This window comes from Brevibacterium sp. Mu109, assembly GCF_900169375.1.
Lineage (GTDB): Bacteria > Actinomycetota > Actinomycetes > Actinomycetales > Brevibacteriaceae > Brevibacterium > Brevibacterium yomogidense_A.
Genome location: NZ_FXZF01000011.1, coordinates 1 through 55,383, shown reverse-complemented (window position 1 = coordinate 55,383; position 55,383 = coordinate 1). Strand labels below are relative to the sequence as shown.

Sequence of the window (55,383 nt, the reverse complement as noted above, 5' to 3'; positions counted from 1 at the left end):
GTCGCGGTCATCGATGCCCACGTGCGTGTGCACGCCGTAGATCAGCATGTGCCGTCCCCACCACTGGGTGCGATTGATGAGCTCGGCGTACCGCGCGTGACCGGTGACCTCCTGGTTCTGCCACAGCGCGAACGGACGCGTGCCGGCGCACAGGAGTTCGAGCCCCAGGTCATCCAGCACCGGCCGCAGCTGCCCGATCGCATCCTCGAGATCGCCTGTCACTCCGCTCACCGAATGATGCACGCCGGAGACGACCTCGATAGTGTTCGTGAGCATCTCGCCCACGATTCGATCGGCCAGGGGAGTGCCGGCGATCGCCTCGAGGACCTCACCGGCGCGCGGGACGAGGTCCAGCGTCGCGGGATCGACGAGGCCGAGCTCCCACTCGACGCCCAGCGTCGACCGCTCCGACCGTGCGAAATCAACCATGCGTCGAATCCTAGGTCACGCGGAACGATATCGGATGAATGCAGGTGACCTCGTCTGTCCCCGCAATCCCCGTTGTCATCCCGACAGTCATCCCAACAGTCATCCCAACAGTCATCCCAACTGTCATCCCAGCTGCACCCGTGCGGCGCGGCGGAGGACCTGCTTCGCGGCGATGTCCGCACCGGCCAGCAGCGGCGACGGCAGACCGGGCGTTGCGCCGATCGCGCTGCCCGGCTGCGTCGTCGACGCAGGGATGCCCAGCACGATGACGGACTCATCGACCTCACCGGATGCGGCGACGAGGTTGTGCCCCGTCCTCACCGCCTCGGCGGCCTCCGCACGGGTCGCCTCGATGAAATCGGTCGTGACGCCGTCCACCTGGTGGATCCGCGCGCGACCGGAGTCGAGCAGCGACCGCAGCAGCGGGTCGTTCGTATCCGGCACGCGCCCCTTCGACATGCGGGTCTCGACCAGCACTCCTGACTCGACCGCACGCCGGGTGATGAGCGACTCGGCGCGGAAGCGGCCGGAGTCGGCGTCCGCGCGCACCACCGTCTCCGGTCCCAGCAGGTCGATGACCCCGGCATCGATGAGGGCGAGCACCTTCCGCACGCGCACCGACGGCGGTCCCGACGCGAGGAACAGGCCGTCCGCGTCGAACCAGCCCTGCAGGTCGCGCACGAGCGAGGTGCCGGCGATCGCTCCCACGGCCCCCAGACGGTGTGCCGAGCCGCGCAGCATGCTCATGACCCGGTTGACCGCCGCACGGGGGTGGCGGGCCGGCTCACTCATCGACGCGAGCTCATCCTCGACGATCGCGGCGACGAACTCCCGCCACTCGTCGGACGTGACGCTGCAGCCGCGGGTGGGCCGGCGCAGATCCGCGATGTTCCAGGACCAGCGCGGGTCGACGACGTGGTCAGTGAGGACGCGCTCCACGTCCTCGGCAGTCCGTGCGGATTCGAGGTCCGCGATCCAGGGCTTGACTGCGGACCATGACTTGACTGCGCCCGAGGTGCCGGTCATCGCCTGCTCCGAGCCCGCGGATCGCTCGGGTCCGGGGGCTGCCGCCGCTGCTATGGCCTCGGGCCTCCAGGCGGCGAGAGCGCTGAGGTACTGGTCGGCGATCTCCTTGGCGATCGTGGGCCAGACCTCGGTGGCGAAGTCCAGGCCGCGACGGTGGGAGAGCTCCTCGAACCAGTCGGGCGTCGCCCAGCGCGGTGTGACGTCACGCTGCTCGGCGTAGGGGATCGGCTTCGTCCGATACGGCATGCCGCGACGTGAGCCGGCGACCAGGTGCGGTTCGCGTCCGGTCGGCAGGTAGCGCAGGCGGCCGTGCGGGTCGCCTGCGACGGGTTCGAAGGTCCCGCCCCACTCCGCGATCAGCCCGCCGATGACGTCGAAGAAGTTCGCTCCCAGACCACGGACGATGACCGTCTGGCCGGCGGGGAGCCCCGTGAAATCCCGCTCGGCGGGCATGCCCGGAGCCACATAGAGGAGGCCGTGCTCGTCCGCGAAGCGCGTCAGCCCGGCGACCTCCGTGTCCGGCAGCGACTGCACCATTCCCTGTGCGAGCACGACGGTCGGCGCCGCCAGCCTGGTGCCGTCGGCCAGTACGACAGCGGTGAGCGGGTCGCCGGAGAACGGCTCGACCTCGACGGGCTCGAGGTCGTGGGCAGTGGTGACGAACTGCTCCACCTCGAAACCGCCTGCCTCGATCGCCGCGGCCAGCTGGTCGCGGTAGTAGACGCCCTGGAGCCGCCGGGACGTGAAGTCGAGGGCGCGGAGGTCGCGCGCCTCCTCGACGACCCAGTCACCGGCCGGGTGCGAACCTGCGTCCGCGACCTGCCGCATCCAGTCGACGAGGTCGGGGCCGGGCGACGGCGGACCGCTCATGTTCGTCGACTCGTCTGGGAACAGCGTCGTGGCGGAGGCCGTCGTGTTGTTGAGGTACTGCGCGGGCTGCGTCGTGAGCCAGGTGGCGCCGGATCCGACTTCGAGGGCGTCGACGATCGCGATGCGCAGTGGCCGGCGAGCGGGGGTCGGGTCGCCCTCATCTGCGGACACGGCACCGTCGAGTTCGTGACGGAGCCGCGCCGCCATGCGGATGAGGGTCGCGACTGCGCGGGGGCCGCCGCCCACGAACACGGCATCGAACTGCTGGGCGGCCCGAGCGGTCCGCGTGACATGAGTGGTGCTGGCCGCGTCTGATCGATCCGACGAACCAGTCATGCCGTTGCCTCTGTCTCCGGCCAGTAGGGCTCGCCGAGGGTGAGCATGAGGCGATTTGCCCAGCCGAAGAACGCGGTCGAGGCGATGTGGTCGACCATCTCCAGGTCGGTGAGGCCGATTCGGCGGAGACGGTCAGCGTCCTCGGCGACGAACTCGGGCACCAGCGCAGCGAGCCGTGCCGCGGTCTCGATGAGCACGGTCCAGCGGTCGTCCTGACCGGCGGCGAGTGCGGTGACGTCCGCCGCGACCCAGTCCGCGTCGCGGTCCAGCTCGACGGCGAGCATGCGGTCCACGTCCTCGTCGCGATGCGTGCGCTGCACGGCCTTCCGCGCGTGCACCGACGCGCAGTACACGCAGTCGTTGACTTTGCTGGAGACCGCCGCGGCGAGTTCCCGCTCGCCCTTCTCCAGGCCCTCCTTCGACGTGAAGACCGCGTTGTCGAGCGTCGAGCGCGCGAGTGTGACGCCCGGGGTGCGGGCGATGAGGCGGAAGTACACGCTGCGGGTCGTCGCCTTCGAGGCGAAGGACTCGATCTGCTCCTCGGTGAGCTCGTCCTCGGCCGGCGCGGGGAGCCACGGCTCCCAGTCGAGGAACTCGCGGGTGAAGGAGGTCGGACGGGACCGTCCCGTCGCCGTGAGCGCAGAGCGGTCGCCCGTGCGGCCTCGGGAGTGGGGAGCGCGGTCGAGGTCGGGCAGTGGGGTGGGGACCTCGGCGGCGGTTCCGGGAGCAGCAGCAATGCCGGGAGCATCGGCAGTGACGGGGGCAGCAGCTGCCGCCGTCGAGGCGTCCAGTGCGGCGAGGCCCGCGACGAGCCGGATGAGGTACGACTCGAAGGGGACGAGCTGGCCGATGAGGACGACGAGGTCCGGGTCCGCGCCGGCTGATGCGAGGGCGTGCTGATCCTCGGCGGTGGCGAGCGCCGGGGACACGGACACGGTGTCCACGTACGACATCAGGGCGGCGAGCAGCGGTTCTGCGGGCGTGGCACCGGACACGAGGTCGTCGAACAGTCCGCGGTCGTCGACATGGGCCAGGTGCCAGCCGAGGAGGGCGGAGGATCCCTGCTGCGTCGCGACCACCGCGGCCAGCGTGTGCAGAAGCGCTGGTGGCAGCGGGTGCGATGCGGAGTAGAGGGCGTCGTGGGCAGCCTGCGTCTGCTGGGTGACGGTGGGCTTCCGATCCGTGAGGACCGCGAGAGCGGCGCTGTCGCCGAGCAGCGACTCGAGGATGGACCGAGCCGGCGCGGAAGAAGAGGCGTTCATGACAATCGACTCTTGCACGTCGTGCCCGCCCGCGCGAGGGCCGGGGTGAGGGTTGTTAAGAAAGTCACCAGGCGAGCGGAGCCATGAGCATGCGCGCCTCGGCTCGCTGCTGCTCCTGTTCGAGGGTGCGCTGGGTGCGGTGACGGCGGATAAGGGTCTCGTGGTCGGCGTGCGTCAGGGTCTGTTTGCTGGTGCTGGTGCTGGTGCTGGTGCTGGTGCTGGTGTGCGTGCGGCGGTCGGTCGCAGGACGGCTGGCGGCATGCGCGGGGGAGTGGGCCTCTGCTCGGGTGGACCACTCGACCAGGAGCAGTCCCACGGCCAGCATGACGCGACGAAGGGGGGTGAGATGACGGTCGGCAGTGTGCTGATCCGCAGTGGTGTGGGTGCGTGTGGGCGAGTCGAGCGGGGTCATGGCGAATCCTCCGTAGACTGCTGTGTGAGGAACATCTGCAGAGAAACCTCTGCAGGCGTCTATGTGCAAAGGTATCTCTGTATATGACTGAGCGCAAGGGTTCGTCGCAGATTCCAGAGGGCGAGCCGCAGTCCCGCAGTGGGGAGCAATCCACCCGCGGTGGGGAGCAGCCCTCCCGTGATGCCGCGGCACCGTTCGACAACGCGACACCGTTCGACAAGCTGCCCGGCGAGGCACCGCATGAGATGGACACACGAGCCATGAAGGCCTTCGCCCACCCGCTGCGGATGGCGATGTACACATACCTCAGCGACCACGGTGCGGCGACGTCGACGATGCTCGCGCAGCACCTGGGTGAGAGCACCGGGCAGACGAGCTATCACCTCCGGCAGCTGGAGAAGCACGGTCTCGTCGAGGAGGACCCCGGTCGGGGCACCGGTCGCGAGAGGTGGTGGAAGCCCATCAGCTTCTCGATCCGCCGCGCCTTCGTCGAGCCGGACGGTGCGACCTCGGCGCAGCTCGACGTGCTCATGGGCCACCAGCTGCAGGACCGGTTCGAGAAGCTGCGCGCGTGGCACGGCTACCACGCGCACGAGACTCCCGCATGGCAGGACGCGTCCGTGGACACGACGTCGACTTCCCAGCTGACCTCCGAGCAGGCGAGAACGATGACGCGCGAGATCATGGAGGTGATCGAGCGCCACACCGATGCCGCGCAGCAGGACAACCCCGATGCCAGCCCCGATGCCGACTCCGATGCCGACTCCCGCAGGTTCAGGGTCTACGTCAGCGCCTTCCCCCTGCGCGACTGAGCGGTTCGAGCGGCTGTCGTCCGCCGATACGATGGACGCCATGCGCACCTCCTTCGGCGTCTTGGGCGCCGCCGCTGCACTCGTCCTCGCAGGCTGCTCGTCGGCGCCACCGGACGGGGAGGGCGACGAATCGCCGGAGCCGACGGGGGCCTCGGCGGCGGGGGCTGCTGCAGGCGACCCGGGCGAGCACGCGACCGCGGATTCGGAGGCACCTCCGGCGGACGGCGTGACGGACGAGGATGTCGAGGCGGCAGCCGACATCGTCGCGGACATGGATGACGACGAGCTCGTCGGGTCCGTCGTGATGCTCACCTACAACGGCACGGACGTCGACGCGGCTGCGGACGTCGTGAGCGAACGGCACCTCGCCGGAGCGATCGTCATGGGCTACAACCTCTCCGACGGCGCAGGTGCGGACGAGGTGCGCGGAGTGACCGACGCCCTCGCGGCCGCCGCGGGCGATCGCGGATGGCCCGTCGCGATCGGCGTCGATCAGGAGGGCGGTCCCGTCGCTCGGCTCGACGACGCGGCGATCGAGTTCCCGCCGCTCATGGCGGCCGGAGCAGCCGACGACGCGGACATCACGCGCGCTGCGATCGAGGCACAGGGCGCCGACCTGCGGAACCTGGGTTTCACTGCTGACTTCGCCCCCGTCGCGGACCTCACCATCGGAGCCGACGACCCGGTCATCAACCTGCGCTCTCCCGGCGACGATCCGGAGCGGGTCTCCGAGGTCGTCGACGCCGCAGTGAGCGGATACACCGCGACCGGACTGGCCTCGTCCGCCAAGCACTTCCCGGGCCACGGAGCGCTCACAGTGGACTCGCACGAAGACCTCCCCGTCTCCGAGGACTCCCTCGACGAGCTCGCCGGAGACAGCTTCGAGCCGTTCCGCACCGCGACGGAGGCCGGAGCGCCGATGGTCCTCGTCGGCCACATCGGCCTGCCCGGGGCGGAGGACGTGCCGGGCACTCTCAACCCCGACGTCTACGACGCGCTGCGCGAGGACGTGGGCTTCGACGGCGTCGCCGTCACGGACGCGCTCAACATGGGTGCGGTGACGGAGGAGTCGGGGCAGGAGACCGTCAAGGCGATCGCGGCCGGCGCGGATCTGGCACTCATGCCGCCGGACTCCGGTGAGGCCGTGGCGGCACTGTCGGAGGCTCTGGAGAGCGGCGATCTGCCGCGCGAGCGAATCGTCGAGGCCGCGACACATGTCGTCGCGATGCAGCTCTGGCAGGCGCGGATCGGCGCTGTCGGCGGCACTGGCGGTGAGGGTGCCGGCGGTGAGGGCGCAGCGGGTGAGAGCGCAGAGTCGGACGAGGACGCGTCCGCCGCTGCGGATGGTGCGCTCACCGATCTGGCCGACGCCTCCCTCACAGTGCTGGCGGGCGAGTGCAGCGTCGAGGAGCCCACGGATGCGGTGACCGTGACCGGTGGGTCCGACGCCGCGCGCGCTGCCTTCACGGAGGCGGCGGAGGACGCGGGGATGACCGTCGGCGAGGGCGGCACGACCGTGAGCCTGGGAGCCGGGGAGGGCGCTGCGGGCGCGGACGTCGTCGTCGGCACGACCGGCCCGTGGAATGCCGAGGACGCGGGTGCCGACACGATCGTCGAGGTCTACGACGACAATCCGCACGCGCTGGCAGCCGTCGCGAAGTACCTCACGGGGGACCTGGAGGCGGCCGGCTCCTCGCCCGTCGAGCTCTCCGTCGATGCGCCCGACTGCGCCGCGGGCTGAGTGTCAGGCGCTGAGCGTCACTTCTGCGGCGGGTGCACCGTCTCGTCGTCGGCTGTGCCGGTGGCGACCGGGCGCGCGGTGTCGTTCGACCACGCTGACCAGCTGCCGGGGAAGAGCGCCGCCTCGACGCCGATGCTCGCCAGCGCCAGCACCGTGTGCGACGCACTCACACCGGAACCGCAGTACGCGCCGATGGTGGGAGGTGCGGGTCCGTCTGGATTCGTCACGTCTGGCGTGTCCGCGATACTCGGTCCGCCGACAGCTCGGTAGTACTCCGTGAGCTCATCGGGGGAGCGGAAGCGCCCGTCCGCCGTGTTGCCCCCGGCCGGTGCGTTGAGCGCGCCCGGGATGTGCCCTGCCTGCGGATCCAGGGGCTCCGTGCGTCCCTCGAACCGCTCGGGCGCGCGGGCGTCCAGCAGGACCCCGCTGCCGGAGCCGGCCAGCGCCTCGGCCTCGTCCGCAGTGAGCGACGGCATCGATCCGGGTCGGATGACGAAGAGGCCGCCCGCGCCCGAGGTGCCGGCTGAGTCGGAAGCCGCCGCCGGGTCAGCTTCCTGCGGCAGGCCGGTCTCCTCCGGCAGGTCTGCAGCCCGCCACGCGGACCAGCCGCCGTCCAGGACGCGGACGTCGCTGTGTCCGGCCCAGCGCAGCATCCACCAGGCGCGTGCGGCGCCCTGACCTGCGACATCGTCATAGACGACGACGGGAGTGTCGGCGCGGACTCCCCAGGATCGGACGGTCGCCTCGAACTGGTCCGCGCTCGGCAGCGGGTGCCGACCCCTCGTCGGATCAGCGGACGAGTGGTCGGACAGCTCGGTGTCCAGCGCGACGTACCGGGCGCTCGGGATGTGTCCGGAGGCGAAGTCCTCACGGCCATCGGGCTGTGTGAGGGTCCACCGGACGTCGAGGAGGACGGGAGCGGGAGTGGCATCGGCCCGGAGCATGCCCGCCAGCTCATCGACGGTGATGAGGACACTGCTGCGCGTATCGGTCATGGATGGATCCCTTCGCTCAGAGGCACAGTGTGGGCAGAGGCTCAGCCGGCAGCCACGGGCTGGGTGAGGAGGACGACGTGGTCCTCGCCCACGCGGGTGAAGACGAGGGTGGCGGAGTCGCCGGCGGGCAGCTTGAGCTGACGACGGACCTGGTCCGGCACGATGTCCGCCCCGCGCTTCTTGATGACGACGCGACCGATCCCGCGATCCACGAGCGCACGCCGCAGCGCCTTGATGCCCGCCGGGAGCACATCGACGATGCGGTAGCTCGCCACGGCGGAGGCGGCGGTGCCCTCCGGGAGCCGATCGCCGGTCAGGTAGGCGATCGGTCCGCTCACCCGACGCATGCCCAGGGGACCGCACAGCGCTGTGACGAGACCCGCACGGATGATTGCGCCATCGGGCTCGAACAGGTACTCGCCCAGGTCTCCGATCCCGTCCTCGTCGTCGGCGGGCAGCTCGGACTCGTGGATCTGGAGGGCGCCCTGCGGCCCGTGCACCAGCGCATTGCGGCCCGGACGGTTGCGGACCTCACCGTGGTAGAGCGCGACTTCGACGACGTCTCCGTCTTCGGACACCCACTGGGCCTCCCAGCCGTCGGGGATGAGCGCGTGGTCGAGAGCGGGACCCAGCTTGATGCCGACGCTGGGCACGGTCTCCGCCACGGAGAACGCCCAGGTGAGGCTGGGGGAGAAGGATTCGGGGTCGACGAGCCGGCGCGAGGCGGTGGTCCTCCCATCACCCGTGCGCCGAGCGGGATCCATCCAGACGGCGTCGAAGCGCTGCAGGTCCGCCTCTTCGGCGAGGCCCTGCGTCACGGACACGGTGTCGAGCGCCTTGAGGTTGTAGGCGGCCAGTGCCGCGGTGACGGAGTCCGCGTCGAGAGCCTCGACGCGGGTCGCACCGCCCATCCCCGCGAATGCCATCGAATCGGCGCCCAGCCCGCACCCCAGATCGGCGACGATCTCCGGTGCCGTGGCGAGCATCCGACGGGAGTGGTGCGCGGCGACGGACAGCCGCGTCGCCTGGGCGAGGCCGTCGCGGGTGAAGAGCATGGAGGCGGCGAACGGGCCGAACTTCGCCTTGGCCTCGGTCCGCAGCTGCGCCTGGTTGAGGAGTTCGGACGCCAGGTCCGGGCTCATCCCGTCCTTCCGCAGGCGCGAGGCGATCGCGAGCTCGTCCGACGGCCGGTACTCGATCGACTCGAGCAGCGCGAGCGCCGCGGGATCCAGGAGCTGTGCGAGAACGGACTCATCCATGCGGTTCACCCTAGTGGGTGCGGGCGACACCACCACGCGTCCGCACTGGTGTTCCCGTGCACGTCCACTAGTGTGAAACACATGACGACTCTCCTCAGCGCCCGCGACGTCCGCGTCCTCGCCGACGGGCTGGGTCTGAGGCCCACGAAGCAGCGGGGACAGAACTTCGTCATCGACCCGAACACCGTGCGGATGATCGTCGGCGCCGCGCAGCTCGACGGACCGCAGACGGTGGTGGAGATCGGCCCCGGACTGGGCTCGCTCACCCTGGGGCTGCTGGATGCGGGTCATCGGGTCGTCGCCGTGGAGATCGACGAACTGCTCGCCTCCCGCCTGCCGGAGACCGTCCACCGGTTCGCCTCGGACGTCTTCGAGGCGGCCGGCCGCTCGGATGGTTCGGATGACCCTGTGGGCTCAGAGACCACAGAGACCGCAGAGACCACAGACGCCTCAGAGACTACAGAGAACCCTGGGTCCGGATCCGCTGGGCCCTTCGCGCTCGTGCAGGCCGACGCGATGCGCGTCACCGAACTGCCAGACCACCTGGGGGAGCCCACCGCGCTCGTCGCGAACCTCCCGTACAACGTCGCGGTCCCCGTCCTCCTCCACTTCCTCGCGACCTTCCCGACCATCAGGCAGGTGCTCGTCATGGTCCAGGCCGAGGTCGCCGATCGGCTGGCCGCCCCTCCCGGATCCCGCACGTACGGCGTCCCCAGCGTCAAGGCGCAGTGGTACGGCACGGTCGAGCGCGCGGCGGACGTCGGGAAGAACGTGTTCTGGCCGGCCCCGAACGTGGGCTCCGGGCTCGTGCGCATCACGCGCCGTGACACGCCGCGGACCGGCGACCGGGACGCGGTCTTCGCCGTCGTCGACGCGGCCTTCGCCCAGCGTCGCAAGACCCTGCGCTCCGCTCTGTCCGGGTGGGCGGGCTCCGCCGCCGCCGCCGAGGCCGCACTCACCCGCGCGGGCATCGATCACCGCGCGCGCGGCGAGACGCTCACCGTCGACGACTTCGCAGCGATCGCCGAGGCCGCGGTATGAGTGCCCCACGCAGACTCCACCCCTCCGTCACGGCGCGCGCGTACGGGAAGATCAACCTCCACCTGGGGGTGGGGGATCCGGGCCCGGACGGCTACCACGCACTTGTCACGGTCTTCGAGGCTCTGAGCACTCCGGAGACCGTCACGATCGAGCTGGCCCAGGAGGACTCCGTCGCGGTCACGGGTCGTCGGGCCAGCGAGGGCATCCCCCTCGATGAGAGGAACCTGGCCCTCGCCGCGGTCATCGCCTTCCGTGAGCGGACGGGATGGGGCGGAAACGTCGCGATCACGATCGACAAGCAGGTGCCGGTCGCCGGCGGGATGGGCGGCGGATCCGCGGATGCCGCCGCAGCGCTCGTCGCCGTCGCGAAGCTGGCGGGCTTCGACGACCGCGCGGTGCTCGAGGAGATCGCCGCCACGCTCGGAGCCGACGTCCCCTTCGCGCTGCACGGCGGAGTCGCCCTGGGCCGAGGCCGCGGAGACGACCTGACCCGGGTCCTGTCCCAGGGCACGCACCACTGGGTGCTCGCGACATCGACGGGGAAGCTGTCGACCCCGGACGTCTACCGGCGGGTGGACGAGCTGCGCGAACAGGAGGCGACAGGCGGCTCCGGCTCCACTGACACAGATGGTTCCACTGACACGGACGGCTCCGCTGCACGACTGGCAGAGCCCACTGAGGTCCTCGCGGCGCTCGCCTCCGGTGATGTGGAGGCTCTTGCCGCGCATGTCCACAACGACATGACGGATGCAGCCGTCTCCCTGCTGCCGGACATCGCGCACGTCATGGACGAGGGTCGGCGAGCGGGTGCGCACGCCGTGCTGCTGTCCGGTTCGGGCCCGACGGTCGGCTTCCTCGCGCAGAACGCGACGCACGCGCTCGAACTGGCCGTGCTGCTGGAGGCATCGCGCGGTGTGCGGGAGGTCGTGCGGACGACCGGACCCGCTCGCGGCGCCCACATCGTGGAGTGAGGTGCGTGGCGCCTCGGCGTCATTCGACCGGATCAACGACAGCGAACCCCAGCTGTTCGGCCACGCGCGACATGTTCGCATCATGCGTGGCGACAGTGACGTGCCCTGCACCGATGCGTCGGGCTGAGGCGAGGTGCAGTGCGTCGAGCGTCTTGATGTGAGGACGGATCGCCGCGGCCTCGACGAGCAGCGCATCGTCGAGACGCAGAAGCAGAAGCCGGTCGATGAACTCCTCTGCCCATGTGATCGGCAGGGATTCGCGGCGGAGGACTCGCGTCATCTCCAGTTCCAGGAGCCGCGACGAGACCATGCGTGCACCCTGATCGCGCATGTCATTGAACCAGTCGATGGCGGACGTGCTGTGCCCGAGCACGATCCTCAGCGCGACTGACGAGTCCAGATAGTACGGAGTCGGCTCGTCAGAGGCTGGCATCTCGTCAGAGGCCGGCATCGCTGTTGGTCTCCTCGATCAGCTCGTCGACGCTGCGGGACACGGACACGGGTGCGCGATGCTCGATCCGCGGATGCTCGCGACGGGGTGGGGCGGCGAGCCCTGCCGCGAAGAGTGCTTCGATCGGGCTGTCGGCGGAGTCCGGTTCCGGGACGAGTCGCAGGACGACCCGGCCGCGGTTCGTGATGCGCACGACTTCACCCTGCTCGATCGCTTCTCGTGCGACCGCGGAGACCCTCTGGTTGAACTCGGTCATCGTGATCGTCTTCATGGAGTGATTCTAGTACATCCATGCTAGATCGAACAGGACTGGAAAATCGTGCGCAGCGGTGCATCACCCCTGGGCCGCGAACGCGTCCTCGACGGCGTGCGCGAAGGCGAGGAGTGAGGGGTACTCGGCGTCCGGAGTGATGCTCATGCGGGGATCGGGCGTCGCACCCCAGCCGGGACGATCGTGGCGGCGGTTGATCCAGACGCCCGGCAGTCCGATCGCCTTCGCGGGCACATGGTCGTGGAACAGCGACTGGGCGACGTGCAGCAGACGGCCTGTCAGCCCGAGGTCCGCGGCGCGATCCGCCAGCGCGGCGAAGTTCGCCGGGTCCGGTTTGTATGAGCCGATGTCCTCCGCAGTCAGGATCTCGTCGAAGTCGACGACGAGCCGTCGGTTCGAGGCAGCGAACCCGGCCCGGTCCACGTTCGACAGGATGATCAGCCGGTAGTGCCGCTGCAGGATCGTCAGCGCCTCGACCGAATCGTCGAAGGCCGGCCAGCCGGGCACGGAGGTGCCCAGCGCCTCGGCATCCGCATCCGCGACGGGGAAACCGAGCGAGCCGCCTGTCCGACGGAAGGCCTCGCGCAGGGCATCGGGGTAGAGGATCGTCGGTGTCTCGCGCAGAACCGCCGCCTCATTCTCCGCATACGCGACGAGCACTTCCTCATCCGTGAGCGCAGGGTCGTGGCGCCGTGCCCACGGACCGATGACGGCGGCGATGCCGGCCTCCCAATCGATGAGGGTGCCGTAGCAGTCGAAGCTCAGGGCCCCGAACGCTGTGAGGTCGAGAGCGCTGAGGTCGAGAGCAGTGAGATCGCGGGGCATGGGCGACTCCTTCGTCGTTGTGGGCTGTTCCGTCGTGCTGACCGTGGGCTGCTGTACTGACGCCGCTCACAGCCTATGACGCGTCCCGTCGCCTGCGGACGAGTAGGCTGGAGGCCGCTCCACACCACCTGCGAAAGGACCCCTGTGCACCTGCTCGGCGCAGAGACGATCAGCCTCAGCTATCCCAACCGGACGATCCTCGACGAGCTGACGATCGGTGTGGACGCGGGCGATCGGATCGGCATCGTCGGTCGCAACGGTGACGGCAAGTCCACGCTCGTGACGATCCTCGCGGGCCTGCGCGAACCCGATTCCGGCCGCGTGACCCGCCGCCGCGACGTGACGACCGGGTACCTGCATCAGGCGGACGACTTCGCGCCCGGCGCATCGATCCGCGAGGCGGTGGTCGGCGACGCCGCCGACCACGAATGGGCGGCCGTCCCCCGTATCCGCGACGTCATGTCGGGACTCCTGGGCGACCTCGACCTCGAGGCCCCCGTCGACGGACTCTCCGGCGGGCAGCGACGCCGCGTCGCGCTCGCCGCCCTGCTCGCGGGTGACCACGACGTGCTGTTCCTCGATGAGCCGACGAACCACCTGGACGTCGAGGGCATCGCGTGGCTCGCACGGCACCTCAGGAACCGCTGGTCAGCGGGCCAGGGGGCCGTCCTGGTCGTCACGCACGATCGGTGGTTCCTCGACGAAGTCACGACCCAGACCTGGGAGGTCCACGACGGCACCGTCGACCAGTACGAGGGCGGGTACGCCGCGTACGTCCTCCAGCGGCTCGAGCGCCGCCGCCTCGCAGACCAGGCGGAGGCGAAGAGGCAGAACCTCATGCGCAAGGAGCTCGCGTGGCTGCGCCGCGGAGCGCCCGCCCGCACCTCGAAGCCCAAGTTCCGCATCGATGCGGCCAATGCGCTCATCGCGGACGTCCCGCCGGTGCGCAACTCGGTCGAGCTCGTCGGCATGGCGACCTCGCGACTGGGCAAGGACGTCTTCGAACTCACCGATGTGGGTGTGGACTATCCCGGGAAGACGGTCCTCGACGGCATCGACTGGATCGTCGGACCCGGAGACCGCATCGGGATCCTCGGTCGCAACGGCGCCGGCAAGTCGACGCTGGCGGGCCTGCTCACGGGCGATGTCGATCCCACACGGGGCCGGGTGAAGAAGGGGAAGACGGTCTCCGTCGCGGTCCTCGACCAGCAGCTGCGGGACCTCGAGCCGCTCATGGGCGAGTTCGTTCGCGAACTCCTGGGTCGGAAGAAGACCGAGTACAAGACGGCGGGCGGCGATCTGACACCCGGCCAGCTCGCGGAGAAGCTGGGACTGGGCGATGTGCTCGCCAACCGGGTGAAGGACCTGTCCGGCGGCCAGCGGCGTCGCCTGCAGTTCCTGCTGACCTTGCTGGACGAGCCGAACGTCCTCATCCTCGATGAGCCCACGAACGACATGGACACGGACATGCTCGCTGCGATGGAGGACCTCCTCGACACCTGGGCCGGCACACTGCTGGTCATCTCGCACGACCGCTACTTCATGGAGCGCGTGACCGACGATCAGTTCGCCGTCCGCGGGGCCGGGGTCCGGCACCTGCCAGGCGGGATCGACGAGTACCTCAGGCTGTCCGCGGCGCAGGACGCGGCTGAGGCCGCGACGCGGGCCGCCGGTGGCGCCGCGGCAGGCGGATCCGCGACCGAGGCCCTGTCCGGCTCCCGCTCGGGGGCTCCGGCTGCCGGTTCGGCAGGGTCGGCGGGGTCAGCAGGGTCGGCGGGCCAGAGCGCGGCGGGGACCGGGACCTCGGGCGCGGGCTCCGGGATGTCCAACGCGCAGCGTCGTGCCGCGCAGAAGGAATTGTCCGCCCTGGAGCGGAAGATGGGGAAGCTGCAGCGCGGCGTCGATGACGTGCACGCACGGATGGCGGCCCACGATCAGAGCGATTTCTCGGGCCTTGCGTCGCTCACGCAGGAGCAGCAGGGGTACGAGGCGGAGCTCGCCGACCTCGAGGAGCGCTGGCTGGAGCTCACGGACGAGCTGGACTGAGGCCTGGACTGAGGCTCAGCTCGCCTGCCCCTGTCAAGAAGCAGTCTGCTTCGCGGCCTCGACGAAGCGGCGGATCAGCGCGTGGTCCTTCGTGCCCCGGTGCGCTTCGACGCCGCTGGAGACGTCGACGCCCCAGGGACGCGCGGTCGCGATGGCGCCTGCAACGGTGTCCGGGCTGAGTCCGCCGGCCAGCAGCCAGCGACCGTGGGGCCGTTCGGCGAGCATCCCGAGGTCCCATGTCGTGCCGGAGCCCGGGGTGCTCGAATCCAGGAGCAGCGCGTCCTCGCCGTACGCGCCCACGGCGGTGGGTCCGCGATCCGCGGACGTCGCGCGCCAGATCTCCAGTCCGTCGACCTCGACGGCGCGGCGGGTGTCGCTGTGTGAGTAGCCGTGGAGCTGCAGGACGTCGACGCCGATCGCCTCTGCCGCCGCGATCGCCTCGTCGATGCCCAGATCGTGCACGACCGCGACGGTCGTGAGCGGCTTCGCCGACGGTCCCACGGCCTCCGCGTGCGCGACGAGGCTCCGCGCGTGCTCGACCGACACCGCTCGCACGCTGGTGCTGCTCAGCACGACGCCCATGGCATCGGCCCCCGCGTCACGCACGGCGTCGACGTCGCCCACAGTTCTCAGACCACAGATCTTCACGTACACGGGGCGATCCTATCGGTGGGGAGAAGCAGAAGGCGCCGGGACCTTCGTGGTGAAGGTGCCCGGCGCCTCGGCGTCGATGTGGGGGTGCCCTGCGGCAGTGGCAGTGGCAGTGGCAGCGGTCAGTAGGTCAGTGGGTCAGCTGGCGGCCTGGTCGTGGGCCAGCTGCTCTGCGGAGGCCTGCGGATCGGCCAGTGCCGCGCGGCCCTGAGTGGCGCTGCGCAGGTTCTCTCCCGACTTCTCGAACTCGTCGACGACGCGCTGGTTCGCGGCCCCGAGCTCGCAGACGAAAGCGGTGTGGGTCTGGACCTCGGAGTCATCGGCGGGCTCGAACGCGGCCTCGTACTGAGCGGCGAGCTGACGGTAGAAGTCCGCCATGAGCTGCGCGGACTTGTCCGTGTGGTAGATCGAGATGCGGCGGCGGTCAGCGGAGTCGCGTTCGCGGATGAGGTAGCCGGCGCGGACGAGGCGCTCGAGGATCGAGGTGAGGGTCGACGCGGACAGCGACAGCCCGCGGGCGATGTAGCCCGGCGTCGCCGTCTCCTGGTCGTCGCCCAGCGCGATCACGGACTGGACGACGTGGAAGTCGATCAGATTGAGGCCGTGCGTGTGCGCGAACTGCGCCGCGGCGGTCCTGGAGACCATCGTCTGCACCTGATTCGCGTGGATGAGCTCCACGATGGACAGGCGGGGTGAGGGGGCGTTCGCGGCCGTCTGCTCGGGGAACAGTTGAGTCCGGAGGTGTTCAGGAAGCATGGGCCCGAGTCTAGTTCACAACGATTGTGTTTCGATTGGGGGAGCGAGTGCGAGAATCCGGTGAATTCAGTCCGAATCCGTGGAAGATGATGCCTTGGAATGACGGCCCACCACCGATGTCGTCGGCGGATGCCGCACGCGCGCGCGGGTGTGTATATATGAGGCCGTCCTCGGACTCATGGAGAGTGAGAAACCAGTGAAGCGAAAGCATCTTGCATCGGCCACGGCGCTGATGGCGGCGGGCGTACTCGCGCTGAGCGCGTGCGGTGAAGCACCGGAGGAGTCGGGCAGCGGCGGCGGCGAAGGCGGCGACGGCACCGACTACCTGGGCTGCATCGTCTCCGACGCGGGCGGGTGGGACGACAAGTCCTTCAACCAGTCCGCTGCGGAGGGCCTCGAGATGGCAGTCGAGGAACTGGGGATCGAAGAGGCTCGTGCGGAATCGCAGAGCGACTCGGACTTCTCGCCCAACGTCGACAGCATGGTCGGCCAGGGATGCAACATGACGATGGGCGTCGGCTTCCTCCTCGAGGACTCGATCCAGCAGGCCGCAGAGGCCAACCCGGACATGCACTTCGGCCTCATCGACTCGACGTTCTCCGATGCGGACGGCAACACGACCGAGCTGGAGAACGGCAAGCCGATCATCTTCAACACGGCGGAGGCCTCGTTCCTCGCCGGCTACCTCGCGGCGGGCATGTCGGAGACCGGTACGGTCGCCACGTTCGGCGGCATCCAGATCCCGTCGGTGACGATCTTCATGGACGGCTTCGCCGACGGCGTCGACGAGTACAACGCGGACAACGACGAAGACGTCTCGCTGCTCGGCTGGGACAAGGAATCGCAGGAGGGCTCTTTCTCCGGCGACTTCGACAACCAGAGCCAGGGCCAGGCGCTCACGGAGCAGTTCATGTCCCAGGACGCGGACATCATCATGCCGGTCGCGGGCCCCGTCGGCCTCGGTGCGGCATCGGCCGCGCAGGACGAAGAGGGCACCAAGATCATCTGGGTGGACTCGGACGGCTATGAGTCGACCGACTACGGCGACATCATCCTCACCTCGGTCATGAAGGAGATCTCCAACGCGGTCAAGGACACGATCGCGGAGGACGTGAACGGGAACTTCTCCGCAGAGCCGTACGTCGGCACGCTGGAGAACGAGGGCGTCGGCCTGGCTCCCTACCACGACTTCGAGGGCGAGGTCCCGGAGGAGCTCGATTCGAAGGTCCAGGAGCTGCGCGAGCAGATCATCTCCGGTGAGCTGACGGTCGAGAGCCCCAGCTCGCCCTGACCCCACCAGGGGCCTTCAACGGGTCCCGGCGGTGCGCCGTCACCCGCCCCGGCCTTCGGTTAGGCTGTGGCCGCGGGTGACGACGACTGCCGGGGCCCGTCACCATCCTCCGCCCCGTGTTCCCACTCCAGGAGAATCCGCACGTGAAGCTCGAACTCAGAGGAATCACCAAGCGATTCGGCTCGTTCACCGCCAACGACTCGATCGACCTCGTCGTCGAACCAGGTGAGATCCATGCGCTGCTGGGGGAGAACGGAGCGGGCAAGTCCACTCTCATGAACACCCTCTACGGCCTCTACGCGCCGGAGGAGGGAGAGATCCTCATCGACGACCGCCCGATGACATTCAGCGGTCCCGGCGACGCGGTGGCCGCCGGCATCGGCATGGTCCACCAGCACTTCATGCTGGTCCCCGTCTTCACCGTCGCGGAATCGGTGGCCCTGGGCTATGAGCCCACCAAGAGCGGCGCACTCCTGGACCTCGGCGAAGCCCGGCGGAAGGTCACGGAGATCTCCGCGCGCTTCGGCTTCCACATCGACCCCGACGCGGTCATCGAGGACCTGCCGGTGGGTGCGCAGCAGCGCGTCGAGATCATCAAGGCACTGTCCCGAGACGCGAAGATCCTCATCCTCGACGAGCCCACCGCCGTGCTCACACCGCAGGAGACGGACGAGCTGATCGAGATCATGCGCCAGCTCAAGGCGGGCGGCACGTCGATCGTCTTCATCACGCACAAGCTGCGCGAGGTCCGCGCCATCGCAGACGGGATCACCGTCATCCGCCGCGGCAAGGTGGTGGGCGAGGCCTCGCCCGAATCCAGCGAATCGGAGCTGGCGGGGCTCATGGTGGGCCGCGACGTCCACCTCACGACGGACAAGACGGACGCGGACCCGGGCGAGGCCACGTTCTCCGTGCGCGGGCTCACCGTCGTGGACAAGTCGGAGTCCGTCGTCGTCTCCGATGTGAGCCTCGACGTGCGACGGGGCGAGATCCTCGCGATCGCGGGTGTGGACGGCAACGGCCAGTCCGAGCTGGCGGAGGCGATCGTGGGCCTCGTCGAACCGCGCAGCGGCACGATCTCCCTGGACGGGGACGACCTCGCGGGCCTGTCTGTGAAGGAGCGCCTGCGCAAGGGGATCGGCTTCGTGCCGGAGGACCGGTCGACCGACGGGGTCATCGGCACGTTCACGATCAGCGAGAACATGATCCTCGACCTCTACGACCAGGCCCCGTACGCCACGGGCATGTCGATGCAGCCGGCCGTCGTGCGGTCGGAGGGGGAGAAGAAGGTCGGCGAGTTCGACATCCGCCTCACCTCGATCGACGATCCCATCTCCACACTGTCCGGGGGCAACCAGCAGAAGGTCGTGCTGTCCCGCGAACTGGGCCGTCCGCTGCGTCTGCTCATCGCCAGCCAGCCCACCCGCGGCCTGGACGTCGGCTCGATCGAGTTCGTCCACAAGCGCATCATCGCCGAGCGCGACTCCGGCACACCCTGCGTCATCGTCTCCACGGAGCTCGACGAGGTGTTCAACATCGCCGACCGCATCGCCGTGATGTACCGCGGGCGGGTCGTCGGCATCGTTCCGGCCGGCACGCCGCGCGATGTCCTGGGCCTCATGATGGCGGGGGTGCCGGAGGACGAAGCGCTGGCCCGCGTCGAGGACGGCTCCGCCGCGACGGAGATCTCAGCTTCCGAGGAGGACCCGGCATGAGCGAGAAGACTGCGACCGGGCAGCCGGTGCCCGCTGCTCCGGAAGAAGCAGCCGCGCCCGAGGCCCCCAGGCCGACCCTGCTGAGGGACATCCTCTCGGGATCCTGGATGGTCTCCGTGCTGTCGATCTTCGTGGGTCTGCTCGCCGGGGCCGTGCTCATCGCCGCGGCGGACCCGGACGTGCAGTCGACGCTGGGGTACTTCTTCTCCCGGCCCACCGACCTCCTCGTGAGCGTGTGGCGGACGGTGAGCGAGGCCTACCTCGCACTGTTCCGCGGTGCGGTCTTCGACTGGGAGGCCCAGTCGTTCGTGCGCGCGGTGCGTCCCTTCACGGAGTCACTCGTCGCCTCGACCCCGCTCATCCTCGCCGGACTGGGCATCGCACTGGGCTTCCGCTCCGGGCTCTTCAACATCGGTGGTCAGGGACAGGTCATCCTGGGCGCGATCTTCGCCGGCTTCATCGGCTACTGGCTCACCCTGCCGCTGGGCCTCCACATGCTCATCGCGATCGTCGCGGGCATCGTCGGCGGTGCGATCTGGGGCGGCATCGCCGGTGCGCTCAAGGCGCGTACGGGCGCCAACGAGGTGATCGTCACGATCATGCTCAACTCGATCGCCGGCTACCTCATCGCGTACCTGCTCAAGCAGGAGTGGTTCCGCCAGACCGGTTCCGCGAACCCGCAGTCGCGCGTCGTCGACGAATCAGCGGCGCTCTTCCCGCTGCTGCCGGACCCGTTCCGGCTGAACGCAGGCTTCCTCGTCGCCGTCGTCGCCACCGTGTTCGTGTGGTGGCTGCTCGAGCGATCGACTCTGGGCTTCGAGTTCCGCGCCGTGGGCGAGAACCCGAACGCAGCGCGCACAGCAGGCATCTCCGTGGGACGTGTCACCCTCGTCGCCATGATGATCGCGGGCGCTCTGGCGGGCCTCGCGGGTGCGGCGCAGGTGCTGGGCACGGAGCAGAAGCTCACGATGGGCATCGGCGGCTCACTGGGCTTCGACGCGATCACCGTCGCCCTGCTGGGCAGGTCCCGGCCGGTCGGCACGTTCCTCGCCGGCCTGCTGTTCGGCGCGTTCAAGGCCGGCGGGTACACCATGCAGGCGCAGACGGGCACGCCGATCGACATCATCCTCGTCGTCCAGTCCGTCATCGTCCTCCTCATCGCGGCGCCGCCCCTGGTCCGCGCGATCTTCAGACTGCCAGCACCGGTTGGGAAGGGAGCCCGATGAGCACCTCGACCGAAACCCACATCCTGTCGAAGCCGGGCGGTCAGCCCGCACTGCGTGCGCGCATCGACTGGAAGTTCCCCATCGTCTACGGAGCGCTCGCGCTCCTCACCCTGCTGCTCTTCGGCTTCTTCGGCGGCGCGGCGGGCAAGAGCACGACCTTCTCCGTCTCCGCGAGCACCGACCTGTTCGGGATCCGCCCGCTCACCGTGTCGTCGATGGCGACCTCCGTCGCCGTCGGCATCGTGCTCGTCGCCATGGCTGCGGTCGCCACGTGGCTCGCGACGAAGCGGGAGAAGATCGGGATGTGGTTCCCGGTCCTCTTCGGCGTCCTCTTCCTCTTCGCCTTCCTGACGTGGGCGGGTGCGGACACCGGACGCATCCCGGTCACACCGCTGCTGGCCGGCGCCCTCGCGCTGTCCGTGCCGCTCATCTTCGGTGCGATGTGCGGTCTCGTCGGCGAGCGCTCCGGTGTCATCAACATCGCCATCGAGGGACAGCTGCTGGCAGGCGCGTTCCTCGCCGCCGTCGTCGCGTCGGCCGTGAAGAACCCCTACGCGGGACTCATCGCAGCCCCCTTCGCCGGTGCTCTCGTCGCCGTCGTCCTGTCATTCTTCGCGATCCGCTACTGGGTCGACCAGATCATCATCGGCGTCGTGCTGAACGTGCTCGTCGTCGGGCTCACGAACTTCCTCTTCTCCACGGTGCTCACGCAGAACCCGGAGATGTGGAACGCCCGCCAGCAGCTGCCGGTCATCCCGATCCCGCTGCTGGCCGACCTTCCCGTCCTGGGGCCGGTCCTGTTCCGCCAGTCGATCCTGGTCTACCTGATGTACGTCGTCGTCGCGGTGCTCTATGTGGCGCTCTTCCACTCGAAGTGGGGCCTGCGCACACGCGCGATCGGTGAGCACCCCAAGGCCGCCGACACGGTCGGCATCCCCGTCAACCGCAACCGCGTCATCAACGTGCTCATCGCCGGCGGCATCGCCGGACTGGGCGGCGCCTTCTTCACCGTGGGCTCCGGTCTCGCCTTCGGCAAGGAGATGTCCGCAGGGCAGGGCTTCATCGCACTGGCCGCGATGATCCTCGGCAAGTGGAATCCGCTGGGGGCGGTCTTCGCCGCGCTCCTCTTCGGCTTCGCGCGGAATCTCGGCAACACACTCTCGACGATGGGCACGCCGGTCCCCAGTGATCTGCTGCTCATGCTCCCGTACATCGTGACGATCTTCGCGGTCGCAGGCTTCGTCGGCCGCGTGCGCGCACCGGCCGCGAACGGCAGGGCCTATGCCAAGCAGTGAGGTGCCGAGCAGTGAGGCCGCAGCGCCCGGCCACGACGTGACGTGGGACGACCTGCGGCTGCTGGCGAGGGCTGCCATGGCCCACGCGTACGTGCCGTACTCGCGCTACCCGGTGGGGGCGGCGGCACTCGTGGACGACGGACGTGTGGTCACCGGATGCAACGTGGAGAACGCGTCGTACGGTCTGGGGCTGTGCGCGGAGTGCGGTCTCGTGTCCGAGCTCGCGCGCACCGGCGGCGGCAGGCTGCTCGCCTTCGCCTGCGTGGACGGCCGGGGAGAGCGGCTCGTGCCGTGCGGACGGTGCAGGCAGCTGCTCTACGAATTCGGAGGACCGGGCCTCCTGCTCGCCATGCCGGGAGGGGTCCAGCCCATGTCCGTGGTCCTGCCAGATGCGTTCGGCCCTGACCACCTGCGATAACCACCCGATCACAACTGCTCCCGCATCCTGGTGGGACGACTGCCGAAGGCCTAGGCTGACGGGCACAGCTTCGACGGAAGGACAGTCATGGTCGAGCGTTTCGATGCAGTGGACATCATCAGGATCAAGCGCGACGGGGGCACTCTGAGCCCCGAGCAGATCGATTGGGTGCTGGACGCCTACACGCGAGGAGGCGTGGGCGACGAGCAGATGGCGGCTCTAGCGATGGCGATCCGGATCCGCGGGATGGGCCCCCGGGAGACACGGCAGTGGACCCGCGCGATGATCGCCTCCGGCGAGCGCATGGACTTCGGGACGCTGTCGAAGCCCACCGCGGACAAGCACTCCACCGGCGGGGTGGGTGACAAGATCACGCTGCCGCTCGCACCGCTCGTCGCGGTCTTCGGGGTCGCCGTCCCGCAGCTGTCGGGACGCGGACTCGGACACACGGGCGGCACCCTCGACAAGCTGGAATCGATCCCCGGCTGGCGGGCGGACCTCACGAACGAGGAGATCCACGCGCAGCTCGAAGAACCGGGCGCGGTCATCTGCGCGGCGGGCACCGAACTGGCTCGGGCGGACAAGAAGCTCTACGCGCTGCGCGACATCACGGCCACCGTCGATTCGATCCCGCTCATCGCCTCGTCGATCATGGCGAAGAAGATCGCGGAGGGCACCGGGACGCTGGTGCTCGACGTCAAGGTGGGATCCGGTGCGTTCATGAAGCGGTTCCCCGACGCGCAGGAACTCGCGCGCACGATGGTGGAGCTCGGCACCGCTGCGGGTGTGCGCACGTCCGCGCTCATCACCGACATGTCCGCGCCCCTGGGCCGCACCGTCGGCAATGCCCTGGAGGTGCGCGAATCGCTCGAGGTGCTCGCCGGCGGCGGGCCCACCGATGTCGTGGAGCTGACCGTTGAGCTCGCACGGGAGATGGTGTCCCGCGCAGGGCAGGGCGAGCCCGACGTCGCCGCCGCGCTCCACGACGGGCGCGCGCTGGACATGTGGAAGCGGATGATCTCCGCGCAGGGCGGCGACCCCGACGCGCCTCTGCCGACCGCACGGGAGCGCCAGTACGTGCGGGCGACGAAGTCCGGCGTCATCACGGAGATGGACGCACTGCGCGTGGGCTACGCCTCCTGGCGACTGGGCGCGGGCCGTGCCTACAAGGGCGACACGATCCAGGCGGGCGCGGGCATCGAGATCCACAAGACCGTGGGCGAGGCGATCGTCGAGGGGGAACCCCTCTTCACCCTCCACACGGACGACCCGGAGCGATTCGAGCGCGCTGTCGACGTGCTCGACGGCGCGACGGTCGTCGACGGGAACGCGGCGCAGAGTCGCAGCTCCGTGATCCTCGATCGTGTGAGCTGATCCGCGTGCGATGATGACTCGCACGAATCCCCGTTCCATCCCCCACGTCGCACACTGAAGCGCTCCCGAGGAGACACGATGACCCACGCCGCCACCGCAGCGGAGCTCGCCGCCCGCATCGACCACACCCTGCTCAAGCCGGAGTCCTCCTCCGCGGACTTCGCGGGCCTCGTCGCCGATGCCCGGGAGCTGGGAGTGCTCGCCGTGTGCGTGTCACCGTCCGCGCTGCCGCTCGCGGACACGGGCGAACTCGTCGTCGCCACGGTGTGCGGGTTCCCCTCCGGTGCCGTGCAGAGCGACGTCAAGGCCGCCGAAGCCGGGCGCGCCGTGGCCGACGGTGCCCGGGAGATCGACATGGTCGTGAACCTGGGCCTCGTCAAGGACGGTGCGTGGGACCTGTTCGAGGCGGACGTCCGAGGGGTCGTGGGTGCAGTAGCCGCAGCCGCACGCGAACTGGGGCTGCCCGAGGCGGACGGTCCCGAGGCCGCGGCGAAGGGTGCCGCGATCGTCAAGGTCATCCTCGAGTCCGCTGCGCTCACGGACGACGAGGTCGTCGAGGCCTGCCGCAGGTCCGAGGCCGCGGGTGCGCACTACGTGAAGACATCGACGGGCTTCCACCCGTCGGGCGGAGCGAGCGCCCACGCCGTCGCCCTCATGCGCGAAACGGTCGGGGACCGGCTGGGTGTCAAGGCCTCCGGCGGGATCCGCACGCTCGAAGCGGCGCAGCGGATGCTCGAAGCAGGTGCGTCCCGCCTGGGTCTCTCCGGTTCGAAGGTCATCCTCGACCAGCTGGCGGGCTGAACCCCCGCGCAGGGTCACCGGAGCAGGTTCACCCCGAGCGCGGCGAGTACGCCGAAGCCGACGCCCCAGAGGGTGATCCCGACGATCTGCCAGGCGATGACCGCGTTCCTGCTGGCACCGAAGCCCACCATCATCGCGGACGTGATCTGGCTCGGCAGGACCCACTGCCCCAGCAGGCTCACACCGGGGACGCCGAACCGATCGAAGGCCCGCTTGACCTTCTCCTTCTTGCGGGACCGCGTCTCCGCGCGCTCGGGGTCGGCTTCGGCCGGCTCGCCCCTCGCCGCGCGGACGGCGACGGCCTTCCGCCGTCCCGCGTCCGCCAGCACGACGAGGACGAACATGCACACGGCGTTGCCGACGATCGCCGCGAGGATCGCGATGGGTGCGGGGACCCCGACCAGCACGCCGATCGCGGATCCCAGGTACGACTCGACGAACGGGATCGCACCGATGAGCATGACTCCGAGCCATTGCAGCGCTGCGGGCAGTGATGAGGTGAAGTCGACGAGCTGGTCCACGGGGTCTCCCAGGGGTGGAAAGCGGATTTTTCGTGTCAAGCGTGCTTTACCATGCGATCGTGTGTCAAGTATGCTTTCCACATGGACAGTCGGATCCGCGAGCTGAGGGCGGAGCGGGGCCTCTCGCAGCAGGCGCTCGCCACTGAGGTCGGAGTGTCGCGGCAGACGATCAACTCTCTGGAGAAGGGGCGCTACGACCCCTCGCTCAAGCTGGCGGTGCATCTGGCGCGCTACTTCGGGGAGACGGTGGAGGAGGTCTTCGATGTCGACGAATGATCGATCAGCGCATGAGCGACCGGGCGGACGCCGTCGAACGCTGGAGCGATTCCGCGTGTCACCGATCAACGCCGTCTTCACACTGCTGTTCCTCACAGCCAGCGTGCTCTTCTTCCTCTACGACACATGGCTGACAGGGGCGGTCTTCCTCGTCGCCGCTGTGTGCCAGTACGCGTTCGCCGTGTTCACCCGCCGTGGACGCTCGGGGTCCGACCTGTGGCGGATGAGCGTGTTCGAGCCCAGCGACGAGCGCGACCGGGCCATCCTCAGGACCGCGTCCGCCTTCGTCGCGTATGTCGCGGCGACCGGCAGCATGGTCGCATTCGTGGCAGCGCTGCTGTTCTTTCGCTCCGAGGGAGTACTCGTGGTCTACCTCGCGCTCCAGGCGATGGCGATCAATCTCCTGTGGGCCCTCAGCATCTGGGTCGTGGCCCGGCGCAGCTGAGGGCTCGGCGTGCGTGAGTGCCTGCGCAACCTGAGTTTCAGAGCCGGAAGAAGGCGCGCAGGTCTGCGGCCATCACCGTGAGGCGACCGCCTGCGGCGTCCCAGGCCGGACCCACGAGTGCATGGGGATCCGCCCGTGCCGGGTCCTTCGCGGCGAGCTCCGGATCCACGTGCTCGACGTCCTCGACCGCTTCGAGATAGCACTTGAGCTTGGGCTCCGTCCCCGACGGCCTCACGATCGTCCGGTCGCCCGTCTGTGTGAGCACGACGATCCCGTTCGTGGGCGCGAGATCGCCGTATCCCAGAGTCATATCGACGACCTCGGTGACAGGTGACCCGCCCAGCTCCGTCGGAGGGTTCGCACGCAGCGCCGCCATGGCCTCGGCGATGAGGGCGGTGTCCTCAAGACGGAACGTGAGCGGCTGGGTGCGGAAGACGCCGTCGGTCGCGCGGATGCGGGCGAGTTCGTCCGGGATCGTCCGGCCGGCGGCGCGCAGACGTGACGCGTAGGCGGCGAACAGCAGTGCGGCGCTGATCCCGTCCTTGTCGCGGACCGTGTCCGGATCCACGCAGTAGCCCAGGGCCTCCTCGTATCCGTAGACGATGCCCGGGACGCGGGAGATCCATTTGAAGCCGGTGAGCGTCGGTGTGTGCGCGATCCCGTGCCGTTCCGCCAGTGCAGCGAGTGCGCGCGAGGACACGACGGAGCTCGCGAAGACCGGACGCTGGTCCTGGTCTGAGTCCACGGGTGACTCCTCGGCCGAGTCCACGGCAGTTTCGTCCGACGGCGCCTCGGCCTCGGCGAGTCGGAGGGCGACGGCCTCGCCCAGGAGGAGGCCGACCTCGTCGCCGGACAGCTGGTACCAGCCCGAACCGTCGGGGGAGGGGACGGCGGCGGACAGGCGGTCCGCATCCGGGTCGTTCGCCAGGATGAGGTCCGCGGTCACGTCGTCCGCCAGGGCGGTCGCCTCATCGAGGGCGCCGTCCTCCTCCGGGTTGGGGAACGCGACGGTCGGGAAGTCCGGATCGGGGTCCCGCTGGGACTCCACGGGGAGGACGTCGGCGAATCCGGCCTTCTCCAGGCCGCGGGCGAGCGTCGTCGCGCCGACACCGTGCAGCGCCGTCGTGACGATGCGCAGCGCACCGCGCGGGTCTGCGACGGCTGCGAGGCGTGCGAGCGACTCGAGGTAGGCGGTGACGACCTCCGACCCCAGCGACTCCCAGCCGGAGCCCGCGCGCGGGACGGAGGCGACGGCCTCGACGGCGGCGATGCGGTCGGCGATGAGCTCATCGGCCGGTGGCACGATCTGTGCGCCGGTGCCGTGGGCGGCCGGCTCCGGTCCGTCCAGAGCGGTGAGCGGGCGGGTGCCCAGGTAGACCTTGTAGCCGTTGTCGCGGGGAGGGTTGTGAGAAGCGGTGACCATGACCCCGGCATCGGCGTCGAGATGCTGGACGGCGAACGCGAGGACGGGCGTGGGCAGCTTCGCCGGCAGCAGCAGGGCGCGGCCGCCCGCAGCGGTGACGACGGAGGCGGTGTCACGCGCGAAGTCGGCGGACCCGTAGCGGGCGTCGCAGCCGATGACGACGGTGAACGGCTTCGAGTCTGCAGCACCGGAGGCCGCGTCAGCACCGGAGCCTGCGTCGCCGCCCTGCGTGTGCTCGGCGAGGAACGCGGAGAGCCCCGCCGCCGCACGGATCACGACGGCTCGATTCATCCGGTGGGGGCCCGCGGCGATCTCACCGCGCAGACCGGCCGTGCCGAACTCCAGCGGTCCGGAGAACCTGTCAGAGAGGTCCGCGAGCGCCTCGGCGGAGGCGGGTCCGGCCTCGGCCGTCGCGGCCTCGAGCAGCTCGCTCAGCTCCGCGCGGGTGACGGGGTCCGGATCATCGGCGATCCAGGCGCGGACGATGTCCGCATCGAAACCGGACGTGAAGCCGCTGGCGACGCGCACTCCCTCAGCCCTCCGAGATCTTCGTGACGATGCGGGCGAGCAGCTGCGAGATCCGCGGCCCGGCCTCCTGGCCCGCCTCGATGACCTCCTCGTGGCTGAGCGGGGTCTCCTGGATGCCCGCCGCGAGGTTCGTCACGAGCGACAGGCCCATGATCTCCAGTCCTGCGGCACGGGCTGCGATCGCCTCGAGCGCCGTCGACATGCCCACGAGGTCGCCGCCCAGCGTCTTCGCCATGCGCACCTCTGCGGGGGTCTCGTACTGGGGTCCGGAGAACTGGACGTAGACGCCCTCCGGGAGGCTCGGGTCGATCTCACGCGCGACGTCGCGCAGGCGCGAAGAGTAGAGGTCGGTGAGATCGACGAAGTTCGCGCCGGTGAGCGGGGTGGCGCCGGTGAGGTTGATGTGGTCCTCGAGGAGGACGACGGAACCCGCCGAGTACTCCGGGTTGAGGCCCCCGCACCCGTTGGTGAGGACGAGCGTCGAGCAGCCGGCTGCCGCGGCGACGCGCACTCCGTGGGCGGTGGCGGCGGCATCGCGGCCCTCGTAGAAGTGTCGACGCGCACCCAGCACCAGCGCGTGCGTGCCGTTCTCCAGGCGGATGGTCCGCAGGCGGCCGCCGTGGCCGGGGACGGAGGGGGCGTGGAAGCCGGGGACGTCCTCGGCTGCGGTGTCCGCGATGGTCTCGCCCAGCAGGTCGGCGGCGCCGCCCCAGCCGGAGCCCAGGACCAGGGCGATGTCGTGGCGTTCGATGCCCGCCGCCTCGGCGAGGACCTGGGCGGCCTGCTGTGCGGTCACCATCGCCGCGTCGGTGTCATGTGCGCTCATATTCCCGAAGGGTACCGGGCGCGGGCGACTGGGTCATGCCCAGAGCACAGCGAGGCCGGTGCGCACGAGTCGAGAGGGGTCGGCGCGCCTCGGTAGGATCGACGCAGTCCCGGCCAGTCCATCCCCGCCCACAGCCCATCCCGCTCACAGCTCATCCCCGCTCAGGAGGCCACCATGGCGCCCAGCACACCCGAGAAGCCCAGCACGACCGGCTCCGTCGCGATCCGCCCGTGGCGAGACGGCGATGATCGGGCGCTCGCCCAGGTCCTCCCGGATCCGGGCAGCCCCGCCCAGCTCGCGGCACGTGCCCTGCTGCGGGAACCGGGGGAGTCGCCTCTCACCCGCACCGTCGTCGCCGTCGTGGACTCCGTCGTCGTGGGCGCGGCTGCGATCGCGGCGTCGCCGGCGCATCCCGGCCGCGCCTGGGTGCACGTCGAGGTGGCGCCGGAGGAGCGGCGCGGAGGTGTCGGCTCCGCTCTGCTCGAGGCTGCCGCCGCCGAGGCCGCTGGGACCGCCGTGGACGGTCTGGGCCTGCGGACGCGGATCGTAGCGGGAGACCCCGAGGCGGGTGCGTTCGCGCATGCGCGGGGCTTCACGGACCTGTTCACGACGCGGATCGTCCTCATCGATGCGGGTGCGCTGGGAGCTGCGGGGCTCGAGCGGGCGGAGGATCTGCAGGTCATCGATACCGGTTCCGTCGCTCTCACGCAGGCCTTCGCGAGCTGGTACGAGCGCGTCAACGCGCCGGATCCCGCGGCACCGATGAGCATCGGCCAGGTGAATACCCGCTTCCTGTCCGAGGCTGCGGGTGCGCACGGAGCGGCGCTGTGGCGCCCGGACGTGGGCGCGGACGGTGCCGGGACTGAGGGGTCGGGGACAGACATCAACAAGCGACCCGTCACGGCGTTCGCGGTGTCGTATGCGCAGAAGGCTGCGGAGGACGCGGACGTGCAGGCGGCGGAAGCGTCTGTCGTCCCGGAGGACGACGACCACGTCTTCGCGGTGGGCGGTGGCGAGGACGCGACGGAGCTGACGATCGGCAGTGTGGACGGGAACGTGCAGGACCTGCGCTCGCTCGTGGCGCGCCTGTCGGTCGACACACCTGTCGTGGTCGAGGTGACGGATGCGATGGAGACGGAGTCCGCTCTGGTCGAGGAGCTCCTGGCATCGGGCAGCGCGCGGATCCTGACGGCCTACACGACGCTGGTGCGCGACCCGCAGGGGTGAGGCTACGGGAGACACGCAGGGGTGACGGTGCAGGGTGGTCGGCATGGCTGTCAGCTCGATCGGGTGCGGATCGGAAGCGCAGTGTCGCCTGTGACCCACCAGTGAGCATCGGCGTGGCGAGGGATCGGGGAGAGCGCGCGGTGCCCGGCTGACCGCAGGGACTCCTCCGACCAGGGGCCCAGCAGCAGTGTGGGCCCCTGCTGCTGATAGAGCGTCGGGGCAGCGGCCGTGCGCAGCGCGGTGCCTGCTGCCACGACCAGGCAGACGGGTCTGCGAGCGGATGACGCGTGGTCGGCAGCGGTGCGCTGATGCGGGTCGTCGCGGTCGAGTACCACGGTGACCTCCTGCCCGCGCAGGCCTTCGACGAGGGTGTCGAGTCCTGTGTATTCATGGTCATCGGCGAGCAGCACCGTCAACACATGTCCGTCGCCCACCGGATCCCACGTGACCAGCGCTCCCGCGGGATCCCAGCCCACCGCGACGGGGCCGACCGGGGAGGCCTGCAGTGCGGTCTCGGGAGTGGGGCGCGCTGCGGCCTCGGGAGCGGTCTGTCGTGACCCGAGCACACTAGTCGTCGAGTGCTCAACATCCGCACCAATCCGGTCCGCGTGCTGTGCGGATGGTGAGCTTTCGACAGGCGCATCGCGGACACCGGGTGACTGGGGCCTGCTGGGGCCGGGCGAATCGTCCGGTGCGGCGTTCGCCCACAGCAGGTGGGGACGCGGTGGTGCAGCGCTCGCGGCCGGGTCGGTTCCCAGCGATGCCGCAACGATCTGCAGGTCGGCTCCCTCGTGGCTGTCCGTGAGGGCTGCCTCGCCGAGGATGACGGCTCGCCCGGGCGGCCAGTCCCCGGAGAAGCGCGAGGCGCTCAGTCCGAAGAACACGGCGTCCTGTTCGGAGGCGGGAGGGAAGACGATCCGTGTCTGAGCGGTCTGCGAGAGTCGCTGGGCGAGTGCGCGCCGCTGACCCGACACGACGAATGCCATGCCCGCGCTTCCGGTGAGCAGCCGTTCCAGACGATCGACGCGCGGCGAGGTCTGATGTGCGGTGACGAACTCATCCCAGTTGTCGACAGCCCAGACGCCAGGGCGCCGCATCTGTTCGCATGCGGCGATGAGGTGATCGATCGCCCACGCCTCCGCATGCCCCAGACGGAGGATCCCGTGAGCATCGACGTGCGGTGGGTCGGAATGCGGTCCTAAGTGGATGACCGGCAGCCCGGCTGCGTGGAATGCGCGAGCGCAGGCCTCGACTGCGGTCGACCAGCCGCGGCCCCGGCCCCCGGAGACCGTGATGGAGCCGGAATCGGCTGAGAGGCTGACCTCGGACACACGATTCTCGTCCGGCAGGTCGACGAGGCCGACGGTCGTGGCGGCGGTTCGCGAGTCGTGATCGAGCGGCAGGTGAGCGGGCAGCACGGGTGCGATGACTTCGTGCCGCGGTCCAGGAGGGCCATCCGCGACGACGGGCAGAGAAGGGCGCCGGAACGGAAGCGGGAGGACGACCTCGGCGGCGCCTGCCAGAGACGTCACCGTCACGTGCGGCCCGGATGTGGCAGTGGCTTCCGGATCTCCGGGGAGCGCGGAGCGGAATGCGCGGAGACCGCTGTCGTCGGAGACGAGGGCGGTCCCCGGGCTGTGGGGGTCGAGCCATGCGGCGTCGGGCATGCCCAGGACCTCGTGCGAGTCCGCCTCGTCGCGCACCCGCAGGCAGATGCGGAGCGAGATGTTCGCCCGCATCCGTGCGGAGACGACTCCGGACGGGCGCTGCGTCGCCAGCACGAGGTGGACGCCCAGTGACCGGCCGACCGCGGTGAGGTGCTCGAACTTCGCGACGATGTGCGGACTGAGCGAGGTGAGCACGTGGAACTCATCGATGACGACGAGCAGACGCGGCATTCGGCGGACGGCGGGGTCGTGCCGGGCACGTTCGAGCAGGTCGTCGATGTCGCGGCATCCCGTGCCGGCCAGATGCCGCTCGCGGCGTCCGATCTCTGCGGTGATACTGCGGACGGCGCGCAGAGCGGCGGGTTCGTCGAGGTCGGTGACGAGGCAGTCGGTGTGAGGGCGGTGCAGGAATCCGCTGAGGCTTGCGCCGCCCTTGAAATCGAGCAGGACGAGGCGGAGGTCGTCGGGTGAGTGGGTGCGGCAGAGTGCGTCGAGCCACGCCTCGAGGAGGACCGATTTGCCGCTGCCGGTGGTGCCGGCGACGAGTGCGTGGGGGCCGGAGGTGCGCAGGTCGAGCACGGCGAGCGGGTTCTCGGGTCGGAGGGTGGCGGCCACATCCTTCGGGGCGCCGATGCTGCCGCGGCCGGGTTCGGGACGGATCGAGCCCCGCGGTGCCTCCGGCATCGGAACAGGAGGCCCCAGCGGAACGGACAGCGGACCTGCGTCGGGCTGACCTGTCGCGACCCAGTGCGCGAGGACGTCGGACACGAAGCTCGATGAGTCAGCGTGTTGAACGCGGGGGCCCTGAGAGTGCACGTGCGATCCGAGAGTCCTCGCGGCCAGGAGTCGGAGGAGCGTCGAGCGATGCATGCGATGAGCGTCGAAGAGTCCGCTGAGCGGCGAGCCGACGACGGAGGAACTCGTCGTGTCGAGTGGGGTGGAACCGATGCGGTGTGCCTGCGCCGAGTGGGCTCCGTCTGATCCCGGTCGGGTGAGGGAGTCGGGCCGTGCTGGGCTTCCGCAGAGGATCTCGAGTGGCGGTGCGTTGAGGGCATCGGGGCCGGTGACCACATAGGAGACCTCAGTCGGATCCGTCGTGGCTGAGGTCTGCGGCGGCGAGACACGGCACGAGTTCGCGGGATCGGCGAGCCCGGCGAATTCGGGGAACGCTTCATCGGCGACGCATCCTCCGCCCGCGGAGAGGTGTGCGGCGACGACGGACCGCACGATCGCGTGTGCTCGCTCGGGCGGACCCGTCACGCGGACGCGCGCACTGCGGGGTATGAGGAGCGGCTCGTCCTCGAGGATGAGGAGTGCTGTGTCGCCGTCCAGCTGATGGGGCGGTAGACGGCGCTGTGCGTGAGCGCGCTCGTCCTGATCGCGCGGGAGCCGCACGCCCACGGTGCTGAGGCACCGCCCCGTGCCGAGCACCAGCAGATCCTCCCGCTGCGGCGCAGCGCTTCTGCGACTCGTCCCGCCGTAGGCGATCTCCTCCAGACGGCGGGAGAACGTGCGGCACTGCGCGTCCACGCCGGCGAGGGTGCGTGTCACAGCCTGGGCGTGCCGCCGTCGGCTCTCGATCGTCTCGCGGGCGAATCGGCGGCGTTCGACGCGCAGCGTGACGGCAGCCGTCGCAGGTCCGGCGAGGCTGAGGAGGAGGAACCACCACGTGCCGATCACCAGAGCGAGGATGATCCCGATCCCGATCGGTGCGGCGTAGACGAGCCAGGACGGGGACCGGACCGGCGTGACGTCCTCCGGCTCCGGCCACGCGAGGGGTGCGGGGGAGGCATCGGTCCTGTGGTCGCCGCTGTGGCCACCAGCAGTCGGATCACCGCTGTTCGCGAGGGTGAGGGTCGTGGATCCGACGACGCAGCGAGATGGGTCCGCTGCCGCATCGTCGAGTGTGGCAGAGCGGAGCAGTGCTCCGTCCACGGTGATGCCGGCTGGACCGTTCGCCAGGGTGAGGGGGCGTCGCGAGAGATACGGGTCCGCGAGGTCGACGTCGAGTCCGGCACCGCGTCCCAGTGTCCATTCGCCGCGCGGCACTGCGATCGCGAATCCGGATTCCGGCCCGGAACGGACGATGACCCGTGCGTGGCCCCCGGGAGTGGGCTGCGCGGGTGTGAGGAGCGTGAGCCCGGGGGAGTCGACGGTGACCGGGTGGGCCCCGGCCCAGGTCGCCCACGGGAGCGGATCCGCGGCAGATGAGGTCCCGTGCGCGGCCCGGTCGGTTCCGAATGCACGGACTGCGCCGACCGCACTCAGCACGCGGGCTGCGGGAGCCCACCCGGGGGCGACGATGCGATGACTGGACGTCCGGGTCCCGGAGACGGAATGGAGGATCGCTGAGTACACGACCTCCACGATCTGTGGGAATGCGCTGTCGGGGAAGGCCGATTGTGCACGTGTGGACGAGGACCGCGGGTTCCACAGGTGCGTGTGCGGGTGGTCGGCGTGCCGAGTCGGTGGCCTGTGACGCGAGCAGAGGTGACTGGCAGAGGTGACTGATCGTCACAGCCGAAGAGCGCCGCGGACCGTCGCGGTCGCCTCGAGCTCGATCCATGACGGTGCGAAGGGGGACAGGAGCGCGGGCACATACGCCGTGCGGAGGGTCACCTCCGCGCTGAGTCCGTCGGGGCTGCGACCGGAGACGGAGACGTCCGTGTAGCCGGCAGGGACCTCGACGGCCGACAGGTAATGGCGGGCCGACTCCGTCACTCCCTCGTCGGTGAGAAGGATCGCCGGTTCGTCGGTGGGCGCGGCGTCGAAGGATTCCGCAGAGGCGAGGGCCGCGGAGTCCGCGAGGGCGAACAGCTTCCGCTGCGCGAGCCACATGTCGGTGATGAGCGCCGCGAGCAGGATGAGCGCCAGCGCGATCGTCGCGAATCCGATCGCCAGCGGAGTGATCGACCCGTCGTCACGTCGACGGCGGGGTGCCGGGGTGCGTCTCATCATTCCTCCGCGGGTGCGACGAGGTCGGTGTGGCTGGAGCGGACGGTGAGGGCGGGAAGCCTCGTCTCACCGAGCACGGCGGGGATCCCGGGAATCGGGATCCGTGCGACGACGGTCGCGGTGACCCGCGTTCCGGCGGTGGTGCAGGTACCCGAGCAGCTGAGGTCGATCTGCCAGTCCGCCTGTTCGAGACCGTGGTCCGCGAAGTGCAGGGCCCCGAGGTCGCGCGCAGTCGTCTGCGCGGCGGTCGGGTGGCGGGCCGCAGACTGAGCGGCGTCGATCGCCGTCGACTGCGCCGCGTACGCGCCCGCCTGCACCTGCGCGAGGGCGACGAGCAGGTAGAGGAGGGGGATGAGGAGGACGACGGAGCCGAAGACGAACTCGATGAGGGCACTTCCCTCGTCAGCGCGGCCTCGGGCGCGGGGCTGGAATCGGGGTCCGCGGGAGCTCACAGGTCCGGACCCTCCAGGTCCAGGCCGTCCAGATCCCGATCGTCCAGGTCCGGATCCTCGACCAGGGCACGGCCCTGCAGCTCCCACATGTCGCCTGGACCCACGAGTCCGGCGACGGGCACCGGAGTCCGCACCGTCACCGTGACGAGGGTGTGCGGTCCGGCCGGCGACGTCGTCACATGGACGTCTTCGGCGTAGGACGAGCTGAGCGCTGTCGAGATGAGCTGGGCGGTGTGCTTCGCGCCATCGTCAGTCGTGCGGTCGGCCGCCGCTGCGATCCGTGCACCGGCGATCGCCGAATCGACGACTGTGTTCCGCACGTGCATCGCCAGACCGATCTGCAGCACTGCGGCGAAGACCAGGGTGAGGAGCGCGGAGACCATGACGAACTCTGCGACTGCTGAGCCTGAGTCCGCGGGGCGAGCGGGTGCGACGACCCGGCGGGGCGCTGCGCGCCGAGGGGGTGCGAGGGGCACTGCGATTCCGTCCGCCGTGGTTCAGCCCGCCTGCCGGACCTTGTTGATGCTGTCGGTGAAGAGCGAGGTGAACGCTTCGCCCGCGAGCGCCCAGAGCGCGACGACCAGCGCGGCCGTCATGACCGTGATGAGGACCCAGCCGGGCACATCGCCGCGGTCGGGCCGGGAGTCGCGGCGGCCTCGGCGGCGGGATGGTGAGGCCGGGGAGGCGAGGCCTCCGACCAGCGCGAGCACGCTGAGCAGGGCGGTGATGAGGAGGGCGCGGGTGCGGACGAGCATGGTGTGTCTCCTTCGTGAGGGGTCGGGTTCGTGAGGGGTCAGGGGCCCAGTTCGAGGACAGCGAGGGTCGGATAGATGGCGAAGAGCACGGTGACGGGGAGGACGAACGCCACGACTGGAATGAGCATCGCCACCTCCTTGCGACCGCTCACCTCCATGAGCGAGCGCCTCCCGTGCTCGCGGACGTCGGCGGCCTGTGCCCGCAGGACCTCCGCCAGGGGAGTGCCGCGGGAGGTCGCCACTGCGATGCCGTCGACGAAGCGGATGATCGACGGGTTCCCCGTGCGGGTCCCCATCGCGTCGAGTGCCTCGACCAGCGGTGTGCCGGTGCGCACCTGGGACAGCGCCCGGGTCAGTTCCTGACTGAGCTCGCCCGTCGTGGACCGGCAGACGCGCTCCAGCGCGTCGATCGTGCCTTCGCCGGCGGTCATGGACAGGGCCAGGATCTCTGCGACGGTCGGGAACTCCGCCATGATGCGCCGTTCGCGTCCGCGCACCTGCTGCGTGAGCCACCAGTCGTTGACGATGTGCCCGATGACGGCGCCCAGACCGATCAGACCCAGGAGGACGACGGGAGAGAAGCCGCGCGTGACTGCGGAGACGGCGCCGAGTACGGCGCCGGAGGCCAGTCCCGCGAGGATGCAGAGGACCTGGCGCGTGCGGAATCGCTCCACCGTCGTCGCGCCGCCCAGTTGCTGGAGTCGCCGCAGGACGGACGAGTCCGTCGTGATGCGGGAGGCGAGCCAGGTGCCCCACGACGACGCCGTCGTGTGGAGTATCCCCATGAGGCCGGTCGTCGGCGCGGCGGGTGCGCCGTAGAGGGAGGCGACGCGCGGCTGGTCGCGCAGGTAGGGGCCGATCCGATCGGCGAGCGTGGGCCGGCGGAGGATGGGGAGACTCGCCGCCGTGAACGCGGCGCTGAGTCCGAGGACGAGTCCCACGATGATCGCGACGGCCGGATTGAAGACGTCGACCTGGGACCACACGGCGGTGCTCATCGACGCGGTGCTCGTCTCAGCGACGCTCAACGGTGCCGCGCTCATCGGTGCCGTGCTCATCGGTGCCGTGCTCATCGGTGCCGCGCTCATCGCAGCACCCGCGGCTCGTTCGGCAGGCGACCGATCCGCTTCATGACCCGGTAGGCGCTGAGTGAGACGACCATCCCGGTGAGCAGCAGGACCATGCCGCCGGGCGTGCTGTAGGCGGCAGCGGCCTCGGACCGGGTGGCGAGGAGCGCGAGGACGATCCATGGTGCGGCGACCGCCAGCCGCGCCCCCGTGACCGTCCAGCTCTGGCGTGCCTTGAGCTCGGACCGTGTGCGCGCGTCCTCCCGCAGGAAGTGCGCGAGGGTCCGCAGCAGGGTGCCCAGCTCCGTCCCGCCGACGTCGCGCGTCACGGCCAGGGCTGCGACGATCCTGTCTGCGACGGGGTCCGCGCTCGCCCTCTTGAAGGCGTCGAGCGCCATGGTGAACGAGCCGGTGGCCCGGTACTCGTCCTCGAAGACGTGGAACACCGGGCGGAGACCGTCAGGACCGCGATGCGCCAGCGCGGCGAGGGCCTCGGGCAGGGACATCCCGGCGCGGACTCCGGAATGCAGATGGTCGATCGCATCGGGCCACAGGACTCGGCGCTCCACCTCGCGGGAGCGCGAACGCCGGCGGACGTAGGCGAGCGGCACCGCTGATGCGAACACGGCGAAGCACGTGCTGATGGGGGCGGAGGCCGTGACGGCGTATCCGATGAGCCAGACGAGGGCCGCTGCTCCCGCGCTGATCGCTGCGAGGTGTCCGGGTGTGACGCGCGGGAAGTCCGCTGCGACGAGGTCGTCCGCGAGTTCGTCGACGAAGGGCGACCGGCGGCGCGTCCGCGTCCGCGTCTCCCAGAAGGACGACCAGATGAACAGGAGGCCTGCGGCGAGCACGACGCCGCAGAGCGTCCCCATGAGCGTGGTGGTCACGCAGCCTCCAGCAGGGAGTGGACGTCCTTGCCGATCGCGGCGATGCGGTCACCCAGGTGGCTGAAGCCGCGCCCGCGGACCAGCGAACCGGACCCGTCGGTGTGGAAGATCGTCTCCAGTTCGACGGTGTCGGACTCGACGCCGCCGGGGACAGCCACGATCTCGTGCACGCGCCGTGCACCGCTGCGCAGCAGTGAGAGGTGGACGACGAGGTCGATGCAGCCCGCGACGGTCGGTGTGACGAAGGACGATCCGATGTTCGGTCCCGCGAGCAGCGGCAGCGTGCACATCTTGGTGATCGCGCTGCGTGCGGAGTTCGCGTGCAGGGATCCCATCGCAGGCAGGCCTGCATTCATCGCGATGAGCATGTCGAGGCTCTCCGCTTCCCTGACCTCGCCGACGATCACCCGATCGGGCCGCATCCGCAGTGCTTCCTTCACGAGGCGGCGCAGCGGCACCTCACCGGTCCCCTCGAGGCTCGGCTGCCGGCACTGCATGGCGATCCAGTCCCGCGCGGGAACGGAGAGCTCGAACACCTCTTCGCACGTGATGACGCGTTCGCGTGCGGGGACGGAGCCGCAGAGGGCGTTGAGCATGGTCGTCTTGCCGGCCTGGGTCTGTCCCGTGACGAGGACGTTGGCACCGGCTGCGACAGCGGCGTCGAGGAACCCCGCCGCGGCAGGAGTGACGGAACCCGACTCCACCAGGTCGTGCAGGCTGCGGGTCCGTGCGATGAATTTCCGGATGTTGATCGCCGGGTGGCTGCGGGTGATGTCCGGAAGCACGATGTGCAGGCGGGAGCCGTCCGGCAGCGCCGCGTCGACGAACGGGGAGGACATGTCGACCCGACGTCCGGTGGTGCGCAGGAGGCGCTCGATGAGCTCCGCGATCTCTGATTCCGTCAGAACGGTGGTGGTGAGCTCCGAGACGCCGTGCCGCGAGACGAACACCGCGTGCGGCCCGTTCAGCCAGATCTCCTCGACGGTGGGGTCGTCCAGGTACTTCTGGATCGCGCCGAAGCCGGTGAGGTCGTCGAGCACGCTGCGGCGCAGGGCGTCCGGATCGCCCATGACGGGGAGGGATCCGGCCAGGGTCCGTTCGTCGTAGGCGCGGATGACCTCGTCGATGAGGTCTGCCGTGGGCCGAGCCTCCGATCGCGGATCGATGCCGCGCGCGCGGATGAGTTCGCGCACCTCCGCCCGGACGATCTCCACGGCTTCCACAGGGTCTTCCCAATCCTCGGGGTCGTGAAGGCGTAGGTGTGATCCGCTTCACTCTCGGTACGAGAACCAAAGTAGCGGTAAAGGTCCGGTACTGGAAGGGCTCGCGCAAAGTTGTGGACAACCGCCGCGTCGTCCACGGAGGCAATCGACCGTCCGCACCCCGCTCTGATCGAACGTTCTACTATGGGCCCATGCCTGACAACGCCGCCCGGCCCGATGCCGTCACCCTTCCGACCGACGAGCCCCAGCGCCTCCGCTCCATCGCGGACGATCTGAGGATCCCCGGATTCGTCGACATCCACACGCACTTCATGCCGGAGAACGTGCTGGCCAAGGTGTGGGCCTACTTCGACCGGGCGGAGGAGCGCGGACTGCGGACATGGCCGATCGCCTACCGCTGGTCGGAGGAGGAGCGGGTCGCCCGCCTGCGTGACATGGGCGTCATCGGCTTCACCTCGATGCTCTACCCTCACAAGCCCGGCATGGCCGCATGGCTCAACTCCTGGTCCGCAGACTTCGCCGCGCGCACGCCGGCGTGCGCGCAGACGTCGACGTTCTTCCCCGAGCCCGAGGCCGCCGCCTACACCCAGCGCGCGCTGGAGTCGGGGACCCGCGTCTTCAAATCCCACATCCAGGTCGGCGGCTACGACCCCTCCGACCCGCTGCTGGAACCCGTCTGGGCGCAGATCGAGGAGGCAGGCACCCCCGTCGTCATCCACTGCGGATCCGGTCCGGTCCCCGGGCGGCACACGGGCCTGGACCCCGTGGTGGAGGTCCTCAGGCGGCATCCGAAGCTGGTATTCGTCATCGCCCACACGGGCATGCCGGAGTATCGGGAGTTCATCCAGCTCGCGGAGGACTTCGAGAACGTCTGCCTCGACACCTGCATGACCTTCACTCCGTATGTCGAGGCGACGATGCCCTTCCCCGACGACCTCCTCGGACGGCTCGTGGCGCTGCAGGACAAAGCGGTGCTGGGCAGCGACTTCCCCAACATCCCCTATTCGTACTCCGTGCAGATCGACGCGATCCGCGGCCTGGATCTGGGGGAGGAGTTCGAGCGGAAGGTGCTCCACGACAACGGGGCCCGTCTGCTGGGACTGGACTGAGGCCTCGGCGGCGGGACCGGGCCGATCCCATCATCCGGCAGGGACCTCGACGTCCTCGCGCGGAATGGGCAGACTCGGGGGAGGCGCGCAGGTGCACCGTCGCCTGCGCGCACGGTCCCGTCCCGGGTCCGCGTTCCCCGACGAAGGAGCAGCACATGCACTACCACGAGTCCGGAGACTTCGACTACGCCAAGGCCCTCGCTCAGGCGGCACCCGACCAGGTGAAGGCGTTCGGCGCCTTCGACGCGGCGGTGTTCGACAAGGACGATGAGGTGCTCGATCTCAAGACGAAGGAGCTCATCGCGATCGGCGTCGCGTCGACCACGCAGTGCCCCTACTGCCTCGACGTCCACGTGGGCAATGCGAAGAAGGAGGGAGCCAGCCGCGAGGAGGTCGCCCGCGCAGTGTTCGTCTCCGCCGGCCTGCGTGCGGGCGCCGCCTACACGCACGGCCTGCTCGCTCACAAGATCTCCGAGCAGGGCGAGGACCTGGAGCAGTTCCAGGAACCCGGCGACGTGAAGCACCTGCGCGCGCTGCGGAAGGCGTCCGGCGGAACGGTGGAGGCGTTCGGCGAGTTCGACGCGGCCGTCTTCGACCCCAGCGACGAGGTCCTGTCCGTCAAGGTCCGCGAACTCATCGCGATCGCGGTCGCCGCGACGACCCAGTGCCCGTACTGCCTCAATGCGCACGTCGGCAATGCGAAGAAGGCCGGTGCGACGGACGAGGAGATCGCCCGCACCGTCATGGTCGCCGCGGCCCTGCGCGCCGGCGCCGCCTACACGCACGGATTCCTCGCGATGAAGCTCTACGACGAGAAGTGAGCCCTGCGAGTCCACGCGGACTCGGGCAGGAGCGCCTCCGGGCCGCTCCGACCCGGGTCCGCGTGTGCCGTAGGCTAGGACGACTATGGCAACAGACTTCTCAGCAGAGATCACATCACTGCAGAACACCTTCGCCTCCATCCGTGAGGTGTCCGACGTCGACACCCTGCGCAGTGAGGTGGAGGAGCTCACGCACGCTGCGGCGGCCCCGGACCTGTGGGACGACCCGGACGCCGCCCAGAAGGTGACGTCGAAGCTGTCGCACAAGCAGTCGGTGCTGGAGAAGCTCGACCGCTTCGACCAGCGCATCGAGGACGTCGAGCTCCTCGTGTCCATGGGCGAGGACGAGGGCGACCAGGACGCGATCGACGAAGCGACCTCGGAGATCGAGAAGCTCCGCTCGGAGCTGGGCGATCTGGAGATCTCCACTCTGCTGTCCGGCGAGTACGACGAACGGTCCGCGGTCATCACCGTGCGCGCGGGCGCGGGCGGCGACGACGCCTCGGACTTCGCACAGATGCTCACACGCATGTACGTGCGGTGGGCGGAGAACCGCAAGTACTCGGTGCAGGAGCTCGACACCTCCTATGCAGAGGGTGCGGGCGTGAAGTCCGCGACGATCCAGGTCAACGCCCCCTACGCGTACGGGACGCTGTCCGTTGAAGCGGGCACGCACCGTCTGGTCCGCATCAGCCCCTTCGACAACCAGGGGCGCCGCCAGACGTCGTTCGCGGCAGTCGAGGTGATCCCGCTCATCGAGTCGAGCGACCACGTCGACGTCGACGAGAACGATCTGCGCATCGACGTCTACCGCTCATCGGGCCCCGGCGGTCAGTCGGTCAACACGACGGACTCCGCCGTGCGCATCACCCACGTGCCGACCGGTGTGGTCGTGAGCATGCAGAACGAGAAGTCGCAGATCCAGAACCGCGCCGCCGCGATGCGCGTCCTCCAGTCACGCCTGCTCCTGCTGAAGCAGGAGGAGGAGAACGCCCAGAAGAAGGAGCTCGCCGGCGACATCAAGGCGAGCTGGGGCGACCAGATGCGCTCCTACGTCACGCACCCCTACCAGATGGTCAAGGATCTGCGGACGAACCACGAGGTCAACAACCCCTCGAACGTCTTCGACGGAGCGATCGACGGGTTCCTGCGGGCCGGCATCCGCTGGCGCAAGGAGCAGGAGATGGCCGCCGAATCCGAGGACTGATCCCCGACACGCGGGAGTGCCTGGGGAAACGCGACGAGGGCTGCCCCGCGCCTCTAGAGTGAGCGTGGACGCCCTGCGTCCGTGTCCCTCTTCCTCTTCAGCCCCGGAGCATGTGTGATCACGTTCGACAAGGTCACGAAGTCCTACGACCACCGGGTGGCTCCTGCCCTCGGCGACCTGTCCTTCACCGCAGATGCGGGGGAGTTCGTGTTCCTCGTGGGGGCCTCGGGATCGGGGAAGTCGACCGTCATCCGCCTGGTGCTGCGTGAAGAGGTGCCCACCCGCGGCCGCATCACCGTGGCCGGCACGCAGACCGCCCGGATGCCCAGCTGGAAGGTGCCCCACCTGCGGCGCGGCATCGGCACCGTCTTCCAGGACTTCCGCCTGCTGCCCAACAAGAACGTCTTCGACAACGTCGCGTTCGCGCTGCACGTGATCGGGAAGTCGCGGGCCGCGATCTCCACTCTGGTGCCCGACGTGCTCGAGACGGTCGGCCTCGACGGCAAGCAGAAGCGGTATCCGCACGAACTGTCCGGCGGCGAGCAGCAGCGTGTGGCGATCGCCCGCGCGGTCGTCAACAAGCCCGGCATCCTGCTCGCGGACGAGCCGACCGGCAACCTGGACCCGGCGACCAGCCAGGACATCATGGACGTCATCACGCGCATCAACAGCTTCGGCACGACCGTGCTCATGGCGACCCACGACTCCTCGATCGTCAACTCGATGAACAGGCGCGTGATCGAGCTGCGGGGCGGCGAGATGGTCCGCGACGAAGTGGGCGGCTACCGACCGGAGGTGACGCAGGCGTGAAGACCTCCTTCATCTTCTCCGAGGTGCTGTCCGGTCTGCGCCGGAACCTCTCGATGATCATCTCGGTCATCCTCGTCACTTTCGTCTCGCTGCTGTTCATCGGCGCCGCGATCCTCCTGCAGATGCAGATCGGCGGGATGAAGGACTACTGGTACGACCGCGTGCAGGTCGCAGTGTTCCTGTGCCCGCCCGATTCGGAGGCGCCCACCTGCGCGGACGGTGAGGCCACCCAGGAGCAGAAGGGCGCGATCGAGGCCGCACTGGGATCGCCCGATCTCGACGACTACGTCCAAGAGGTGCACTTCGAGGACAAGGCGACCGCCCACCGACTCTTCGAGGAGCAGTTCGAGGGCACCAGTCTCGAAGGCACAGTGCCCGAAGACCAGATGCAGGAGTCCTTCCGCATCCAGCTCGACGATCCGGAGCAGTACGGCATCATCAGCGAGTACTTCTCCGCCACCCCGGGCGTGGAGGAGGTCGTCGACCAGAACCGGCTCCTCGACCAGCTCTTCAGGATCCTCAACATCGCCACCGCGGCCGCAGTGGGGATCGCCGGGATCATGACACTGTGCGCCGTCCTGCTCATCGCGACGACCATCCGACTGTCCGCGTTCACACGACGCCGGGAGACGGGCATCATGCGACTGGTCGGCGCATCGAACCTCTTCATCCAGCTGCCCTTCATCCTCGAGGGGATCCTCGCATCGGCCCTGGGAAGCGTCCTTGCGGGAATCGTGCTGGGCGTCGGCGTACACTTCGGTGTGTCCGGATGGCTCCAGTCCCGCATGGCCGGGGTGAACCTCGTGACCGTGGGCGACGTGGCAGTCGTGACCCCCATCCTCATCGCAGTCGGCGTCATCATGGCCGGCGCATCGTCCTGGCTCACCCTCCGTCGCTATATGAAGGTGTGATCGGCTCCGTGAAACAGAGCACCCTCCCGTTCCGTCGCCGCATCCTCGCACTGCTCGCCGTCGTCCTCGCCTTCGTCATGCTGGCGCCCGCCTCTCCGGGGGCGGCGAACCCGACCGACGAGAAGGAGACCGTCGACGAACGGGTCGACGAGCTGCAGCGGGAGCACGAGGGACTCAGCGAGGAGCTCGCGCGCGTCGTCGCAGAGATGGAGGACGCGGAATCGCAGATGCCCGACGCCGAGGACGCCGTCGACGCGGCGACGGATGAGCTCGACGAGGCGAAGCGCAAGGACGAGGAGCTGGGGGCCCGGCTGACCTCTGCGGAGAACGCGGAGAAGGAGCTGCGTGAGGAGATCGACAGCGGCACGGACCGGATCGAGGAATCGGAGAAGGCCGTCGTGGGGGTCGCCCGCAAGGCCTACCAGAACTCCGGTGTGACGAGTGATGTCGCGATGCTCCTGCAGATGACGGAGAGCGACAACGGGCTGGACGGCCTCACACGCGTCGACTCCGCAGTGCGCGGTCAGCAGCGCACGATCACCCGTCTGGGAGAGCGCCGGTCCGCGAACATCAACAACCAGGACCGGCTCGATGCGGTCTCCGAGGAGATCTCCGACCTCAAGGACGAGGCCGCCGAGGTCGTGCTCGAGAAGGAGGCCGCGGAGAAGGCCGCGTCCGACGCGAAGGACGCGCTGGACACGCTCGTGTCGCAGAAAGACTCTGCTGCGAAGACGATCGAGGAGAACCAGGTCGAGACGGCTGAGGAGCTCGAGCGCCAGAAGGAGGAGCAGGAGCGACTGGCGGATGAGATCCGCGAGTGGCAGGAGGACAACGGCGACGGCAATCGGAGCCTGCCTGGTGAAGGGTTCCTGAAGAATCCGGCGCCGGAGTACCCGATCACGTCCCCGTTCGGCTGGCGCGTGCACCCGATCGCGGGTGTGAGGCGGCTCCACTCGGGCACGGACTTCGGCACTCCCTGCGGTGTGGACGTCTACGCCGCCGCGGACGGAGTCGTCGTCTCCAGCGGGAGCGCCGGCGGCTACGGCAACCGCGTCGTCATCTCGCACGGCAAGTCCAACGGCTCGAGCATCGCGACGACGTACAACCACAACACCCGCAACCTCGTGACCGCCGGGCAGAGCGTCAGTGAGGGCGACGCCGTCGCGAAGGCCGGCACCACCGGCTCCTCGACCGGCTGCCACCTCCACTTCGAGGTGATGCAGGACGGCGAGTACGTCGACCCCATGGACTGGATCTCCTGACCCTGCGCTAGACTGGAGCGTTCGCAAGCACTGGCTTGCGCACGCGTCACGCAGGGAAGGAGGGACCATGGCGAAGGACCAGGCGAGCAAGAAGGAGCCCACTCGCAAGTCGATCGCACGCAACCGCAAGGCGCTCCACGAATACCACATCGAGGAGACCTTCGAAGCGGGTCTCGTCCTCACCGGGACGGAAGTGAAGTCGCTGCGTGAGGGCCGTGCGAACCTCACCGACGGGTTCGGCCTGATCTTCCAGGGTGAGGCGTGGCTGGAGCACGCGTACATCCCGGAGTACACGCAGGGGACCTGGACCAACCACTCCGCGCGCCGCCGCCGCAAGATGCTCCTGCACAAGACGGAGATCCTGCGGATCTCCCAGAAGGTGAGGGAAGCCGGGCACACGCTCATCCCGCTCGAGCTCTACTTCGACGGGTCGCGGGTGAAGGTCGAGATCGCGATCGCGCGCGGCAAGAAGGACTGGGACAAGCGCCAGGCGCTGCGTGAGAAGCAGGACAAGCGCGAAGCGGAGCGCGCGATGAAGGACAAGGTCCGTCGCGGGGAATAGCGATGGTGCACCTCATGTTGTGGGTGTACAGTGAAGCATCCGGATCTGGTTCCGACCAGTGATGGACGGTGTCGGGCCACCGCCTTCGGGTGGGGCCTCTGGCAACTGAATAAGGGGATGATCGGTTTCGACGCCGGCTGTTGAGCCGGGAGAAGCGGGCCGAGAATGCAGAGTCAACTCGTTAATGTCCTCTGCAAACCAATAGGTGCTGAAAACAAAACTCGCACCGATTTCGCCCTCGCTGCCTGACAGCGAGCTGAGCGAATCCGTCAGCCCGGGGTAGCTTTCGCCCCGGATTCTGGCGTCAGCTAGAAAGCCACTGCTGTTGACATTCGTCGAGGGTGTCAGCGGGACTCTTACTCGACTCCGTCCGTTGGTCTACGTGTTCGTGCGGTGACCAGGACCTAAGAAACTCTTCACGGACTGCGCCCGGAGAAGACCCAGCGATGAGTCGGCGGACGCGGGTTCGATTCCCGCCATCTCCACCCTGGGGCCCTGGAATCCTTGAGATTCCGGGGCCCTTTGCTGTTTGACCTGCGCAAACACTCTCGAGCCGAGTGCTCATGAACGTTCATGAGTGGTCTTAGAATAGCATGTGAGTGGTCCCAGTCTGGTCCTGAAGGGAGGCAGCGTGGCGAAATCGGCAGAGAAACTGCCCAGGGGCATCGACCGCAAGCCCGGAGGGCAGTACCGCGCCCGCATCTTCCGCGACGGCAAACGGCACACCCTGGGAGCGTTCCAGGCCATCGGGGACGCCGAAGCCGCACTCAGCATCGCACGCGGAGAAATCGCGCGAGGCACCTTCGTCCCACCGGACGAACAGAAAGCGCAGCGCATCGAAGCGGCGAAGGAACGGCAGCGCGCCCGCATCTCCGTCGACCAGCTCGCAGAACAGTGGTTCGCGTGGCTCGAGAAGATCGGGCGCAGCCGGGGCACCGTCTACACCTACCGGTCCCGCTACCGCACGCACATCGCGCCCACCTTCGGGGTCCGGCCCGTCGTCGACGTGACGGGCGATGACGTCGACGACTGGCACGCGGACCTACTCTCAGCGCACGGGAACGGTGTCGCCCGCCCCGCCTACCTCACGCTCTCGTCGTTGTTCCAGTACGCCGCCGGCAAAGCGCGGGATCAGCCGCGATCCTTCGTCCCACTCATCCCCGAGTCGCCAGTGCAGACGGTGGGCGCGACGAAGCACAAGCGGGTGAAGGACGGCGGAGACACGGTGCTGACCCCCTCACAGGTGCGCCAGGTGGCCGCAGAAGCGCCAGAACGGTACAAGCTGGCCGTACTGCTGTCCGGCACGATTGCGCTCCGCCTGGGGGAAGTCCTCGCCCTCCGGCGCGGTGATGTGGCGACCGACCCGCACGGGCAGGTGTGGCTGCGGGTAGAACGGCAGTTGCAGGCGCGCGGCCAAGGTCTCTACGTGTCACCCCCGAAGTCCGAGGCCGGTATCCGTGACCTTCCGATTCCCGCGCATGTCGCAGAGCACGTCACCGACCACCTGAAAGCCCATGTGGCACGCGCGAAAGCGTCGCTGCTGTTCCCGCGCACGAACAAGGGCGCAGAGTTCACACACCCGAATACGCTGCGCAACGCTTTCAACAGTGCGGTCGAAGCCGCGTTCGCGGGAATGGACGAAGAGGATCAGCCGGGGCCGGCTGTGTTCCACACGCTCCGGCATTCCGCCCTGACCCGACTAGGGCAGCAGGGGGCGACGCTCGCGGAGCTGATGACGTTCGCGGGGCACTCCGATTCCTCGACAGTCCTCAAGTATCAGCACTCGACCCGGAACCGATTGGCGATGCTCGCCGCATCTCTCGAAGAAGGAGCAGGCGCATGAGTTTGTCCGCACTGTTCGACCATTACGACAAGCGGGGAGCGGACGCTGAGACGCTCGCCGCCGCGATCCAAGCCAACCCGGACCTAGTGCCCGCATCCTCGAGACTCATCTACCGGTGCACTGGGAGACGGTGCGCACTGATGAAGGTGTACCGCACCCCGGACGGGGAAGCACTGCTGATCCACCCGCGTTACAAACTGTCCGAGGCTGTCAACGCTGCAGAGTCCAGTGCGGACGGTCGGGAGGCGAACACGGAGGACGGCAACCGGCACTGGAAGGGTTGGGCCGGCTGGCTGCAGGAGTCGAATCAGTATCCGGTCGGATGCGACCACACGCGGACGCTTCTCGGTTCGGAACGGATCGTCGCGGACCTCGACCGGAGGGCACGCACCGTCTACGTGTCCGCATAGGTGCTCACGCCCTCACTGTAGTCACATTGGTGGTATTCTCGGTCTCGTAGTTACTCAAGGCCCGTCATGGACATGACAAGCCGGAATCACGGCCACCGGCGCTTTCCCGCGAAAGGGATACGTCGTCATGTCCAGACAATCCACGCCACTACTCGCACACTCGGCACAGCCCGAGTCTGCACCCATCACGGTCTCAACGGTCACCCACGACCTGACCATCAGCGAGACCGCCCAGCTCACTCAGACTTCCGATGCCACGGTCCGTCGTTGGATCGCAGAAGGGAAGTTGCGCGCCTACCGGTACGGGCAGCGCGCAATCCGCATTGATCCCGCAGACCTGAGGAAGTTCCGGCAGCAGGTCAATCCGGCGACCTTCACGAAGGTGTCGGGCGGTGATGCCGCGTGATCGAGCAAAAGAGTAGCCGCCCCGCGGGGAACGGGACGGCCAACGATCAGCTGGGCACGCGATCAGTGTCCATCGTACCCGACGCAGATGACCTCACCCAGCGTGGCCGCGCCCTCGCCGTCCTCGTCGAGGACTCGAGCGGACGCTACCGCCGTCGCTTGTATTTGAGCCTCCGCAGCGCTGAGAGGGCAGTCCAGCGCGCCCAGCAGCGTGGCCGGGACGCCCGCGCGATCCTCGTCTCCCTCGAGCCCGTCGAAGGCGGTGAGTGCCTGTGACGACCTCATGTGATTACTGCGGAGGACCGATGGAGGCAGATCAGCACACCTTCCCAACTTCCCGCTGCTGGACCGCCGGGGAAGAGCCCGACCTCACCAATGCGTCACCGCAGCGCTGGCTGTACCAGGCCGGCTGGCGCGTCGGTAGGGACATGGGCGATGCCCAGGGTTTCCGTCGCGGCTACGTCTACGGCTACCAGGCCGGCGAACACCAGGCGCGCCTGTCTGACGATTCGTTCGTTGACGCGATCGCCCGCCGGATCCGCGAGCTCGACGACCTCGAGGTGGCGGTGAGCGAATCCATGCGCGCGACGATCAGCGGGCTCGACGCCCTCGCATATCGAGCACGAAAGCGGGGCGAACTCTCGTGAGCGACGACACTCCGAAGCAGCCTGAGGCGGCACAGCGGGGCGCCGGTGACTACCTCGTCATGACGACCGCCTCGTCGATCAAGACGCGACGAAAGAGGTTCCTGTGGGACGGGCTCATCCCGCTGGGAACGTGCAGCCTCATGTCCGGCAAAGGCGGCGAGGGGAAGTCCACGATGAGCCTCCACGTCGCCGCGCAGGTCACTCGAGGCGGTCTCGACGGAGACCTTCACGGGCAACCCCGCGACGTCCTCATCGTCAGCCCCGAGGACGAAGCCGACACCATCACCGTGAACCGGCTCAAAGCCGCCGGCGCGGACCTTGACCGGGTGCATTTCGTATCCATCGGCGCCGAGTTCGACGGGGCCGATGGGACGAGGCACATACGCCTGCCCACGGATACCAGGTTCATCCGGCAGGGAATCCTGCAGTCGGGTGCTGCGCTTGTCATCCTCGACCCGGTGACGGCACTTGTGGACGGCAGCAACGACAAGGTTCAGGACGTCCGCGCAGCGGTCGGGCCGGTCGATCAGATCGCGCAAGACCTCGACGTGTCCATCGTCCTCGTGTCCCACTTCAACAAGGGCGCCGGCAGCGTGTCGAACAAGGTCACAGGCTCGCACGCATGGCGCGATGTCGTGCGGTCGCTGCTCGTGTTCGCCTACGACTCCGAGAACGATGTGCGAGTCATGTCGCAGGACAAGTCGAACTACTCGACCGAGAACGAGTCACTCGAGTTCGCACTCGTGAGCACTCCGGTGCCGACCGACGACGGCGAGATCGCCAACGTGGGCCGCGTGCAGATCATCGGCACGACCTCCACAAGCGTGGAACAGATCATCAACCGCAGCATCGACCCGGAGGACTTTGACGGTGACGAGTCGAGTCAATGGCTGTTGCGGTACCTCGACCGTGAACCGTTCGAGTTCCCCCGCAAAGAAGTCATGTCCGCCGCTCGCGGTGAGGGGTACAGCGAACGGACCATCGGGAGAGCTCGAGAGAAGATCGGCGCGACCACGATCACCACGTCGACGTTCCCCGCGAGGACGATGTGGCGGCACCCTTCCTACCCGTCCGACGACAGTGGCACCGCTGGCACCACTGAGCCCACCGCTCCCGTGCGTGGCACGGCTGGCACAACTGGCATAACTGTTCCCACCAGCACAAACGCACCACCTGTTGAGCCGGTTCCCCACAGTCGTGCCAGTCATGCCAGCCGTGCCACACACGGCATGACAGACGTGGTCGAACCCGTAGGTGGCACCCAAGATGGCGATGGTGGCGGAGTCCTGATCCCTGACACCTTCGCCACCTACGCGCCACCTTCGCCTGTTCCCAGCGGTTCGGAGCCACCCACTGAGGACGTGTGCGCCGACTGTGGAAATCCCCTTCCGCCGCAGCACATCTTCACCGGATGCCCACGCTGCGCAGCAGAGGGGAGAACCGCGTGAACCGCCTCGAGGATCAGCAAGGACACTTGTGGCCCATCACCGGACAGTGGTGCTCCGTCTGCGGCATGCCCATCGACCCCATCACCGCCCCCACCCACCCCGGATGCGAAGGAGAACAACGATGACTGACGAACGGCTCATCGGGGAAGTGCTCGCCCTGCAGTCCAAGCGACTCACCGAGCTGCGCAACCTCGTCGACAAGCTCGAGGCGCAAGCGAATGCCAACGGCGACACCCTCGAGAGAATCCACCGCACCCTCAACGACGGAGGCGCAAAGTGAGCAAGCAATCCCACGACCCCGGCGTCCGCAAACGCCGCCGCGAAGAACGCCGCAAGCACCAGCAGACCCGCGCCGAAACCCCCGAAGCTCTCGCACGCGACCTGGTCCGGCGCAAACTGTGTTCGCCCCGAATCATCGGCTCGACCCGCAAACCCGTCCCATGACCGACTGACCGCAGAAGTACGAAACAAGAACAACACCGAATTGAATGGAGCATGACATGACCATCTACGCCCGCAGCATCAACGCCGAAGTCAACCAGCACCGCAAGTCCATCGCCGCCGCATACCAAGCGGCCGGCAAGACCATGCCCGACACAGCAGGACGAGTCCGCGAACTCATCGTCGACACCGAGAATGTCAACGAGGTCGCATCCCGTCTCGCCCGCGAAGCGTACGAGGCAGATGACCCCGACTCCTTCTTCGCCGCCGCGATCCGGGAGGTCAACGAGGCACGCGCAGCCACCGAACTCAAGGACGCCTACGTCCGTTCCGCCAACGCCGCAGCACAGGCCAGACTGGGACGCGACATCAACGAAGCGGTGAAGGAAACCTCCCCCACCTTCAACCGGACCGCGAAGGCCCTCGCCACCGCAGCCCGCAAGCTCGACCCCATCGAACCGCTCGAGGCTGAGACCGCTGTCGCCCTCGACGCCGGCGAAGCACTGACAGCGGCACGACAGGCACTCAAGCAGCTCGGAGTGTTCGCCAGCATCCACCGCCACTTCCCGAACGCACTCGACCAGCGAGCGCTCCGCGACCTGCTGCCCATCATCGACATCCCCACGCCCACAGTCGAGGAGGTCTTCCGCACAGTCGGAGCAGTCGCACAGACCGCCAACGAAGACGAACTCCGCGACACACGGATGCTTCGCCAGCTTCACGAAAACCTCAAGCGCGACGCGGACTCAACACTCATCAGCATCGCCCGCGGCGACTACCCAGGAGTCAGCCTCCACCTCGCCGACGTGGAAGAGCACAAGGAACGACTCGAGAAGGCAAGCAGCGCATTCCAGCGCCGAACCATCGAACCGTCGTCCCGCCGCGCCGTGTTCCACTGAGACACAAGGGCGAGGTTGAAGTCGGGATGCCGGCGACACAGCGAATCGGCATCCCGACCTCGACTCACTACCAGCGAGAAGCATCAGCTCAAATGAAAGAGGGGGCCAACCCCCTCCCGCCGCCCTTCGCCCCGATACACCCGGCGAAGGCGTGCTTTTCCTACGCAGGGCCCGAATAATGCGGCCCTTCAAGTTCAGACAAAGGAGTGATTGTGGTGAGGATGCCGAGGGGCTTGCAGGCTCCGGGTCAGAAGTTGTGGAAGTCGACGTTTGAGCAGTATGAGTTGTCGGACACGGAGGCTGCGGTGCTGGAGGAGGCGTGTCGGGCGAGGGATTGGATCTTGCAGCTGGACGCGGTCGTCGCGCGTGAGGGTGTGATGGCGTCGTCGTCTCAGGGGATTCGGGTGCATCCGGCTTTGACGGAGGTTCGGCAGCAGCGGTTGTTGTTGGCGCGGCTGTTGGCGACGTTGTCGATTCCGCCGCTTGAGGATGATGATTTGCCGCCGGCGCGGAAGGCGCGGGGCGTGTATCGGAGGGGTGCGTGATGGTGCGGAGGAAGCGGTTTCGGGAGGCGGTGGAGCATCCGGGCAGGTTCATGCGGTTCAAGCCGTCTGAGTGGCCTGGGGAGCCTGCGGAGGCGTATGCGCTGTGGGTTGACGAGTTCCGGGAATACTGGTCGGAGTTCGCCACGTCGTTTCCGGCGGCGCCTCGCCCGGTGGAGGGCCGGTCGCGGGGTGTTCGGGAGTATGCGCCGTCGCATTTCGTGTGGCTGATGAACCGCTTGGGGGAGGCCCGCCAGCAGGTTCGGCGGAGCATCCTCGCCAACGGTGTCGAGAATGAGACCAGCGCGGCGAAGTTCGTCTAGTTCGGTCTTGCCTTGTAACCCGGAATTCCGGGTTATGGTGTTGCGCTCCCACCGTCCGTTCTTCCGCTTTCCCTCTCCGAGGATCAGGGCGGTGGAGGCGGCGGCGATCTGGACGGTCATGGAGTCGCGGCGTCCGCTTCATCGGCTTGCCCCTGAGTCGTGCCGCGTAGCCGCGTCCAACCTCACGGTCAAACCGCTTGGTCTCGTCCTTCGTGAGCGTGTGCAAGCGTGCGCGCACCATGTCGTCTGTGACGACGAGCTCGTCTGCTGCTTCCTCGAGGCTATCCGCTTGCAGGCCTCCACGAGGTCGTCGTCGTCACGCTTCAAGCGGGCGAGGATGCCGTCACCGGTGTCGTTGTGAGTAGAGAACGTGCCACGTTCTTTACTTCTCCCGTTGCCCCTCTCAGTAATGCAAGTGGCACTTTCAAACTGGTGCCACCAGTTTGGTTTCGGATTAACCGTTGTGGCACGACGGTTTCCCCCTTTTGGCCTTCCGCCTGACGGGTTCCCGCGTGCCGGCACTTCTTCCTTCCATGCCCGCTCCACAGCCTCAGCCACCGACTCGTCCTGCTCCCGCACCCAGCCGACGAGGATGGAATCGGCGGTATCTGCTTCAGTCGTAACTCTCGTGTCACGAGAGTTAGACGTTGATGGGATGGGGCCCCCTCGCGCATCCCGAGCTGCCGGAACCTCGTTCCTCCATGCCCGCCCTGCCCCACGTGCGCGAGGACGTCATACGGGAGAAGTAAAGAACGTGGCACGTTCTCTACCCCTGCCCCACGTGCGCGAGGACGGCATCTGAGTGCCACTCAGTTGAAAGTGTCGCAGAGAGTCCTCCCCGCGCACGCGAGGACAGTAATGGACAAGAGTCCATTAGCGACGCCGACTCGGCTGCTGGCCCGCGCACGCGAGGACGGCATCGGTCGCAGTAGACCTGGTGCCACCAGGTCTACGTCCTCCCCGCGCACGCGAGGACAGTAAAGGACTCCGGGAGGCCTAGAACATGTCCGCGCTCAAGTCCTCAAGCTCGTGCGCGACATAGGCGACTGCGGAGGTGCGGCGGAGCATCCTCGCCAACGGTTCGGCCAACTGGGGATCGGACGGGACGCGCCAGGCTCGAATCCGGTAGTCGTAGGTTGCGCCCATCTGCTGCAGGGCGGCACGCTCAGCCCGGAACGTGTGGGCTTGAGGGCCACGGTCTCGGAACGTCAGACGGATCAGGACGATGTGCTCATCATCGTTGAGAGCATCCTCGAGTGTGTCTGTGGTGAGTTCTTCCATCGCCTCGCCCTACGTGAGTTCCGCTGCTGGTCGGCATCCTAGGGGAAGGTGGGGACACAGCGGGGAGGCGGGGAAGGATACGGACGCCCACGGGGCGCGCTATGCTTTGTCCCCCTTCCCCAGAATCCCGCCGCCCCCGATCCACACTCAGCGACATTTGCGGCACGACAAGTAGACCCCCGATTTTTCGAGCGTCTGCTGTTATGCCCTCGACGCGGCCTGGCCTGGCGCGACTCCGAAGCCCGTTACTTCGGTTCGGTGGATTGACGGACGCTGCTGGTTTACGGCTAGTGCGCTTTCGACGCCGGGAGTCTGGTTGACCCCGTACCGTCCTCGACGTGCTCGAGGGCAGTACGCGGCCCAGCAGGCTCTCAGCGGCGCTTGAGCGGTGTCCGCTTCATCGGCTTGCCCCTGAGTCGTGCGGAGCGGAGGCGGAGGACGGCACCGTGGTCGAAGCCGTGCGCTGCGAGGTGGTCGTCATACTCCGGCGTATGCGACTCGAGGCCGATAGCGTGTGCGTCTGCGACGACGGACTCGGCTTCGGCGGTCAGTGTCTCGAGTTCGTGTGTCGTGTAGTGGGGTAGTGCCCAGGCGGTCATTCTGAGTCCTCGAGTGGTCCCGTAGTGGTCACTCGGTTCGAAGTCTCAGTGTTGTTGCTGGTCAGTGGCTATGTTGGGACGATTCCCGCCATCTCCACTGTTCGAATAACCCCCGGTGGGAGCATGCCGCTCCCACCGGGGGTTATTCCATGTCAGAGCGCTTATAGCGTCCGGAACTGCGGGCACGAGAATAGCCCCCGATGTTCGGTTTCTGCCGGTCTAATCGTGTTTTGTACGATTGCTTCAGCCCCCATCTAGCCCCCAAGTCAGCCCCCGGGCGGGGTTGAGTGCGAGGGGCTGGCCCGCGCGATCAGGAGACAGATCATGGGTTCCAGACCATTCGGCACCATCGAAGCGAAGAACGGCAAGTGGCGAGCGCGGTACAACGCGCCAGATGGCTCCCGCCCGTCGAAAGTGTTTCCCGGAAATGCTAAGGGGCAGGCGCGTGCATGGCTAGCCAAGGCGGAGTCCTCCATCGTCGCTGGGACATGGAAGTCCGCTCGCGAGATAGCGGCTGAGCAAGCCGAGGCGGAGAGGCTGGCTGCGTATTGTGCGTTGACGGTTTCTGACTTCGCGGATGAGTGGCTGCGCAGACTGGAGAATCTGGGACGAACACCCAAGACGATCCAGACGCATTACTGGCTCATCGCAAATGAGAGTGTAGATGCGGTCTGAATCCTCCGGCGTCCAGCAGTGCCCGCAGCAGGTAGTGGCCCAGATTCCGGAACCCCAGCGCCGTGCCTCGCAGATGCTCGAGCCGGCCGTTGATCGCCTCCGTCGGCCCGTTGCTTGTGCCAGGCCGCTCGAAGTGGGCGAGCACATCGGCAGCTCTGCGTTTCAGCGTTCGCCCCAGCGTCGTCAGCTCTACCAGCGCTGCAGGGACTCCTGCAGAGAGACTCGCGATGACGGCCCGCATCCTCGCGCGTCCACGCACTCGGTCGGGGTCGCGGTACGCGGCCGCGATGCGCTGGTAGACCCACCAGGTGACGTCGACTTGCGTGTGTTCCTCGGCAGCAAGCACAGCTTCGAGTCGATCGGTCTGCTTGCTGGTGAGCAGGTTCGCGCCGGTGAGCAGGATGCGACGGATGCCATAGAGCGGATCCCCGGACCGGCCCCGGTGCCCGAGTGTCTCCTGTTGGACCCGCTGCCGACACCGCTCTACAGCACCACCAGCCAGAGCCACGACGTGGAACGGATCCATCACCGGTGGCGCGTAGCGCTACTTGGTCCCGATAGTCCACGTACCTGGTATCAGTTTTCTGGATAGGTGGTACTGCCGTGATTTCGGTGGTCTTCTGAGCGGTGGGGCGGCACGTCCGTGTCGCCCGTCACTG

At 68.5% G+C, this 55,383-nt stretch carries 58 protein-coding genes, 1 other RNA gene and 1 pseudogene (1 of these 60 only partly in view); 34 read left to right on the top strand and 26 right to left on the bottom strand.

Translation table 11 applies throughout. The features are described 5' to 3' along the window. The 4 genes from BSP109_RS08395 to BSP109_RS16915 all read right to left on the bottom strand — a co-directional run. On the bottom strand, positions 1–429 hold the start of the coding sequence (locus BSP109_RS08395) for a glutamate--cysteine ligase (protein WP_101600018.1). The gene continues 693 nt to the left of window position 1, outside the view; only the first 429 of its 1,122 coding nucleotides appear in the window; the start codon lies at positions 427–429; its stop codon lies beyond the left edge, outside the window. Between the two features lie 123 nt (positions 430–552). Beyond that, the gene (locus tag BSP109_RS08390) at positions 553–2,661 is read right to left on the bottom strand and encodes an FAD/NAD(P)-binding protein (RefSeq protein WP_101600017.1); all 2,109 of its coding nucleotides are present in this window, start codon (positions 2,659–2,661) and stop codon (positions 553–555) included. Continuing rightward, positions 2,658–3,923 carry a peroxidase-related enzyme gene (locus BSP109_RS08385; RefSeq protein ID WP_101600016.1) on the bottom strand — a complete coding sequence of 422 codons (1,266 nt, stop codon included), beginning with the start codon at positions 3,921–3,923 and terminating at the stop codon, positions 2,658–2,660. Before BSP109_RS08385 ends, BSP109_RS08390 begins: the two co-directional genes overlap by 4 nt. A 64-nt stretch (positions 3,924–3,987) precedes the next feature. Next, the gene (locus BSP109_RS16915; RefSeq protein ID WP_146001107.1) at positions 3,988–4,335 is read right to left on the bottom strand and encodes a hypothetical protein; all 348 of its coding nucleotides are present in this window, start codon (positions 4,333–4,335) and stop codon (positions 3,988–3,990) included. A gap of 83 nt (positions 4,336–4,418) precedes the next feature. On the opposite strand from BSP109_RS16915, the gene BSP109_RS08380 reads away from it, so the two are divergent. Together BSP109_RS08380 and BSP109_RS08375 are read left to right on the top strand one after the other, a co-directional pair. Next, positions 4,419–5,147, top strand: coding sequence for a helix-turn-helix domain-containing protein (locus tag BSP109_RS08380; RefSeq protein WP_257944608.1), 729 nt, complete (start codon positions 4,419–4,421; stop codon positions 5,145–5,147). Between the two features lie 40 nt (positions 5,148–5,187). Then, entirely contained in the window at positions 5,188–6,888 is a 1,701-nt protein-coding gene (locus tag BSP109_RS08375) for a glycoside hydrolase family 3 N-terminal domain-containing protein (protein ID WP_101600062.1), read from the top strand. Positions 6,889–6,905: 17 nt separating this feature from the next. Here the strand turns inward: BSP109_RS08375 and BSP109_RS08370 are convergent, their stop codons facing one another. Both BSP109_RS08370 and BSP109_RS08365 read right to left on the bottom strand, forming a co-directional pair. Further along, positions 6,906–7,883, bottom strand: coding sequence for a sulfurtransferase (locus BSP109_RS08370; protein ID WP_101600015.1), 978 nt, complete (start codon positions 7,881–7,883; stop codon positions 6,906–6,908). Between the two features lie 41 nt (positions 7,884–7,924). Continuing rightward, entirely contained in the window at positions 7,925–9,142 is a 1,218-nt protein-coding gene (locus tag BSP109_RS08365) for a class I SAM-dependent methyltransferase (RefSeq protein WP_101600014.1), read from the bottom strand. A gap of 81 nt (positions 9,143–9,223) precedes the next feature. Here BSP109_RS08365 and BSP109_RS08360 point away from each other — a divergent pair, with 81 nt between their 5' ends. Both BSP109_RS08360 and BSP109_RS08355 read left to right on the top strand, forming a co-directional pair. After that, the gene (locus BSP109_RS08360; protein ID WP_101600013.1) at positions 9,224–10,183 is read left to right on the top strand and encodes an rRNA adenine dimethyltransferase family protein; all 960 of its coding nucleotides are present in this window, start codon (positions 9,224–9,226) and stop codon (positions 10,181–10,183) included. Further along, the gene (locus BSP109_RS08355; protein ID WP_087005176.1) at positions 10,180–11,154 is read left to right on the top strand and encodes a 4-(cytidine 5'-diphospho)-2-C-methyl-D-erythritol kinase; all 975 of its coding nucleotides are present in this window, start codon (positions 10,180–10,182) and stop codon (positions 11,152–11,154) included. Before BSP109_RS08360 ends, BSP109_RS08355 begins: the two co-directional genes overlap by 4 nt. A gap of 19 nt (positions 11,155–11,173) precedes the next feature. On the opposite strand, the gene BSP109_RS08350 is transcribed toward BSP109_RS08355, so the two are convergent. From BSP109_RS08350 to BSP109_RS08340, 3 genes are all read right to left on the bottom strand, one after another. Then, entirely contained in the window at positions 11,174–11,605 is a 432-nt protein-coding gene (locus BSP109_RS08350) for a PIN domain-containing protein (protein WP_257944607.1), read from the bottom strand. After that, positions 11,592–11,876, bottom strand: a complete 285-nt coding sequence (locus tag BSP109_RS08345; RefSeq protein WP_087005173.1) for a type II toxin-antitoxin system Phd/YefM family antitoxin — start codon at positions 11,874–11,876, stop codon at positions 11,592–11,594. The genes BSP109_RS08350 and BSP109_RS08345 overlap by 14 nt, the downstream gene beginning before the upstream one ends. A 63-nt stretch (positions 11,877–11,939) precedes the next feature. Further along, positions 11,940–12,701 carry an HAD family hydrolase gene (locus tag BSP109_RS08340; protein WP_101600012.1) on the bottom strand — a complete coding sequence of 254 codons (762 nt, stop codon included), beginning with the start codon at positions 12,699–12,701 and terminating at the stop codon, positions 11,940–11,942. Between the two features lie 144 nt (positions 12,702–12,845). On the opposite strand from BSP109_RS08340, the gene BSP109_RS08335 reads away from it, so the two are divergent. Beyond that, positions 12,846–14,747, top strand: a complete 1,902-nt coding sequence (locus BSP109_RS08335) for an ABC-F family ATP-binding cassette domain-containing protein (RefSeq protein WP_101600011.1) — start codon at positions 12,846–12,848, stop codon at positions 14,745–14,747. 33 nt (positions 14,748–14,780) lie between these two features. On the opposite strand, the gene BSP109_RS08330 is transcribed toward BSP109_RS08335, so the two are convergent. Next, positions 14,781–15,401 carry a phosphoribosylanthranilate isomerase gene (locus BSP109_RS08330; RefSeq protein WP_087005164.1) on the bottom strand — a complete coding sequence of 207 codons (621 nt, stop codon included), beginning with the start codon at positions 15,399–15,401 and terminating at the stop codon, positions 14,781–14,783. A gap of 135 nt (positions 15,402–15,536) precedes the next feature. Then, positions 15,537–16,154: a MarR family winged helix-turn-helix transcriptional regulator gene (locus BSP109_RS08325; RefSeq protein WP_101600010.1), complete on the bottom strand. Its 618-nt coding sequence runs from the start codon at positions 16,152–16,154 to the stop codon at positions 15,537–15,539. Positions 16,155–16,350: 196 nt separating this feature from the next. Between BSP109_RS08325 and BSP109_RS08320 the strand changes: the two genes are divergently transcribed. From BSP109_RS08320 to deoC, 7 genes are all read left to right on the top strand, one after another. Beyond that, entirely contained in the window at positions 16,351–17,445 is a 1,095-nt protein-coding gene (locus BSP109_RS08320) for a BMP family protein (RefSeq protein ID WP_257944606.1), read from the top strand. A 143-nt stretch (positions 17,446–17,588) separates the two neighbouring features. Then, positions 17,589–19,160 (top strand): ABC transporter ATP-binding protein, encoded by a 1,572-nt coding sequence (locus BSP109_RS08315; RefSeq protein ID WP_101600008.1) that lies wholly within the window; start codon positions 17,589–17,591, stop codon positions 19,158–19,160. Continuing rightward, positions 19,157–20,386, top strand: coding sequence for an ABC transporter permease (locus BSP109_RS08310; protein ID WP_101600007.1), 1,230 nt, complete (start codon positions 19,157–19,159; stop codon positions 20,384–20,386). The genes BSP109_RS08315 and BSP109_RS08310 overlap by 4 nt, the downstream gene beginning before the upstream one ends. Beyond that, positions 20,383–21,681 carry an ABC transporter permease gene (locus BSP109_RS08305; protein ID WP_101600006.1) on the top strand — a complete coding sequence of 433 codons (1,299 nt, stop codon included), beginning with the start codon at positions 20,383–20,385 and terminating at the stop codon, positions 21,679–21,681. Before BSP109_RS08310 ends, BSP109_RS08305 begins: the two co-directional genes overlap by 4 nt. After that, the gene (locus BSP109_RS08300) at positions 21,668–22,099 is read left to right on the top strand and encodes a cytidine deaminase (RefSeq protein WP_101600005.1); all 432 of its coding nucleotides are present in this window, start codon (positions 21,668–21,670) and stop codon (positions 22,097–22,099) included. The genes BSP109_RS08305 and BSP109_RS08300 overlap by 14 nt, the downstream gene beginning before the upstream one ends. Positions 22,100–22,186: 87 nt before the next feature. Continuing rightward, positions 22,187–23,473, top strand: coding sequence for a thymidine phosphorylase (locus tag BSP109_RS08295; RefSeq protein WP_101600004.1), 1,287 nt, complete (start codon positions 22,187–22,189; stop codon positions 23,471–23,473). 78 nt (positions 23,474–23,551) lie between these two features. Beyond that, complete coding sequence (deoC, locus tag BSP109_RS08290) at positions 23,552–24,274, top strand: deoxyribose-phosphate aldolase (protein ID WP_101600003.1); 723 nt, start codon at positions 23,552–23,554, stop codon at positions 24,272–24,274. A 14-nt stretch (positions 24,275–24,288) separates the two neighbouring features. Here the strand turns inward: deoC and BSP109_RS08285 are convergent, their stop codons facing one another. Further along, positions 24,289–24,795, bottom strand: a complete 507-nt coding sequence (locus tag BSP109_RS08285) for a hypothetical protein (RefSeq protein WP_101600002.1) — start codon at positions 24,793–24,795, stop codon at positions 24,289–24,291. Positions 24,796–24,876: 81 nt separating this feature from the next. Here BSP109_RS08285 and BSP109_RS08280 point away from each other — a divergent pair, with 81 nt between their 5' ends. Both BSP109_RS08280 and BSP109_RS08275 read left to right on the top strand, forming a co-directional pair. Next, a complete protein-coding gene (locus tag BSP109_RS08280; protein ID WP_101600060.1) occupies positions 24,877–25,071 on the top strand; it encodes a helix-turn-helix transcriptional regulator in 195 nt (64 codons plus the stop codon). Beyond that, positions 25,058–25,516, top strand: coding sequence for a hypothetical protein (locus tag BSP109_RS08275; RefSeq protein ID WP_101600001.1), 459 nt, complete (start codon positions 25,058–25,060; stop codon positions 25,514–25,516). Before BSP109_RS08280 ends, BSP109_RS08275 begins: the two co-directional genes overlap by 14 nt. Positions 25,517–25,553: 37 nt before the next feature. Here the strand turns inward: BSP109_RS08275 and BSP109_RS08270 are convergent, their stop codons facing one another. Together BSP109_RS08270 and BSP109_RS08265 are read right to left on the bottom strand one after the other, a co-directional pair. Beyond that, entirely contained in the window at positions 25,554–27,467 is a 1,914-nt protein-coding gene (locus BSP109_RS08270; protein ID WP_101600000.1) for a phospho-sugar mutase, read from the bottom strand. A 4-nt stretch (positions 27,468–27,471) separates the two neighbouring features. Beyond that, complete coding sequence (locus tag BSP109_RS08265; protein WP_101599999.1) at positions 27,472–28,293, bottom strand: purine-nucleoside phosphorylase; 822 nt, start codon at positions 28,291–28,293, stop codon at positions 27,472–27,474. 174 nt (positions 28,294–28,467) lie between these two features. On the opposite strand from BSP109_RS08265, the gene BSP109_RS08260 reads away from it, so the two are divergent. Continuing rightward, complete coding sequence (locus BSP109_RS08260) at positions 28,468–29,520, top strand: GNAT family N-acetyltransferase (protein WP_146001106.1); 1,053 nt, start codon at positions 28,468–28,470, stop codon at positions 29,518–29,520. 50 nt (positions 29,521–29,570) lie between these two features. Here BSP109_RS08260 and BSP109_RS08255 read toward each other — a convergent pair whose 3' ends face one another. The 6 genes from BSP109_RS08255 to BSP109_RS08230 form a co-directional block, all read right to left on the bottom strand. Then, positions 29,571–33,545 carry an FtsK/SpoIIIE domain-containing protein gene (locus tag BSP109_RS08255; RefSeq protein WP_101599998.1) on the bottom strand — a complete coding sequence of 1,325 codons (3,975 nt, stop codon included), beginning with the start codon at positions 33,543–33,545 and terminating at the stop codon, positions 29,571–29,573. Positions 33,546–33,701: 156 nt separating this feature from the next. Further along, on the bottom strand, positions 33,702–34,142 hold the full coding sequence (locus BSP109_RS08250; protein WP_087005073.1) for a pilus assembly protein TadG-related protein: 441 nt from the start codon (positions 34,140–34,142) through the stop codon (positions 33,702–33,704). After that, positions 34,142–34,594 carry a hypothetical protein gene (locus tag BSP109_RS08245; protein ID WP_101599997.1) on the bottom strand — a complete coding sequence of 151 codons (453 nt, stop codon included), beginning with the start codon at positions 34,592–34,594 and terminating at the stop codon, positions 34,142–34,144. The genes BSP109_RS08250 and BSP109_RS08245 overlap by 1 nt, the downstream gene beginning before the upstream one ends. Then, entirely contained in the window at positions 34,591–35,070 is a 480-nt protein-coding gene (locus BSP109_RS08240) for a TadE family protein (RefSeq protein WP_256970213.1), read from the bottom strand. The genes BSP109_RS08245 and BSP109_RS08240 overlap by 4 nt, the downstream gene beginning before the upstream one ends. A 21-nt stretch (positions 35,071–35,091) precedes the next feature. Continuing rightward, positions 35,092–35,349 carry a hypothetical protein gene (locus BSP109_RS08235; protein ID WP_101599996.1) on the bottom strand — a complete coding sequence of 86 codons (258 nt, stop codon included), beginning with the start codon at positions 35,347–35,349 and terminating at the stop codon, positions 35,092–35,094. Positions 35,350–35,387: 38 nt separating this feature from the next. Further along, a complete protein-coding gene (locus BSP109_RS08230) occupies positions 35,388–36,407 on the bottom strand; it encodes a type II secretion system F family protein (protein WP_257944605.1) in 1,020 nt (339 codons plus the stop codon). On the opposite strand from BSP109_RS08230, the gene BSP109_RS17985 reads away from it, so the two are divergent. After that, positions 36,340–36,483 (top strand): pentapeptide repeat-containing protein, encoded by a 144-nt coding sequence (locus BSP109_RS17985; protein WP_219618518.1) that lies wholly within the window; start codon positions 36,340–36,342, stop codon positions 36,481–36,483. The two genes, BSP109_RS08230 and BSP109_RS17985, sit on opposite strands and share 68 nt — an antisense overlap. Here BSP109_RS17985 and BSP109_RS08225 read toward each other — a convergent pair. Together BSP109_RS08225 and BSP109_RS08220 are read right to left on the bottom strand one after the other, a co-directional pair. After that, entirely contained in the window at positions 36,434–37,306 is an 873-nt protein-coding gene (locus BSP109_RS08225; protein WP_101599995.1) for a type II secretion system F family protein, read from the bottom strand. The two genes, BSP109_RS17985 and BSP109_RS08225, sit on opposite strands and share 50 nt — an antisense overlap. Next, positions 37,303–38,529: a CpaF family protein gene (locus BSP109_RS08220; protein ID WP_101599994.1), complete on the bottom strand. Its 1,227-nt coding sequence runs from the start codon at positions 38,527–38,529 to the stop codon at positions 37,303–37,305. The genes BSP109_RS08225 and BSP109_RS08220 overlap by 4 nt, the downstream gene beginning before the upstream one ends. 191 nt (positions 38,530–38,720) lie before the next feature. Between BSP109_RS08220 and BSP109_RS08215 the strand changes: the two genes are divergently transcribed. The 11 genes from BSP109_RS08215 (at position 38,721) to BSP109_RS08165 (ending at position 47,870) form a co-directional block, all read left to right on the top strand. Beyond that, entirely contained in the window at positions 38,721–39,638 is a 918-nt protein-coding gene (locus BSP109_RS08215) for an amidohydrolase family protein (RefSeq protein WP_101599993.1), read from the top strand. A gap of 155 nt (positions 39,639–39,793) precedes the next feature. After that, entirely contained in the window at positions 39,794–40,459 is a 666-nt protein-coding gene (locus tag BSP109_RS08210) for a carboxymuconolactone decarboxylase family protein (RefSeq protein WP_101599992.1), read from the top strand. An 85-nt stretch (positions 40,460–40,544) separates the two neighbouring features. Beyond that, on the top strand, positions 40,545–41,666 hold the full coding sequence (gene prfB, locus BSP109_RS08205) for a peptide chain release factor 2 (RefSeq protein ID WP_087005057.1): 1,122 nt from the start codon (positions 40,545–40,547) through the stop codon (positions 41,664–41,666). Between the two features lie 114 nt (positions 41,667–41,780). Next, positions 41,781–42,476 (top strand): cell division ATP-binding protein FtsE, encoded by a 696-nt coding sequence (gene ftsE, locus BSP109_RS08200; RefSeq protein ID WP_101599991.1) that lies wholly within the window; start codon positions 41,781–41,783, stop codon positions 42,474–42,476. Beyond that, a complete protein-coding gene (gene ftsX / locus BSP109_RS08195) occupies positions 42,473–43,387 on the top strand; it encodes a permease-like cell division protein FtsX (RefSeq protein ID WP_101599990.1) in 915 nt (304 codons plus the stop codon). Before ftsE ends, ftsX begins: the two co-directional genes overlap by 4 nt. A gap of 8 nt (positions 43,388–43,395) precedes the next feature. Then, positions 43,396–44,649, top strand: coding sequence for a M23 family metallopeptidase (locus tag BSP109_RS08190; RefSeq protein WP_257944604.1), 1,254 nt, complete (start codon positions 43,396–43,398; stop codon positions 44,647–44,649). A gap of 67 nt (positions 44,650–44,716) precedes the next feature. Further along, positions 44,717–45,211, top strand: a complete 495-nt coding sequence (gene smpB, locus BSP109_RS08185) for an SsrA-binding protein SmpB (protein ID WP_101599988.1) — start codon at positions 44,717–44,719, stop codon at positions 45,209–45,211. Positions 45,212–45,324: 113 nt separating this feature from the next. Further along, positions 45,325–45,699: a transfer-messenger RNA gene (gene ssrA / locus BSP109_RS08180) on the top strand. Between the two features lie 143 nt (positions 45,700–45,842). Beyond that, positions 45,843–47,054, top strand: coding sequence for a site-specific integrase (locus tag BSP109_RS08175; protein WP_180959656.1), 1,212 nt, complete (start codon positions 45,843–45,845; stop codon positions 47,052–47,054). After that, complete coding sequence (locus BSP109_RS08170) at positions 47,051–47,464, top strand: hypothetical protein (RefSeq protein ID WP_146001105.1); 414 nt, start codon at positions 47,051–47,053, stop codon at positions 47,462–47,464. The genes BSP109_RS08175 and BSP109_RS08170 overlap by 4 nt, the downstream gene beginning before the upstream one ends. Before the next feature lie 127 nt (positions 47,465–47,591). Beyond that, a complete protein-coding gene (locus tag BSP109_RS08165; protein WP_101599985.1) occupies positions 47,592–47,870 on the top strand; it encodes a helix-turn-helix domain-containing protein in 279 nt (92 codons plus the stop codon). 62 nt (positions 47,871–47,932) lie between these two features. Here the strand turns inward: BSP109_RS08165 and BSP109_RS08160 are convergent, their stop codons facing one another. Further along, a complete protein-coding gene (locus BSP109_RS08160; RefSeq protein ID WP_101599984.1) occupies positions 47,933–48,154 on the bottom strand; it encodes a hypothetical protein in 222 nt (73 codons plus the stop codon). A gap of 20 nt (positions 48,155–48,174) precedes the next feature. Between BSP109_RS08160 and BSP109_RS08155 the strand changes: the two genes are divergently transcribed. From BSP109_RS08155 to BSP109_RS08135, 7 genes are all read left to right on the top strand, one after another. Next, entirely contained in the window at positions 48,175–48,516 is a 342-nt protein-coding gene (locus BSP109_RS08155; RefSeq protein WP_101599983.1) for a hypothetical protein, read from the top strand. Beyond that, positions 48,513–49,964, top strand: a complete 1,452-nt coding sequence (locus BSP109_RS08150; RefSeq protein WP_101599982.1) for an AAA family ATPase — start codon at positions 48,513–48,515, stop codon at positions 49,962–49,964. Before BSP109_RS08155 ends, BSP109_RS08150 begins: the two co-directional genes overlap by 4 nt. Positions 49,965–50,085: 121 nt before the next feature. Next, entirely contained in the window at positions 50,086–50,244 is a 159-nt protein-coding gene (locus BSP109_RS17270; protein ID WP_180959655.1) for a hypothetical protein, read from the top strand. Continuing rightward, a complete protein-coding gene (locus tag BSP109_RS17265) occupies positions 50,241–50,408 on the top strand; it encodes a hypothetical protein (protein ID WP_180959654.1) in 168 nt (55 codons plus the stop codon). The genes BSP109_RS17270 and BSP109_RS17265 overlap by 4 nt, the downstream gene beginning before the upstream one ends. Before the next feature lie 56 nt (positions 50,409–50,464). Further along, the gene (locus BSP109_RS08145; RefSeq protein WP_101599981.1) at positions 50,465–51,304 is read left to right on the top strand and encodes a hypothetical protein; all 840 of its coding nucleotides are present in this window, start codon (positions 50,465–50,467) and stop codon (positions 51,302–51,304) included. Positions 51,305–51,516: 212 nt separating this feature from the next. Beyond that, the gene (locus tag BSP109_RS08140; protein ID WP_219618517.1) at positions 51,517–51,849 is read left to right on the top strand and encodes a terminase; all 333 of its coding nucleotides are present in this window, start codon (positions 51,517–51,519) and stop codon (positions 51,847–51,849) included. After that, on the top strand, positions 51,849–52,169 hold the full coding sequence (locus tag BSP109_RS08135) for a hypothetical protein (protein WP_146001104.1): 321 nt from the start codon (positions 51,849–51,851) through the stop codon (positions 52,167–52,169). Before BSP109_RS08140 ends, BSP109_RS08135 begins: the two co-directional genes overlap by 1 nt. Positions 52,170–53,165: 996 nt before the next feature. Here the strand turns inward: BSP109_RS08135 and BSP109_RS08125 are convergent. The 3 genes and pseudogenes from BSP109_RS08125 to BSP109_RS08115 form a co-directional block, all read right to left on the bottom strand. After that, the gene (locus tag BSP109_RS08125; protein WP_101599978.1) at positions 53,166–53,450 is read right to left on the bottom strand and encodes a hypothetical protein; all 285 of its coding nucleotides are present in this window, start codon (positions 53,448–53,450) and stop codon (positions 53,166–53,168) included. 371 nt (positions 53,451–53,821) lie between these two features. Further along, entirely contained in the window at positions 53,822–54,049 is a 228-nt protein-coding gene (locus BSP109_RS08120; RefSeq protein WP_101599977.1) for a hypothetical protein, read from the bottom strand. Between the two features lie 643 nt (positions 54,050–54,692). Then, positions 54,693–55,262, bottom strand: a pseudogene (locus BSP109_RS08115) (transposase); the annotation flags it as partial. Positions 55,263–55,383 lie beyond the last annotated feature (121 nt).

What these genes read in the sequence shown, in the direction of transcription:
- BSP109_RS08120 (WP_101599977.1), bottom strand. Translation starts at nt 54,049, where the DNA reads ATGACCGCCTGGGCACTACCCCACTACACGACACACGAACTCGAGACA.
- BSP109_RS17270 (WP_180959655.1), top strand. Translation starts at nt 50,086, where the DNA reads ATGACTGACGAACGGCTCATCGGGGAAGTGCTCGCCCTGCAGTCCAAG.
- BSP109_RS08215 (WP_101599993.1), top strand. Translation starts at nt 38,721, where the DNA reads ATGCCTGACAACGCCGCCCGGCCCGATGCCGTCACCCTTCCGACCGAC.
- BSP109_RS08350 (WP_257944607.1), bottom strand. Translation starts at nt 11,605, where the DNA reads ATGCCGGCCTCTGACGAGATGCCAGCCTCTGACGAGCCGACTCCGTAC.
- BSP109_RS08250 (WP_087005073.1), bottom strand. Translation starts at nt 34,142, where the DNA reads ATGAGACGCACCCCGGCACCCCGCCGTCGACGTGACGACGGGTCGATC.
- BSP109_RS08165 (WP_101599985.1), top strand. Translation starts at nt 47,592, where the DNA reads ATGTCCAGACAATCCACGCCACTACTCGCACACTCGGCACAGCCCGAG.
- prfB (WP_087005057.1), top strand. Translation starts at nt 40,545, where the DNA reads ATGGCAACAGACTTCTCAGCAGAGATCACATCACTGCAGAACACCTTC.
- BSP109_RS08160 (WP_101599984.1), bottom strand. Translation starts at nt 48,154, where the DNA reads ATGAGGTCGTCACAGGCACTCACCGCCTTCGACGGGCTCGAGGGAGAC.
- BSP109_RS08310 (WP_101600007.1), top strand. Translation starts at nt 19,157, where the DNA reads ATGAGCGAGAAGACTGCGACCGGGCAGCCGGTGCCCGCTGCTCCGGAA.
- BSP109_RS08375 (WP_101600062.1), top strand. Translation starts at nt 5,188, where the DNA reads ATGCGCACCTCCTTCGGCGTCTTGGGCGCCGCCGCTGCACTCGTCCTC.
- BSP109_RS08365 (WP_101600014.1), bottom strand. Translation starts at nt 9,142, where the DNA reads ATGGATGAGTCCGTTCTCGCACAGCTCCTGGATCCCGCGGCGCTCGCG.
- BSP109_RS08170 (WP_146001105.1), top strand. Translation starts at nt 47,051, where the DNA reads ATGAGTTTGTCCGCACTGTTCGACCATTACGACAAGCGGGGAGCGGAC.
- BSP109_RS08360 (WP_101600013.1), top strand. Translation starts at nt 9,224, where the DNA reads ATGACGACTCTCCTCAGCGCCCGCGACGTCCGCGTCCTCGCCGACGGG.
- BSP109_RS08340 (WP_101600012.1), bottom strand. Translation starts at nt 12,701, where the DNA reads ATGCCCCGCGATCTCACTGCTCTCGACCTCAGCGCTCTCGACCTCACA.
- BSP109_RS08125 (WP_101599978.1), bottom strand. Translation starts at nt 53,450, where the DNA reads ATGGAAGAACTCACCACAGACACACTCGAGGATGCTCTCAACGATGAT.
- smpB (WP_101599988.1), top strand. Translation starts at nt 44,717, where the DNA reads ATGGCGAAGGACCAGGCGAGCAAGAAGGAGCCCACTCGCAAGTCGATC.
- BSP109_RS08260 (WP_146001106.1), top strand. Translation starts at nt 28,468, where the DNA reads ATGGCGCCCAGCACACCCGAGAAGCCCAGCACGACCGGCTCCGTCGCG.
- BSP109_RS08135 (WP_146001104.1), top strand. Translation starts at nt 51,849, where the DNA reads ATGGTGCGGAGGAAGCGGTTTCGGGAGGCGGTGGAGCATCCGGGCAGG.
- BSP109_RS08385 (WP_101600016.1), bottom strand. Translation starts at nt 3,923, where the DNA reads ATGAACGCCTCTTCTTCCGCGCCGGCTCGGTCCATCCTCGAGTCGCTG.
- BSP109_RS08235 (WP_101599996.1), bottom strand. Translation starts at nt 35,349, where the DNA reads ATGCTCGTCCGCACCCGCGCCCTCCTCATCACCGCCCTGCTCAGCGTG.
- BSP109_RS08210 (WP_101599992.1), top strand. Translation starts at nt 39,794, where the DNA reads ATGCACTACCACGAGTCCGGAGACTTCGACTACGCCAAGGCCCTCGCT.
- BSP109_RS08305 (WP_101600006.1), top strand. Translation starts at nt 20,383, where the DNA reads ATGAGCACCTCGACCGAAACCCACATCCTGTCGAAGCCGGGCGGTCAG.
- BSP109_RS08325 (WP_101600010.1), bottom strand. Translation starts at nt 16,154, where the DNA reads ATGCTTCCTGAACACCTCCGGACTCAACTGTTCCCCGAGCAGACGGCC.
- BSP109_RS08275 (WP_101600001.1), top strand. Translation starts at nt 25,058, where the DNA reads ATGTCGACGAATGATCGATCAGCGCATGAGCGACCGGGCGGACGCCGT.
- BSP109_RS16915 (WP_146001107.1), bottom strand. Translation starts at nt 4,335, where the DNA reads ATGACCCCGCTCGACTCGCCCACACGCACCCACACCACTGCGGATCAG.
- BSP109_RS08355 (WP_087005176.1), top strand. Translation starts at nt 10,180, where the DNA reads ATGAGTGCCCCACGCAGACTCCACCCCTCCGTCACGGCGCGCGCGTAC.
- BSP109_RS08300 (WP_101600005.1), top strand. Translation starts at nt 21,668, where the DNA reads ATGCCAAGCAGTGAGGTGCCGAGCAGTGAGGCCGCAGCGCCCGGCCAC.
- BSP109_RS08145 (WP_101599981.1), top strand. Translation starts at nt 50,465, where the DNA reads ATGACCATCTACGCCCGCAGCATCAACGCCGAAGTCAACCAGCACCGC.
- BSP109_RS08155 (WP_101599983.1), top strand. Translation starts at nt 48,175, where the DNA reads ATGGAGGCAGATCAGCACACCTTCCCAACTTCCCGCTGCTGGACCGCC.
- BSP109_RS08380 (WP_257944608.1), top strand. Translation starts at nt 4,419, where the DNA reads ATGACTGAGCGCAAGGGTTCGTCGCAGATTCCAGAGGGCGAGCCGCAG.
- BSP109_RS08265 (WP_101599999.1), bottom strand. Translation starts at nt 28,293, where the DNA reads ATGAGCGCACATGACACCGACGCGGCGATGGTGACCGCACAGCAGGCC.
- BSP109_RS08230 (WP_257944605.1), bottom strand. Translation starts at nt 36,407, where the DNA reads ATGAGCACGGCACCGATGAGCGCGGCACCGTTGAGCGTCGCTGAGACG.
- deoC (WP_101600003.1), top strand. Translation starts at nt 23,552, where the DNA reads ATGACCCACGCCGCCACCGCAGCGGAGCTCGCCGCCCGCATCGACCAC.
- BSP109_RS08390 (WP_101600017.1), bottom strand. Translation starts at nt 2,661, where the DNA reads ATGACTGGTTCGTCGGATCGATCAGACGCGGCCAGCACCACTCATGTC.
- BSP109_RS08295 (WP_101600004.1), top strand. Translation starts at nt 22,187, where the DNA reads ATGGTCGAGCGTTTCGATGCAGTGGACATCATCAGGATCAAGCGCGAC.
- BSP109_RS08370 (WP_101600015.1), bottom strand. Translation starts at nt 7,883, where the DNA reads ATGACCGATACGCGCAGCAGTGTCCTCATCACCGTCGATGAGCTGGCG.
- BSP109_RS08280 (WP_101600060.1), top strand. Translation starts at nt 24,877, where the DNA reads ATGGACAGTCGGATCCGCGAGCTGAGGGCGGAGCGGGGCCTCTCGCAG.
- BSP109_RS08345 (WP_087005173.1), bottom strand. Translation starts at nt 11,876, where the DNA reads ATGAAGACGATCACGATGACCGAGTTCAACCAGAGGGTCTCCGCGGTC.